Source organism: Pseudomonas sp. LM13, from assembly GCF_041381355.1.
Classification (GTDB): Bacteria; Pseudomonadota; Gammaproteobacteria; order Pseudomonadales; family Pseudomonadaceae; genus Stutzerimonas; species Stutzerimonas frequens.
The window spans coordinates 1-56,456 of record NZ_JACBXH010000012.1; the positions used below are offsets into that span (position 1 = coordinate 1).

Below are 56,456 nucleotides of genomic sequence, written 5' to 3' on the forward strand. Positions count from 1 at the left end.
CTAGGGCGGTTAAACGTAATATCAATTCGACATCTATCGCCATATGGGTAATGGCAACTTAATGTTATTTGCGCGGTGTGGCGATTTTCTGGCGATCTATTACTGACAAAAAAATTTCCATTAATTTTTCGAACCTATTATAAAGCCGCCACGCAAGACGATTTGCCGGTTTGTTCAGGGGGTGGACGGCGGGAAATTTCTTGTTGAACGGTTCGTTTGTTGTGACACCGCGGCACTCCTAAAGAGCAACGCCCCACGACTTATCGACCTCCCGTTTCTTTTTGAAGGCTCCGCCTTTGAAGCAGTAAGTTCCGGAGAGACTCAATGTCCACCAACCTGTTTTTCGGTGCCCGCAAGGCACTCGTCGCTTCCATCGCCGCCGCTGTTCTTCTGGGTGGCACCGCCGTTGTAACCACGCCTTATGCCGCTGCAGCGACGGTTGCCGCCGTATCGGTTTCCGCCAAGATCAACGCGTTCACCAACACCGATTGGCTGAACGGTGTCTGGCGCACCGGCGCCGGCTTCTCGATTCCTGCCACCTCGGCGAACCGCTCCGCGTTCGTGGCCGGCGTGTCGGTACGACTGGCGGACGGTCAGGTTCGCAAGATCAGCCGCGCGCAGATCGTCGGCAGTAACATGAGCGTCTTCCTGGAAGGTGCAAAGCTGGACGGCAATAAGGTTGGTGCACCGCAGGTGGTCACCATCGGTAGTACGGCCGTAACGGCACCGGTAACTTCCACCACTCCGGTCACTTCACCGACTACCGTCACCGCGCACTCGACCAGCATCAACGCATTCACCAATACCGATTGGCTCAATGGCGTATGGCGCAAGTCGCCGGGCTTCTCCATTCCGGCAAGTGATGCCAACAAGGCTGCTTTCAAAGTTGGAGCGACAGCCAAGCTGGCAGATGGCCAGGTTCGCAAAGTTACCCAGGTACAAGTTGTCGGCGCCAATATGAGCGTCTATCTAGAAGGTGCAGCAGTTAACGGAAGTGTCGTCGGTGCACCGAACAAGTTGTCGCTGGCTACAACTTCCACTACCAGCCCGGCTCCGGCCCCCACTGCTCCGACCACTTCGGTCATCGCCACCAGCAACCTGAACAACTACACCAACACCCATTGGCTCAACGGTATGTTCCGTACTGCTGCCGGCTTCTCCATCCAGGCAAGCAGCGCCAACGTGGCAGCATTCAAGACGGGCGCGTTGGTGAAGCTCGCTGACGGCCAGACTCGCAAGGTGCTGCGCACTCAAGTGGTGGGCAGCAACATGAGCGTTTTCCTCGACGGTGCGGTGATCAACGGCGCGACCCTGGGCTATCCGAAGACCATCTCGGTGGTCAGCACATCGACCAGCGCTCCTTCGTCTCCTGCTCTGACTACTCCGCCAGTAGAAGCCGCCCCGGCTCCGGCACCGGCGCCCACCGCACCTGACACCACCAACGGCAAGCCGCTGCTGGTCGGCGTCAACCTGTCCGGCGCGGGCTTTGGTCCCTCGGTTGTTCCCGGCAAGCACGGCACCAACTACACCTATCCGGCGGAGTCGTACTACAAGAAGTATTCCGACCTGGGCATGCCGCTGGTTCGCCTGCCGTTCCTCTGGGAGCGAATCCAGCCCAAGCTGAACACTCCGCTGAACGCCGAGGAGTTCGCCCGTCTGAAGCAGTCGCTGGACTTCGCGCAGAAACACAACGTCAAGGTGATTCTCGACCTGCACAACTACTACCGTTACTACGGCAAGCTGATCGGCTCCAAAGAAGTGCCCATCAGTTCCTTCGCCGCGGTGTGGAAGCAGATCGTGCAGCAGGTGGTCAATCATCCTGCCGTCGAGGGCTACGGTCTGATGAACGAGCCGCACTCCACCAACGGGCTCTGGCCGCAAGCTGCCCTGGCTGCTGCTCAGGCAATCCGCACCGTCGACTCCAAGCGCTGGATCTACGTAGCGGGCGATCGCTGGTCGAGCGCCTTCCACTGGCCGTACTACAACACCCAGCTGGTCAGCAACCCGTGGATGCGTGATCCGAAGAACAACCTGGTGTACGAAGCGCACATGTACGTGGACAAGGATTTCTCCGGCAACTACTTCGACAAGACCGAGCAGTTTGACCCGATGGTTGGTGTCAACCGCGTCAAGCCCTTCGTCGACTGGCTCAAGCAGCACAAACTGCGCGGCTACATCGGTGAGCATGGCGTACCGGATTTCTCGCCCTCGGCCATCGTTGCGACCGATAACCTGCTGGCCTACCTGCGTCAGAACTGCATCCCGAGCACCTACTGGGCTGCCGGTCCCTGGTGGGGCGAGTACGCCATGTCCCTGGACGTGAGCAGTGGCAAGTACCGTCCGCAGCTGCCGGTTCTGCAGAAGCACGCCAAAGCCGCAAACAGCTGCACCAGCATCGGTCCGCTGTAACACCGCGAACCAGCGATACCAGAACGGGCCTTCGGGCCCGTTTCTGTTTTTCTGGCGTCTAGAACCGCACTGCACTTCGTCGGCCCGCCGTTGCGATGGTCCCGGCTTATGAACTGACCACGCGGTCATGACGTTCCGGTTCCTGCCGTTTCGCCTGTTCTCCCCGATCACGCCTGCAGCCCAGCAGCCATGCTGGCTGCGCCTGCGCATCAGGCGATAAGCCAGCATTTCAGCATTGAAGCTACCCCTCCGCTGGCGGCGGGCATCCCCGGCGATGCTGGCGCCAAAGTCTTGAACCATCCAGCCAGAGCGACGGAACTCGAAATAGGGGGTCCGGTCACCATTTATGTGCGCACCGAAACATGCACGGCAGCGGCAACCCCGTCGTCGTGCTACGGACCGTGGTCATCCGGCCAAATCCCTCTGACCCTATAAAAGGTGGACAACATGACGACACCCGACGAAGAGATCACAGGTTACGGCGGCCAAGCCGGGACCAGCTCGCCGCAGACAGGCAGTTCCTCCGGCCGGCCATCCATGCACAGCGACCGTTCCGCTCAGGCCGGAAATGGCAGTGACGTGAAGGCCAAGGCACGCGAGGCCGGTGAGCAGATCAAGAACCAGGGCAAGGCGCAGCTTGATAGCTATCGCGGCACCGCCGCCGACGAGCTCGAGAAGATCGCGCAGAGTGCCAAGGCGGCCGCCTCCGAGCTGGAAAGCCAGGATCGCGCCGGCCTGTCGCACTATGTCTCCGACGTGGCTCAAGGCATGGTCGACTTTGCTGACAATCTGCGTGGCAAGAGCGTCGATGAGCTGGTCGGCGAGGTCAACCGGCTCGCCCGGAGCAATCCGGCGCTTTTCATTGCCGGCAGCGTTGCGCTGGGCTTTGGCCTGACACGCTTCGCCCGCGCGTCGAGCCATCGTTCGGATAAAACCGCCGCTCGCGAACCCACCACCGACTACGGCCATTCGGATGCGGCGCGACCGCATCCGTCGTCGCCGCTGGGCGTCCCGGCCGATGTGACGGCTGAAACCCTGCCCAGCCAGTCCGAGCTGGATTCGCGTCTTTCCAGCCGAGCCCCGGGTGGCACGGTTGGCAGCGTCAGCAACGCAGACATGCCGACAACCCCGGGCAGTACCAACGGCCTTGGCAACAACGGAAAAGGCACAACCGGAGGGCTAAATCGATGAACGAACAACGCAACCTCAATACGTCCTACGAGACGAGCCATCCGGACCAGGACAGCTCGGTGGGCGGGCTGCTGCGCCAGCTGACCCGTGAAGTGCCATCCCTGTTCACCAAGGAACTGGCCCTGGCGAAGGCCGAACTGAGCGAGTCCATGCGAGCCACCAAGGCCGGCGCGGCGAGCGTGGCCACCGGCGGCGCGGTCCTGCTGGCAGGTTTCATTATCCTGCTGATGTCGGCGGTCTACTTCCTCAGCACCCTGATGGAGTCCTGGTTGGCAGCCCTCATCGTAGGGGGCGTAGTGGTCGTCATCGGGCTGATCATGGTGTCGGCGGGCAAGAAGAAGTTCGAAGCTTCATCCTTCAAGCCCGATCGCACCATCCATTCGCTGCACAAGGATAAAGAAGTCGTCAGGGGGCACGCATGAGCACGCACAATCAGGTAGACGTCGAAGCACGCAAGGACCCGGACACGCTGGAGCGAGAGATCGACCAGCAGCGGGCGGAAATCGGCAATATCGTCCATGCCTTGGAAAGCAAGCTGTCGCCGGGGCAGATGATCGACACCGCGCTGGGTTATGCCAAGGGCGGTGGCGGCGAATTTCTGCACAATCTCAGTGACACGGTGAAGGCCAATCCGGTGCCGACGTTGCTGACCGGCATCGGCCTGGCCTGGCTGATGGCGGGGCAGAACCGCCGTCCGGATTACAGCGCCACTGCATCGACCGGTCCTTCGATGACCGACAAGCTCTCGACCAAGGCCTCCGGGCTGAAGCAACAGGGCAACGGCATCAAGGACAAGGCTGCGCAGATGCGCCACGATGCTTCCACCACCCTGGGCAACGCTCGCCATCGGGTAAGCGACAGCAGCCGGCAGGCCGCCGACAGCCTGCGGCATACGGCGGATCGCGCACGCGGCGGCTTCTCGCAGTTGCTCAACGAGCAACCACTGGCGCTCGGCGCGATGGGCATCGCCCTGGGAGCGCTGCTCGCGGCGACCGTACCGCCGACCCGGCGCGAAGACGAGCTGATGGGCCAGTCCAGCGACCAGCTGACCGACCGGCTCAAGCACAAGGCGAAGGAAGGCTACGAAGTGGCCAGCGCCGAGGGCCAGCAGCTGGCCGGACAGGTCAAGCACGACCTTGAGCGCGATCACGGCCAGCCCGCTTCGCGACCACACTGACGTACGGCCGTAGGCAGGGGTTTGATGCGGCCGGGCTTGAGTCCGACCGCAGAACCCCCGATAATCCGCCGCCTGGCGCCGGTGTAGCTCAGTAGGTAGAGCAGCGCATTCGTAATGCGAAGGTCGCAGGTTCGACTCCTGTCTCCGGCACCAATGAAATCAAAGGGTTAGCGATGGCTAGCCCTTTTGTTTTTGGGCTGGTGTCCCACAAGTGTGGTCGAGGTAGGCGAGGGCGCAGCCATCAGGCTGCGCCGTTGTTCATTACAGGGTGATCGCGATGCCTGCCTGCAGGGTGCGGGGGGCGCCCGGGTAGGCCCAGATGTTGCCCCAGGCGCGCTCTTCGTACTCTTCGTCGAACAGGTTGTTAAGGTTCAGGTTCAGGCGAACCCGTTCGGTCAGTGGGTAGTAGGCGAGTAGGTCGACGGTGGTGTAGGCATCCATGTCGAACGCCGTACGGGTGGCACCGCCCTTGCGGTCGCCGACGTATTTGACGCCCATGCCTACGCCGAGTCCGGCCAGCGGACCTTCGGCGAATTCGTAGGTGTCCAGCAGGTTGAAGCTGTGGCGTGGCACGTTGGCCAGGCGCGTGCCGACCGGCATCGATGCACTCGAGCTTTCGGTGACTTCGGCGTCGACGTAGGCGTAGCCGCCGATCATGCGCCATTGCGGGGTGATGTTGCCCGCTACGCTGATGTCGAACCCGCGGCTGCGCGCTTCGCCGGCAGCAACCTGGTAATTGCTGTCGACCGGATCGCTTGTCAGCACGTTTTCCTTGGTGATGTGGAACAGCGCCGCAGTAACGCTGAGGTCGTGCTCTGGCAGCTCGTACTTGACGCCGACTTCGTGGGCGATGCCTTCTTCCGGGTCGAATGCCTGGCTGCTGCGGTCGGCGCCGCGGTTGGGCTTGAACGAGCGCGAGGTGTTGGCGTAGACGGCCAACTCCTCGGTCAGGTCGTAGATCAGCCCGAAACGTGGGGAGACGGCGTTGTGTGCCTGGTCCCAGCTGCCGGCGGGGTTGAGCTTGTTTTCGTACCGTTGCTCGAAGCGCTCCAGGCGTGCACCGACTTGCGCTGTCAGGCGCTCGGTGAGGGCGATCTGGTCCTGCAGGAAGAACGCATAGGACTTCAGGTTCTCGTCATCGTAGGTCGTGGTGCGGGTCAGCGCGGGCAGCGGCTGGCCGTAGACCGGATCATAGAGGTCGATCGGGAAGTCGTTTGTCGCACCACCCGAGCGATCGATCTGGGAGTCGTAGTTGAAGTCGTCGAACTCCACACCGAGCAGCAGCGTGTGGGTCAGGCCCGCGGCGTCGAAGTGCCCCTCCAGATTGGCCTGCACCGCCAGGTCGTTCCAGTTCAGCCAGCGCTCGCTGTAGTTGCGCCCGACCGTGCGGCCATCGGCGGCCAGGCCATTGTTCTCCACCGCGCCGCCGTCCAGGCTGCCGTCGAGGTACTGGATGCCGCCGCGCAGCATCCACTGGCTGTCCAGCTGGTGCTCCAGGCGCAGTTGCGTGGTGGCGTTCTGGTTGGTCAGCTTGCCGGCACTTTCCTCTCCAAGGAAGCGATCGCGCGACAGGTCGCCGGCCTGGTTGGGGTAGCGGGTCAGACCGCGGTCCAGTGGATGGCGATTGTGCAGGTAATCGCCTTCGAGGATCAGCGCGGTGTCGTCGTTGAGCTGCCAGCGAAGCACTGGCGCAATGTTGTAGCGCTCGCTTTCAACGTGGTCGCGGAAGCTGTCGCTGCCTTCGGCGACCAGGTTGAGGCGATAGGTAAAGGCTGCGCTTTCGTCCAGTGCGCCGGTGGTATCCAGGGTGCCGCGGCGTAGACCGTCGGTGTTCACCTGGCTGCCGAGCACCGTGCGCCGCTCCGCCTGCGGCTGCTTGCTGACGATGTTGAAGGTGCCGCCCGGATCGCCGCGCCCATACAGCATCGAGGCCGGGCCGCGCAGCACTTCGATGCGCTCCAGTGTGTTGGCGTCGGGCATGTTGGGATAGCCACGGTTCACCGCGAAGCCGTTGCGGTAGAACTCCTGGGTGCTGAAGCCGCGCACGAGGAATTCGGTCAGGCCCTGACCGCCGAAGTTGTTGCCGCGCTCCACGCCGCCGGCGTAGTCGAGCGCGTCTTCAAGGCGTGTTGCGCCGATGTCTTCGACGACCTGCTTCGGCACGACGCTAATCGATTGCGGGGTTTCGTGGATCGCGGTGTCGGTGCGGGTGGCGCTGGCCGAGCGGGTCGCACGATAGCCCTGCACGGGGCCGTCGGCGCGCTCGGCCGAGGCGGTGACCTGCATCTCCTCCAGGGCCAGCGGTTCAGCGGGCGGCTCGTCGTTGGCTGAAGCCATGGCAGGGCAGGTGAGGGCAGGAATCGCGAGCATCGGGAGGAGAAGGCGCCGCATCGAAAGATCCTTGAGGGAAGGGAGCGAGGGCGGGCATCCTAATCTCAACGAAAACGATTATCAAATAGAAGGTGATCTCATCTGAATGCACGCTACGGCAGGTTGCGCTGGGCGTAGCGGCGCAGGCAGATCGAGCGCGCGGCGACATGCAACCAGCGCGCCGCGCAGCGCAGATAAGCGGCGGCTGCCAAGCGGTTCGGAGGTCACATTCGGCGGCTGCTCGGCGCTCAGTTGCAGGCGAGGACCACGCGGTCGCGGCCGGCTCTTTTGGCCTGGTAGAGCGCTTCGTCCGCGGCCTTGAAGGTCGCGTCTGGCGAGTCATGGCTGGTGCTGCAAGCGATGCCGATGGATGCGGTGACCGGCGCACCGGTTGGGCTGTTCGTATAACGCAGGCGAACCAGCAGGCGCTCTGCGGCGATGCGTGCACCGGCGGCGTCCGTGTCGGGTAGCAGCACGAGAAACTCCTCTCCACCCATCCTGCAGAGGACGTCGCTGGGGCGGGAGCACTCCCGCAGTACCGAAGCGAGGTAACGCAGCACGTCGTCGCCTACGTCATGGCCGTACTGGTCGTTGACCTGCTTGAAATGATCGATGTCCAGGGCCAGCGCGGCATAGTGTTGGTCGAGCAGATCGAACTGCCTGAGCGCCAGTTCGAGCCCGCGGCGGTTGCGCAATCCGGTCAGCGGATCGGTCATGGACGCTGCTTCCAACGCGCCCATCTTTTGCTGCAGTAGGGACACGCCGGCAAGCATGGCGACCTTCAGGCGCGAGACCTCGAAGTACCAGGAATTGACCCGCGATATGCGGTTGGCTGCTTCCGGAGCGCTCCAGTGTTCGGCAGTATCGGCCAATGCGCGGATGGGCGCGGATATGAGTTTGGATAACCACCAGAACACGGCCAGCGATACGAGCGCGAAAGGCACGGCGTTCATCAGGGTCGTGCGCGCCAAGCGTTCGAGCTTGGCGGTGATCGCGGCCGTGGGGCGCTGCGCGATGATGCCCCAGCCGGTACTCGGCACCGGGGCGTAGCCGGCCAGCATGTCGACGCCGAGGGTGTTGGTGACTCGCTGGCTGCCTTCGCGCCCGGTCAGCACCTGCTGAACGACCGCATTGGAGGCCACGTTCTGGCCCACCCGTTGTCCGTCCTCATGGAAAATCAGGTTGGCCTGCTTGTCGACAACGTACAGGTAGGAGCCGTCGCGGTAGTAGTGCACGCCAAGCAGGCCGTGCAGCGCATTGCGCTCGCGCAGGAACAGCGACGCACTGATGAAGCCTAGGTAGCGGCCATCGGGGGCGAAGATGGGGTGGGTTACCGCAATCAGGTAGGTGCCGTCCGTGGCGATGTAGGGCTCGCTGATCAGCGGAATGCGCTCGCTCAGCGCGCGCCGCGCACCCACACTGTCAACCTTGAGGCCTACCAACGCGGTGCTCTCCGGGGACGCTGAAACGATCTCACCGGCAGCGCTGACAATGATGGCTCTGTTGAACTGGTCGCTGTTGAGCTTGAGTCGCTCCGTTTCGCTGTCCCGTGCTGCGGGATCCTCGAACGTCGATGAAAGTGCCTGCGCGGCATAGGCGAGTTCGCGGCGGCTCTCAACGAAGAACCTGTCGGTGGTGTCGGCCAGCTTGCGCGCATAAGCCCTGTTGGCCTCCAGTGTCTGTTCGAACAGCTGGTCGCGCTGGGTGGTATAGCCGGCGAAGAAGCTGTTGGCGAAGGTGAGCAGGCCTGCCACGAGCGCTAGCAGGAGGGTTAGGCGTTGGAGATCCAGCCGGAACATGAAGCTTCCCGATTCTGCGTGTGTGTATATCGCCGCAACCTCTGAGCGGTGAGCGCGACTGCGTGGCGGGTGCAGACCCCTGGGGCGGAATGATACATGCCCGGACCGGGCGCCGAAGCGTCAACGACGGAAGAAAACGATCGGCCGCTGGCAGGAGGTTGGTACGGCGGATAATAATCTCTCTCATTTATCGCTGAGCCAGATCGACATGTTTGATACCTCTGTTCCTGCCGCCCGCTTGCTGGCCGTCGAGGACGATCCCGTATTCGCTCGCCACCTGGTCGAGCATCTGGAATCGATCGGCTACGCCGTCAGCCATTGCCAAGATGGCGCCGACGGCTTGCATCGGGCGCAAGCAGAGGAGTTCGATCTGATTCTTATGGACATCATGCTGCCCGGCACTAATGGTCTGGACGTGCTGCAGCAGTTGCGCCGTCGTCGTGGTGTGCCAGTCATCCTGATGTCCGCGTTGGGCAACGAGCAGGATCGCATCACCGGTTTCAGCCAGGGTGCCGATGACTATCTGCCCAAACCTTTCAGCCTGCTTGAACTAAGCGTACGCATCGAGGCGGTGCTGCGCCGGGTGGCATACGAGCGTTCCGATGGCCTGCCCGCACTGGATTGCGAACATCTGCATTTCGATGAGCAGAGGCGGGATGTGGAAATCGCTGGATGCTGGGCTGGCCTGACGCCCAGCGAGTACCGCGTGCTTGCGATGCTGTGGCAGCACGCTGGTACGGCGTTGAGCAAGGCACACCTTTATCAGCAGGCATTGCACCGTAACTATTCAAGCCATGATCGCAGCCTGGACATGCATGTCAGTCATCTGCGACGCAAACTGAAGGCAATCGGTTGCACGGCACTGCAGCTGGAAACGGTTTGGGGCACCGGCTACATGGTGACGCGAGGCCAGCGATGAGCCTACCGTCACGTCACTCATTGTTCTGGCGCCTGGCGTTACTGCAGATCGGCTTCTGTTTGTCGATGATCTGGCTGAGCCAGTCATGGACGCAGTATGTGCGTGATCGCAGCAGCTACTTGCCAAGCGAGACGCGAGAGCAACTGCTGCAATACGCTGCTGACGCCGAGAGAAACTGGCGCGCCGGTGGTCGCGAAGCTGTGCATCGCTGGCAGGAGGAGTTCCGCCAGGCGCAAGCCACCTGGGCCGTTGTGGTCAATCCCGAAATGGATTCACTGAGCGTGCAGCCGCTCGGCCTCGATGACTACGCGCGGCTGAAAATGGTGCGGGGCATCGACTGGCGGATTAGCCGCCGCAGCACAGAGCCGCCTTACCTGAGTGTTCCGTTCCCGGAGCATCCGGATGGCGGGCAGCTGATACTGCAGTTGCCCGAGCGGCTGATGCCTAGCACCTCGCTGCTCCTGCTGCAGGTGATCATCAATATTGTCGTGCCAGGCTTACTGGCGCTGCTGTTGTGCGGGCTGATCTACCGACTGCTGATCGAACCTTTGAAACGGCTCCAGGCTCAGGCCCATGCGCTGCGGGCTGACCAGCTCGGCATGCGCGGGGGGGCGCTGATTGACCGTCGCGATGAGCTCGGTGAGCTGGCCCGGGCACTGGACCACATGGCCGAGCGGTTGCAGAGCGCGGTGTCCTTTCAGCGTCAGTTGCTGCGCGACCTGTCCCATGAGCTGCGCGCACCGCTCAGCCGCCTGCGTGCAGCTGCCGAACGTGAGCCGGGTGCCGGGGCGCTCAGCCGCAGAGTGACCCAGGAGGTGCAGGGCATGGAGCAGCTGATCGGCGGCATTCTCGAACTGGTCTGGCTGGATACCGAACGCCCCTCACTACCGCGCGAAATGGTCGATGTCGGCGCGCTGTGGGATGTACTGCGTGACAACGCCTGTTTCGAATCCGGCTGGGCTGCGAAGCGCCTTCCGTGCGACTTGCCTGAAGACTGCCGGGTCAGCGCCAACCTGAACGGTCTGGCCCAAGCCCTGGAGAACATCCTGCGCAACGCCATCCGCCACTCGCCTGGCGAAGGCAGCGTGCGCCTTGCAGGACGTTTGGAAGAGCAACACTGGCACCTTTGGATCGAGGATGACGGGCCAGGCGTGGCGCCTGATCAGCTGGAACTGATCTTTCGCCCTTTTACTCGCCTGAATGCAGCACGGCCTGGTGGGGACGGCTTTGGCCTTGGGTTGGCCATCGCCCGACGCATGGTGCAGCTGCAGGGCGGCGAACTCTGGGCAGAGAACCTCGATCCCGGACTGCGCATGCATCTGACGCTGGAAACTGTATAGTTTGTAAATGCACTTTACTCTCAAATGAGAATGTATAGCATTGCGCTCAGCATGACGGCCTGGTGCGCCGCCACGCCTTGCCTGCGGCCATCTGGCGGACCGCAGAAGACGTTATGGCTTCTCAGGGAGACGGGTGTAAATGGTGATTTTCAATCGACAACGGCTGGCTTGTGCAATCGCTGCGGCCTGGGTGAGCGCGCCAGCGTATGCGCAGGACCCGATAGAGCTGCAACCTACGACAGTGGTGACCGCGGCCGGCCACGAGCAGAACATCGCACAGGCTCCGGCGAGCATTTCGGTGATCACGCGCGAGCAGCTTGAGGCGCAGTCCTACACCAGCGTTATCGATGCTATGAAAAACGTCCCTGGCGTCTACGTTTCCGGCGGTGGAAACCAGCAGGACATCACCATTCGCGGCATGGGCAGCGAGTACACCCTGGTCCTGGTGGACGGCCGCCCAATTTCTGCCGGGCGCCAGACGCAAACCAACGGTACGTCCGGCGGCAAGCAGCAGCTGGCCTTGCCGCCACTTGCCATGATCGAGCGTATCGAAGTCATTCGTGGGCCGATGTCTTCGCTTTACGGCTCCGAGGCCATGGGCGGTGTGATCAACATCATCACGCGCCAGTCTTCCGGCGAATGGGCGGGCACCGTTCGCGGCCAGAAGAAGTTGGCTTCGTCTTCAATGATCCAACAATCGGGCTGGGTACCAGCGTGATGCTGTTCCATACGGTCTACAAGGACAAGATCGCCGAAGATCGCTTCTGCACCAGTCCGAACGCCGCCAACAACAATGACGTCGCCAACTATGCCTGCGATTTCGGCGGCAACAACTTCTACTTCCTCAGCACCACTCGCAACATCGATGAAGCGGTCATCCAGGGGCTTGAATTCACCCTCGACTACGCCATCACCGATGATCTGCGCTGGATGAGCAGCTACACCTTCACCGATTCGGAACAGAAAAGCGGAGAGTTCAAGGGTGAGCCCCTGAACAAGCAGCCGCGGCACATGTTCAACACCAACCTCGATTGGCAGGTGACGGACAAGCTGAACCTCTGGTCGCAGTACAACTACCGCAGTCGTACCTCCGATTACCTGAGCCGCACCAGCATGAGCGAAGGCACGCCGGGATACGGCTTTGTCGACATTGGAGCGGTGTACGGGCTGAGCCGAAATGTCGATCTGACTGCCGGGCTGTACAACGTCGCGAACAAGGAAGTGGCCAATGATGACTACGCGGTTGTCCTCGATGGCCGCCGCCTGGTCGTAGGCATGTCGGTCGACTTCTAGACACCGGACACGAGTGGCGCGCTGCAATGAGCGCCACGATCCGCCCATTGCCCGACCGGCCGAACAGCCAGCGTCGGGCGTTTTTGTATGACTTCAGATGTTTCCCTCGGGAGCCTGTCGTGACCCGTTCCGTATCCCAATCAAAAAGTGCGTGGCGCGACATCGCCATGCGTTCCGCCCTCGCCATTCTCGGTGGCTACGCCTTCACCTACGCGTTCACCGCCGCGCTGGCGAGACTACTGCCGCTGTCCCCGGCCGATGCTTTGGTGGTCGCGACGCTGCCGGCCTTTCTCGTCTACACCGTCGCCATTCTCTGGGCATTTGCCGCGCGTGATCTGTGGCGGGTCTGTTGTGGCGCACTGCTGGCACTTCCACTGGCCGTGATTGGCTTCTGGCCGCAGCTGCAGGAGCGCATCGGATGAAGAAGCAGAGTTTTACGCAGTCCATGGCATGGCTGCATACCTGGGGCGGTCTGCTGTTGGGTTGGGTGCTGTTCGCCATCTTCCTCACCGGCACCCTGGCGGTGTTCGACAAGGAGATCGACGGCTGGATGCGCCCGGAAGTGCCAGCTTATACGGGCGGTCAAGAGGACGCGCTGCAACGCGCGATGGATTACCTGCAAGCACGCCATGCCGATGCGCCGAGCTGGAATATCAACCTGCCGACCGTGCGTTCGTCGAACCTTAGCGTATCGACCGGCGAGCAGCGTCGCGGCGGCGGGCAACTGCTCGATCCGGCGACTGGCGAGCCGATCTCGGCGCGGGAAACAGCGGGTGGCGGATTCTTCTTTCGCTTTCACTTCACCCTTAACATGCCGCGCAATATCGGCATCTGGGTAGTCGGGTTGGCGGCTATGGCGATGCTGGTGGCGCTGATCAGCGGCATCGTGATCCACAAGAAGATATTCAAGGATTTCTTCACCTTCCGCCCCGGCAAGGGGCAGCGCTCTTGGCTCGATGCGCACAATGCCAGTGGCGTGCTGTTGTTGCCCTTTCACCTGATGATCACCTACACCGGGTTGGTGATCTTCTACCTGCTCTATATGCCCGCCGCGGTGGATACGCTGTATGACGGCGACCGGCAGGCGGCCAGCCGCGATCTTCGAGGCGGTGCGGAGCAACGGACCGAGCGTGCGCCACCCGGCGGACGGGGCCAGCGACCCGATTCAGGAACGGCGCAGATTAGGGCAGGGGATCCGGTTTTCCTGTCGCATTCAGTGGCCGCTGTGCCCCTGGCGCCGCTTGGCCCGATCCTGGCGCAGGCCGAAGCGGCGATGGGCCCGGTCGGCGGACTGTCCATCCAGAATCCGGGGCGACCCGATGCGCGCATCGAAGTGCGTCCTGTGCTCGGTAACCGAATCGAACTGACCAAAGGCCGCAGCATGTCATTCGATGGCGTCAGCGGCGTCGTGCTGCACATGCCCGACGAGAGCCGGCCGAGTCTGCTCACACAAAGAGTCATGGCGGGGCTGCACTTCGCCCAGTTCGGCGGCTATCCGATGCGCTGGCTGTACTTTCTCTGCGGCATGGTCAGCTGCGCCATGATCGCCACCGGCCTGGTGCACTTCTGCATCAAGCGGCGGCGCAAGTATGCCGAGCAGAGTGTGCCTTCCCGGCGTTTCCATCGCCTGGTCGAGTCGCTCAACCTCGCAGTGGTGGTCGGCCTTTCCCTGGCCTGCATCGGCCTGCTCTGGGCCAATCGGTTGTTGCCGGTACAGGTGCCGCAGCGTGGTGAATGGGAAGTGCGCGTGTTCTTCCTGATCTGGATGGTCGCACTGGCCCATGCGCTGTGGCGACCGACCCTGCGCGGCTGGGCCGAACAGCTGGCGCTGTTAGCGCTGCTCTGCGTGACGTTGCCGCTGCTGAACGTGGCGACCGCCGGCGGCGTGCCGTGGGCTGACCCGAGACGGTTATGGCTGGAGCTCTGTTGCGTGATGATGGGCGCGACCCTGCTATGGCTGGCGCGCAAGGTCGGTCTGCGTGCCGATGCTGCGCAACCGGCGCCTCGACGAGCAACGCTGATACCGAAGGAGATGCATCCATGATGCTGCCGTTCGTGGCTGGCCTGCTGCTCGCCTATGGCGGCATGGTTGGGCTTTGTCTGGGCATGGAACGCAACTTCAAGCTGGTCTGGAAGCGCGAGCCGTCGCCGGTGCTGCGCTATACATTGCGCATGACAGGGGGAGCCTTGCTGGTGGGCAGTTTCGCCAGTTGCGTCTGGGCCTGGAGTTGGGCGATGGGGCCGGTCGGCTGGTTCGGGGCGATCTCGCTGGCGGCGCTGATCCTGACGCTGCTGCTGCCCTACCGGGGACGCATGGCGGTGCTGTTTCCCGTTGCGGGCATTCCGCTGTGGCTATTGCTCGGGGTGCTGGTCGACTGAGCCCGGCGGTCCAGCGTTACGTATCCCGGCACCCACCTGCAATAGCAGAAGCCGCGCAGTTCAAAGCAGCAGGCGCCGACGCCTGCTGACCGGCCATCAGAGCGCGGTGGAAAGGGTGATCGAGCCGAACTGATCGTGCTCCTTTTGTCCTTGGAATTCGCGGCTGCGCCAGACGCTGGCGAAGGCCAGCTGCCAGCGGCTCCAGGTCAACGCCACGCCGAGCTTGGCGTCGCCGACCCATTCGCGGCGGTCCACTGAATGGCTGTCCTCGAAGGTATTACCGTCCAGCAGCATGTTGTGCGCCATATAGCGCCCTTCGAGATTGGCGAAGCCATACCAGGCGAAGTCACCGCTGGGGCGAAAGAATTGACTACCGCTCTGCGCTGGCGCCACCGCCGGGATGCTGAAGCTGCGCTGCAGATTCTGGCCCAGGCGAAGGCCTAGTCCGGCCGAGCCGTAGCTGTACAGGTTGCCGAGGGCGAAGCCTACGCTCGGGCCGTATTCCAGTTCGAGCCCGGCAAAGCGTTCCTGCAGCCACCAGCGATGCAGATAGCCCAGATTGACGAAGGCCTCGTTCTCCAGCTGGTTATCCCAGCCGTTGGGTTCGTCGCTGTCGGTTACCTTGTGCACGGCACGCTGCAGGCGCTTGCCGCCCGCCGCCGGGCCAACTATGCCGACATCCAGGTGCAGGCCCTGCGCTGCGCGCCAGCCGTCGTACTGGGTGTCGGAGAACATCGACATGCCTGCGAAGAGCAGGCCGGCGTAGGGGCGGTCGTCATCGATCAGCGCTCGCGTTTCGATTTCCTCCGGCGTGTAGATTTGATGGCCGAAGCGATAGGCGACGTTGTCGACGGCATTGCCCGACCAGCCGGGCAACAGATCGGCGAAGCGCCGCGTCCAGCTCTGGTCGTCCGGTTCGAAGCCCCAGATGACTTCCAGGCCGTTGGTGTAGTGACCATCGCTGCCCGAGGCGATGATGTCGTTCTCCGCCTTGATGGCGAGGATGTCGGCATGGCTGACGGCGGGGGCGGTGATGGATGCGGCGAGCAGGCACAAGCACAGCAAAGAACGAGCATGCATGATTCAAACTCCTGGCTTACGTTCTTGTTTGTATGTTCTTTCTCGGACCATCACCGCTTCCAGCGGTTCGCTTGTCGATCAGGGCGCGTCGTATGCGCCGCTTCTGGCCAGTCCCGCCTCGCTGAGCATTTCCTGTCTGGCTTCCTGCAGTTGCTCAGCCAGTGCCATGGAAAAGTCCTGCACGGCTGACCAGCGCAGGTGGATCGCGTCTACGAAGGCGGCCGGTGGGGCAACCCATTCGCGATCGGCGTTCCAATACTGAGCCCCGTCATGCCCGGCGATGGCGGCGTTCAGCTTGGCGTCGAAGCGGGCGAGAAAGCTGCCATCGGCATCGACCTTGGCTTTCCACTGCGGGTGCAGGGGCGTGGAAACCACAAGCAGCTCGCGCTGGTCCTGTTCCAGGCGTGCGGAGAAGTCTGCGAGTGCCACGAAGCAGCTGTCATCCAGCGCGTCCGGTTTGCCGTAGAACAGGCCGCGATCACCCTGCGGTTCCAGCGGCCCGTCGCCATGGCGGGTGAATACCAGCGGGTCCCATTCGATCTCGTTGGCCCGTTGCGCCTTGACCGTCTGCGCGTTGCGCAGCAGCGAACGCGGCGAGAAGTAGCGCATGTAGTAGCCCCAGCGCGAGGCCTGCTGATAGACGTACTGGTCGGCGTGAGTGCGGTCGAACACCGCATCCGGCACTTTCCAGCAGCCGGCGAAGTCCAGCGGATCGACGATCATCACCACCTGGCGGACGCTTGGTTCACGATCCAGCAGCCAGTTGGCGACATAGGTCGACTGATTGGCGTGCAGGCCACAGAACGCACCGTTGAGCGGACGCAAGCCGGGCGTCTGCTCGATCAGCACGTCACCATCGACATGGCGCCAGGCGACCGAGGAACCGACGATCAGCAGGTTTGGATCGGCGACGGGGTTGTGTCGCAGAAAATGCAGCTTTTCGTCCACGCACAGGCTGTTGGAGAAGGCCGGTGGCGGCAGGTTGTCGGTGTGATTGAGCCAGGCGAGCAGAGCGGCAAAGCCGCCGAGCATCCCGAACAGCCCGGCGAACATTCCCAGCAGGTAGCCGGCACGTATCCGCCGCTGGCCTGCTTCGGCCCGGGCGGCAACGCCGTCCGGGCATGTATCGACGGATCTGGCCATGACTCAACGCCCTCCGAGTTTGGTCTGGATCAACTGGGCGAAGTGGCCCACGTTCTTCAGCGATTCCAGTTCGGCGGTGCGGAACTTGATGCCGAAGCGCTGCTCGGCGGCCACGATCAGCAACACATGGGTCTGGCTGTCCCAGCCATCGATGTCGTCGGCGGTGGTTTCGGGTGTGAGGACGATGTCGTCATCATCGAACACGTCGTGGAAGACCTGGGTCAGCGCCTGGAGAATTTCCTTTTCGTTCATGCTTGCACCTGGATGTGATGGTTGATGGGAGTGCGCGAGGCCAGTTCGTAGCGCCAGAAACTTGCATCGGTAGGGGCGTTGGCAGGGGCGGGGCGCTGCTCGAAGCCCAACCGCGGATAGTGTTCGGCAACCATGCCGTTGCGCTCGGTGGGACGGTATTCGCCGACCAGAGCGCCCCAGCCGGCGGCCGCTGCCGCATCGGCCAGCACCTCCAGCACGGCCATCTCGACTTCACGCCCCAGCACGCGGCAGCTCATCAGCCAGCTGTCGATCAGCAGTTCGTCAGCCTCGATGGATGCATCCGGTCGTGCCAGCACCACGCTGATCAGGCCGTTATCGCCGAACTTGTCTTCCAGCCGCAGGGCCAACGCGATGGTTTGCGGATCGCTGGCCATGCGCTCGACTTCGGCTTCGGTATAGCGGCGGGTGGTGAGGTTGAACTGATTGGTCTTGTTGATCAGCTGGGTGGCGCGCGCCAGCTCGGCGGCGCCGATGCGGCTGACGCGCAGCACCATCTGCAGCCCGCGCAGGTAGCCGTCCATGTCCGTGGCCTGGCTCTGCGCGGCCTTGCGTTCGGCATTCAGCGCATAGCTGCGGCCACGTTCGGCGTCATCGGAGGTAAAGGACACGGCCTCGAAATAGCCCGCCGCGGCGATGCGCGCGGGGTAGTCGGCGACATCCTCGGGCAGCTCCGGTACGGCGACGTCCGGCAGCTCGCGGCGCACGATGTCGCGCTCGGCGGGGTTGTCGTCGACGAACACCAGGCTATCCAGGCCGATATCGAGCATGCTTGCTATGCGCCTCAGGTTGCCGGCCTTGTCTTCCCAGTTGGCGACGAAGGCCGCGATATCGCTGCGCTTGAGGGCCATCTCGGTATGTTCAAAGGCTGCTTCGGCAACGTGCAGGTCGTTCTTGCTGCACACCGCAAGAATCACCCCGCGGCGCGCCAGTTGCGCGGCATAACGCTGAAAGGCGAGAAACGCCTCGCCGCTGGGGCTGCCCTGGCCGAGCTGGATGCCGGCGATGCCGTCATCACCGATCACGCCGCCCCAGAGGGTGTTGTCCAGATCGAGTACCAGGCATTTGCGCGACAGCCCGGCAGTGGCCGCTGCGACACGCGCAAAGTGCTCGCCATATAGCGGTGCCAGCGTCGGGCTGACCAGCTGCTTGGCCTGATGCCAGCGCACCGGCTCGGCCAGGCCGTCGCCATAGGCGGCTGCGTGCCAGGCCAGATCGAGCAGCAGCACGCCATCCTCGCGGGCAGCGGCTCGGATGGCCGCATTCAAGCGTTCGATGACTGCCCGCGGCGAAGCCGGCACCAGTGCTTCGTAAGAGCCGAACAGTGGCGGCGCGACTGGCACCAGGGTTTGCTGCACCACCTGCGCGGCATATCGCTCGCGGGCTCGGCGCCAGAGCAGGCGCAGTTCTTCGACGCGCTCCGCCACGGCGGCATCCACCTCCGCCTGGCCTGCCTGCAAGGGCAGTTGCAGCGGCGCGTCATGGGCGTCCAGCGCCAGCAGTACCAGTTGTGGGGCGAAGGCGTACAGCGCCGGGTCATCGGCCAACAATGCCTGGCGGTACACGCCGTAGGGCGCAACATGCAGCGACAGCGCCAGGCGCCGCTGCAGCCCGGCCACGCGGATGGCCGGCAGCAGGTGATCGACCGTATGCGAGGACAGCAATGCGACCCGCAGTGGCGTCAGGCGTGCCGCCACGGCGTGCTGCGCGATGCCGGCGGCAGCCAGCTTGTCCAGCCGCGCGGTGAGGGTGAAATCCCGTTGGTGAGCGGCCAGCTTGACGGCTTCATGCAGCCGCTGCAGCGGATCTTCGATGCGTTTGGCTTGGCCGATGGCGCCGGATAGATCCGGGTGTGTCGGCAGCCAGGAGAGCTGTTGCATGCCTGGGACTCCTTGTCGTGGTCAGAACTGGAAGTAGAGGAACTCCGTCGGTGCCATGGAGAAGGCGATCGCCAGGGCGAAGAAACCGAGTACGCCTACGGCCATGCCATGGATCGCCGTCGGCCGCCAGGCGCTGACCGGCAGCAGCCGTTCGGTCCAGTGCGGCTGGGGCTGGAAGTTGAGCGCGGTGCGGAAATGGCCCATCCACTGCTGCACGTTGGGCATGCCCCAGACGAAGACCAGCAACGCGGCGATATAGACGAAGTCGGAGCGATCCATCGCCGTGCTGGTGGGGCTCAGGCCGAGCATGCCGGCGAGGATCGCCATGGCGGTCGGCACATCGCTGGCGCGGAAGAACACCATCGCCACCACCACGCAGCCAAAGGTCAGCGCGACGGCCGCAGCCTTATGCCACCAGATGTCGCTGTCCAGCTTCCAGCCCTGACGCGCCTTCCAAGCACGCCAGCCGTGGGCGACCACCAGGTAGAAACCGTGCAGCAGGCCGAAGGCGACGAAGTGCCAGCCGGCGCCGTGCCAGATGCCGGAAATGAACATGGTGAACACGGTGGGGTAGGCGACCAGCGCAAAGAAAGTGCCGGCGGTCATCTTGCCCCGGCGTGGCTGCGGCTTGCCGGCCGCCATGCGCGCGCGGGTCACCCGCAGCACGATGGGGTTGTAGATGTAGGCGGTGAGAAAACGCGTCAACGTCATGTGCCAGCGCGACCAGTAGTCGATGACGTTGCGCGCCTTGAACGGGCTGTTGAAGTTGGCGGGCAGGCTGATGCCGAACAGCAGCGCCAGGCCGATGGCCATGTCGCTGTAGCCGGAGAAGTCGAAATAGATCTGCAGCGTGTAGGTCAGCGCGCCGGTCCATGCGTCGTAGAACGCCGGAATGGTGCCGTCGGCGGCCAGGCTGAAGACCGGCGTGGCTTTCAGCGCGAGGGTGTCGGCGATCACCACCTTCTTGAACAGGCCGAGCAGGAACACCGTGGCGCCCAGCGACAGGTTGTCGATGCGCGCACGGAAGCTGTCGCGGTCGTTGAACTGCGCAAGCATTTCAGCGTGGTGGGTGATCGGTCCGGCGATCAGCTGCGGAAAGAAACTGATGAACAGGCAGTAGTTGGCAAAGTCGTGATCTTCCACCACGCCGTCATGGGCATCGACCAGGTAGGCGATCTGCTGGAAGGTGAAGAAGGAGATCGCCAGCGGCAGGATGATGTCTTCCACCCGCCAACCGAGATCCAGCGCCGCATCCAGCGTGCCGAGCAGGAAGCCGGTGTATTTGTAGTAGACCAGCAGCAACACGTTGGCCGCGACCGCCAACCCGAGCACCAGACGTGAGGGGTGTCGGCGCAGGTAGCCACCGAGCAGATAGTTGACCAGCATGCTGCCGACCAGCAGCGGTACGTAAACCGGGTTCCACCAGCCGTAGAACACCAACGAGACGACGGTCAGCCAGATCACCGCGAGCCGCTGTCGGCCCGATCCGGTCAGCACGAAGAATCCAATCAGCACCACCGGAAGAAAGCCGGCGATGAATTCCACCGAATTGAAAAGCATCTTCCCTATTCCCTGCTCAGCGTTCGTGCATTGCTGCTCAGGCCGCCGGCGAGGCGGGGCGAGTCATCCATTCAGTCCTGGCGCCACGCGCCCGACGATCCATCCTGGTCGGCGTTGCGACACCTTCGGTCCATCAGTGGCTGCTCGCTCGGGTCTCGGCCACCTTGGCCGGCTTCCCCTGAGCTCCTATGGCTCGGACGTGAAGGTGTAAAAAAAGTTTCAGTGGTTGTTGCACCGCCGAGCGCTTTATTGCCGCAGGTCAAAAGGTCCCTGGCAGGCGTGGCCTGCAGCCCATTTCCGTCGGTCGGGAAAGTTCCCGGCACTTCTTAAAGGCCCAGAAGGTTCGAGCGCGAACGAGCTGCAGGCGCAGGCGTAGTTGACCGAGCGTGGACAGGTGCCGGCCGGCTTAGCGGACGCTGCTCAACCCTGCGCTGCTGCGCGCGCGCTGAACGCTTCTCGACGCGGCGGCAGGTGGCTCGACCTTGCGCTGTAGGTGTCGCACGGTGCGCTTGAGGCGCTGCACCTTGTCTTCCAGCTGGAAGACCTTGCGATTGTTGTAGAACATGCCCAGTACGAACCCCACCGAAGTGAAGACCAGGCCATAGATGAGAGCGGCTTCATAGAGATAGCTGGAAAACATCCTGTCATCCTCTGCGGGTTATGGCTCTCGCTCGTCGAGCGAATCAACCCGGAATGGGCTGATGCCAATCTGCCTTTATGTGACAGGACGCACATTGAAAACGTTCCCGGTGCCACGGTTGCGTATGCCGCATACGGTCAGCGAGTGCCGGCGGACATGGCGATGGCCGCGGCTGCGGTCCGGGTCTCCACACCGAGCTTCACGTATACGTGCTCCAGGTGCTTGTTCACCGTGCGCGGGCTGAGCCCGAGGATGTCGCCGATATCGCGGTTGGTCTTGCCGCAGGAGACCCAGTGCAGCACCTCGACCTCGCGCCCGGTCAGCTGGAAGCGCTCGGTCAGGGTGGCCTGGATCTGCTTCTCGTCGGCCGGAGCCTGGGCCTGGCGAGCGCTCTGTAGCGTGCGCGCGGTGCGCAGATGTGCGGCGACGCGAGCCACCACCTGTTCCGGGTGGATTGGCTTGGTCACGTAGTCGATGCCGCCGGCCTCGAAGCCGGCGAGTACGTGCTCGCTTTCGGTCAGGGCAGTCATGAACAGCACCGGCACGTCCTCCAGTTCGACCTGTGCCTTGATTCGGCGACAGGTATCGAAACCGTTCAGCCCGGGCATCATGGCGTCGAGCAGAACGATGTCCGGCTTCAGCCGCTGCATGCGCTCCAATGCGCTGAGGCCATCCAGCGCCACCAGCACCATGTAGCCGGCCTGGTCGAGCGCGCCGGAGAGCAGGGCGAGGTTGTCGGGCACGTCATCGACGATCATCACGATGCCTTGGTTCTGCGGATGATCAGTTGGATGCATGGCTGTCCTCCATGGTCGTCTGAATCTCGTTGGTCATGGCCTGATCCAGGCGCTGGCCCAGTTCGTTCAGCTGGAAGCGTCTGGCCAGCTGACGCAGTTCCTGGAGCTGCGCGGTGGCGGCTGGCAGGTCGCGTTCGAGCTGGTCGAGCAATTCGAGCACGCCGCGCACATACCCGAGCGAGGCCTGTTGCTGCAGCGCATGCAGGGCATTGAGCGGCAGGCCCGCGGCGGTCGAAGTAGTGGCCGCTGCATCGCGTCTGAGCCAGTCCAGCACCAGCAGCTGGCGAATCTTGTCCAGCAGCACCGGGGCATGCACCGGCTTGGGCAGGTAGTCACTGCAATCGGCAGCGACACTCGCGCCGTCGACGAAGGCATTGGCGGAAATGACGATGATTGGCGCTGTCGAACCCACCGAGCGGCGAATCAGCCTGGCGGTCTGCCAGCCGTCGAGCTGCGGCATGGAAAGGTCCATCAGGATCAGGTCGGGGTTGTGCAGCGAAACCTGGCTGAGCGCTTCCTGGCCGTTGCTGGCCATGAGTATCTCGAAGCCCAGCGGTTCGAGCATGCCGGCCAGCACCTTGCGGTGTTCGATGTGGTCGTCGACCACCAGCACGCGGCGGCGCGGGCCGTGGTAGCCGATGATGTCGTGTTCGACATGGACCACCGCCTGCGGCACGCGCACTTCGGAGAGGAACAGGCGCAGCTGGAAAACGCTGCCGCGACCTTGCTCGCTCTTCATCGACAGCTCGCCGCCCATCAGGGCGGTGAGCATGCGGGTGATGGTCAGGCCGAGGCCCAGACCGCTGTCCTGACGCAACGGATTACCGCGCTCGAACGGCTGGAACAGACGCTCCACCTGTTCCGGGGCGATGCCGATACCGGTGTCGGCGATCTCGAAGGTCGCGGTTTCGCGCAGGTAGCTGGCGCGCAGGGTGATGCTGCCGGCGTCGGTGTAGCGCACCGCATTGCCGAGCAGGTTGATGAGAATCTGCCGCACGCGCTTCTCGTCGCCGCGCACCACGGCCGGGATGCGGCCCTGGGTTTCGAAGTGGAAGCGCAGGCCCTTTTCCTCGGCCTGTGGCGCGATCATCTGGCGTACCTGCAGAAGGAATTCGGGAAAGGCGATCTCGGATGGCTCCAGATTGAGCTTTCCGGCTTCGATCCTGGCCACGTCGAGCAGCCCGTCGATCAGCGAGAGCAGATGGGCGCCGCTGCGATGGATGGTGCCCAGCGCTTCCTTGTGTCGCATCGGCAGCTCGCCATCGCGCAGCAGGATCTGCGCATAGCCGAGGATGCTGTTCAGCGGGGTGCGCAGCTCGTGAGAAAGGCCGGTCACATAGCGGCTCTTGGCGGCATTCGCCGCCTCGGACGCTTCCTTGGCCTTCTGCAGCTGTTCGTCGGTCTTGCGGTGGGCTTCGATCTCCTGCATCAGCAGGTGGGTCTGGCGGTCCGACTCCTGCTGGGCGACGTGGCGGCTTTCACGGGTCAGCACCACCCACCAGGCGAGAATCCCGGCGAACAGCGAGAGCACCAGGAATGCCTTGAGAAACGCCTGATAAAGGGTTTCTCCCGCCTCCTGCGGGCTGGCCACGACGCTCGGCGAAACCTGGCTGTAGATCAGCCAGAGCGCCAGCGAAAGCAGGCCGATGATCAGGCCGAGCACACCGAGGTAGTGCGCCAGGCGGGTGTGCAGGCGCGGGATGGACACCTGCGGGAAGGCCCAGCGGAGGAAGTTGTCCCACTGCGCCGAGAGCCGCGCGTGCGGCTTGCACAGGTCGCCACAGCGCGCATCGAGCGAGCAGCACAGCGAGCAGATCGGCGCACCATAGGCGGGGCAGAAGGCGGTGTCCGGCTCCTCGAAGGCATTGCTGCACAGCACGCAGGCGACTTTGCCGCGCTCGGTATAGGGGTAGAGCAGCTCTGGCTGGCGTTCGCGGGCGATATAGAAGCGCCCGCCGGTAAGCCAGGCGATCAGAGGCGCGCAGATCAGTGCGGTGCCCAGCGCGATCATCGGTGAGGCTGCCTGGGCCAACGTACCGAGCACGCCGCTGTGGGCGAGAATCGCCAGCAGCGAGGCGATCAGCATGGCGCCGACACCCACCGGGTTGATGTCGTAGAGGTGTGCGCGCTTGAATTCGATCTGCCGCGGCGACAGGCCCAGCGGCTTGTTGATCACCAGGTCCGCGACCAGCGCGCCGATCCAGGCGATGGCCACATTGGCGTACAGCCCGAGCACCTGCTCGATGGCCTCGAACACGCCCAGCTCCATCAGCATCAGCGCGATCGACACGTTGAATACCAGCCAGACCACCCGCCCCGGATGGCTGTGGGTGACGCGCGCGAAGAAGTTCGACCAGGCCAGGGAGCCGGCGTAGGCGTTGGTCACGTTGATCTTCACCTGCGAGACGATGACGAACAGCACCATGGCGCCCAGCGCCCATTCCGGCGAGGCGAACACGTAGCTGAAGGCCACCAGATACATCTGTGTCGGCTCGGCCGCCTTGTCCACCGGGATTTCGTGCTGCAACGCGAGAAAGGCGAGAAAGGCGCCGGCGAGCATTTTCAGCGCGCCGGGGATGATCCAGCCGGGGCCGGCGGCGAGCATCGCCAGCCACCAGCGAACGCGGTTCTGCCGGGTCTTCTCGGGCAGGAAGCGCAGGTAGTCGACCTGCTCGCCGATCTGCGTGATCAGTGCCAGCGCCACGGTGCAGGCGGCGCCGAAGGACAGCAGGTTGAACGAGCCCCCGTCACCTTCGCGGCCGGCGAAACTGGTCAGATCGCTCAGCGCCTCGGGGTTCTTGGCGATGACGAAGATGTAGGGCAGCAACAGCAGAATCAGCCAGACCGGTTGCGTCCAGAACTGCAGGCGGTTGATCAGGGTAATGCCGTAGGTCACCAGCGGCACGATGATGATCGAACAGACCACATAGGCGAGCGCCAGCGGGATGCCGAAATACAGCTCCAGCGCCAGCGCCATGATCGCCGCTTCGAGGGCGAAGAACAGAAAGGTGAAGCTGGCGTAGATCAGCGAGGTGATGGTCGAACCGATGTAGCCGAAGCCGGCGCCACGGGTCAGCAGGTCCATGTCCACGCCGTAGCGCGCCGCGTAGTAACTGATCGGCAAGCCGGTGAGGAAGATCACCAGCGCCACCGCGAGGATCGCCCAGAGCGTATTGGTGAAACCGTAGGAAAGGGCCAGCGTGCCGCCGATGGCTTCCAGGGCCAGGAACGACACCGCACCGAGCGCGGTGTTGGCGATACGGAATTCCGACCACTTGCGAAACGACTTGGGGGTGAAACGCAGGGCGTAGTCTTCCAGCGTCTCGTCGGCGACCCAGCTGTTGTAGTCGCGGCGGATCTTGACGATGCGCTGTGTGCCTGTGATCTGCACGCTGGCGGCCCCGGCTGGTTGTCGTTTCCCTGGTTTGAGCAACTTCCGTGCCCCCGTTTGGCACTGCTGATGAACCGCGGCGAAGCACCGATGCGCATGCCGGCGCAGCGCTGCCGTGATCGGCAGGGGCGAGGGTTGCCGGCTGCAGGCGTGCTCCATACCGGCGCAAGGATGCACCAGCAGTGCGCCTGCAACGGATACGTCAGATGACGTACCCGCTTACGTCATCCTGCGTATACCCCGGCCAGACAGCCGAGCCCATTCTTGCTCCCGACCCGATGCCGGCCCGCAGCAGCAATGTTGCGGCAAGCCAAGCACGGCCCACCGAGACAGGAGCAATCATCATGGATTCAAAACTGACGGGTTCGTCACGCCGCCTTCCCCGCCGGCTTGCGCAGGGGGCTGCGGCACTCTCGATGCTGGCAATGAGCATCTTCGCCTCGAGCGCCAGCGCCGAGGTCAACACCACTGGCTTGGCGGTCACCGATACGGAAGTGGTGGTCGGGCAGCTGCATTCGGCGACGGGCACCATGGCCATCTCCGAGACCGGCTCGATTCAGGCCGAGCGACTGGCCATCGAGCAGATCAACGCGGCAGGCGGCATCCTTGGCCGGCAGATCAAGGTGGTGCAGGAAGACGGCGCGTCCGACTGGCCGACCTTCGCCGAAAAGGCCAAGAAGCTGCTGGAGCGCGACAAGGTCGCCGCGGTGTTCGGCTGCTGGACCTCGGCCTCGCGCAAGGCGGTGCTGCCGATCTTCGAGCGGGAGAACGGGCTGCTCTACTACCCGACCTTCTATGAAGGCCTGGAGCAGTCGAAGAACGTCGTCTACACCGGCCAGGAGGCCACCCAGCAGATCCTCGCCGGCCTCGACTGGGTCGCCAAGGAGAAGGGCGCCAAGACCTTCTACCTGCTCGGCTCGGACTACATCTGGCCGCGCACCTCGATGAAGATCGCCCGCAAGCACATCGAGAACGTGCTCGGCGGCAAGGTGGTGGGCGAGGAGTACTACCCGCTGGGCAACACCCAGTTCGGCTCGCTGACCAACAAGATCAAGCTGAAGAAGCCTGACGTGATCTTCGCCGCCGTGGTCGGTGGTTCCAACGTCGCCTTCTACAAGCAGCTCAAGGCCGCCGGCATCACAGCGGACAAGCAGACCCTGCTGACCCTCTCGGTCACCGAGGACGAACTGCTCGGCATCGGCGGCGAGAACATGGCCGGCTTCTACGCCTCGATGAAGTACTTCCAGAGCCTCGATAACCCCAACAACGTCGAATTCGTCAAGGCGTTCAAGGCCAAGTACGGCAGCGACGCGGTGATCGGTGACGTTACCCAGGCGGCCTACCTCGGCCCATGGCTGTGGAAAGCCGCGGTCGAGAAGGCCGGCAGCTTCGACGTCGACAAGGTGGTCGCCGCCTCCGCTGGGCTGGAGCTGAACACCGCGCCGGAAGGCTACGTGAAGGTGCACGAGAACCAGCACCTGTGGAGCAAGACGCGCATCGGCCAGGTGCAGGCCGACGGCCAGTTCCAGGTGGTCTTCGAGTCCGACCTGATCGAGCCGAATCCCTTCCCGAAAGGCTACCAGTAACCCTCTCTGCGCCGCGTGCCGGCAGGCCCGCGGCGCTCTCTTTTGCCATCAGGAGACATCATCATGGAATGGCTATCGGAGTTTGGTGCCATCGCGGCCATGCAGGGTTTCAACGGCTTGTCGGTGTTCTGCGTGCTGCTGCTGATGGCTCTGGGTCTGGCGATCATCTTTGGTCAGATGGGCGTGATCAACATGGCCCATGGCGAGTTCCTCACCGTGGGTGCCTACACCACCTATCTGGTTTCGGTGCTGACGCTCAAGTACCTGCCTGAGCTGCAGCCCTACTACTTTTTCGTCGCCATTGTGCTGTCATTCGTGATTGCCGGTGCGCTGGGCTGGCTCGCCGAATGGGCGTTGATCAGCAAGCTTTACCATCGCCCGCTGGACACGTTGCTGGCGACCTGGGGCCTGTCACTGGTGATGCAGCAGGCGTTCCGTTCGATCTTCGGTGCGCGCGAGGTCAGCGCCACGCTGCCGGACTGGCTGATGGGGTCCTGGATGCCCACCGACACCATCGACATCCCGCTCAACGGGCTGTTCGTGATGGCGCTGACACTGCTGCTCACCACGACGATCTTCGTCCTCATGTACCGCTCGCGCTGGGGCCTGCAGGTGCGCGCCACGGTGCAGAACCGGGTGATGGCACGTTCGGTGGGGATCAACACCAAGAAGGTCGACCGCATGACCTTCGCCCTGGGCTGCGGCGTGGCCGGAGTCGCCGGCGCGGCGTTCACCACCATCGGTTCGACAGGCCCGACCTCCGGTTCGCTATACATCGTCGACACCTTCCTGGTGGTGGTCTTCGGCGGCGCGGCCAGTCTGTTCGGCACCATTGCCTCGGCGTTCTCCATCGCCCAGACGCAATCGATGGCCGAGTTCTTCATCAGCGGCTCGATGGCCAAGGTGCTGACCCTTTCGGCAGTGATCCTGATCCTCATGCTGCGTCCGCAGGGGCTGTTCACGGCCAAGGTGCGCAAATGATGAACAGTTTTCTGGTGGCGATGGCGAACGACGTGAGGGCCAAGGCATGAACTCGACACTCGATAAATTCTTCGGCGGAAAGCAGGGTGGCATCGGTCTGCTGATCCTGGCGGCGCTGCTCCTGCTGGTGTTTCCGCTGCTGCTCGACAGCTTCCGCCTGAACATGGTGGGCAAGTACCTGACCTACGCCTTCGTTGCCGTGGGACTGGTGCTCTGCTGGGGCTACGGCGGCATTCTCAGTCTGGGGCAGGGAATCTTCTTCGGCCTCGGCGGCTACTGCATGGCGATGTTCCTCAAGCTCGAGGCATCCGACCCGGAAAGCACCAGAATCCAGTCCACGCCCGGTATCCCGGACTTCATGGACTGGAACCAGATCACCGAGCTGCCGTTGTTCTGGCAGCCCTTCCAGAGCTTCGGCTTCACCCTGCTTGCCGTGGTCGCGGTGCCGGCGATTCTCGCGCTGATCATCGGTGTGGCGATGTTCAAGCGTCGGGTGGGCGATGTGTATTTCTCCATCGTCACCCAGGCCATCGCGGCGATCCTGACCATCCTGATCATCGGCCAGCAGGGCCTGACCGGCGGGGTGAACGGCATCACCGACCTGAAGACGCTGCTCGGCTGGGACATTCGCACTGACGAGGCGAAGACCATCCTCTACTTCGTCAACGCGGCGCTGCTCATCGGCTGCATCCTGATCGGGCGCTTCATCCTCGCCTCGAAGCTCGGGCGCTTGCTGATGGCCATGCGTGACAAGGAAGAGCGGGTGCGCTTCTCCGGTTACGACGTGGCCAGCTTCAAGATCTTCGTGTTCTGCGTGGCGGCGAGCTTCTCGGCCATCGGCGGGGCGATGTTCACCCTGCAGGTGGGCTTCATGTCGCCGAGCTTCGTCGGCATCGTGCCGTCGATCGAGATGGTCATCTTCGCCGCCGTGGGCGGGCGCATGTCGCTGCTCGGCGCGGTGTACGGCGCGCTGCTGGTCAACTACGGCAAGACGGTGTTCTCCGAGAGCTTCCCCGAACTCTGGCTGTACTTCATGGGTGGGCTGTTCATCGCGGTGGTCATGTATTTCCCCAACGGTCTGGCAGGCCTCTGGCAGAGCCATGCCCGTCCCTGGCTGGCGCGTCTGCGGCTGCCGGATCGGCGCCGGCCATCGATGAAGCCCAAGCCGCCTGCGGAGCAGCCGGGGGTGGGCGGTGCAACGATTGATGCGGTTCCCGCCAAGCAACTGGAGAGCACGCCATGAGTGGATTTCAGATGCCTAAACCGGTGCTGGCCATCGAGGGCCTGACCGTTTCCTTCGACGGCTTCAAGGCGGTCGATGACCTGAACCTCTATCTAGACCGCAACGAGGTGCGCGTGGTGATCGGCCCCAACGGCGCCGGCAAGACCACGGTGCTCGACCTGATCTGCGGGAAGACCCGCGCCACCGGCGGCTCGATCCAGTTCGACGGGCGCGAGCTGACCAAGATGAAGGAGTTCGACATCGTTCGCGCCGGGGTCGGGCGCAAGTTCCAGAACCCGTCGATCTACGAAAACCTCAGCGTGTTCGAGAACCTGGAGATGTCCTATCCGGCCGGGCGCAAGGTGTTCGGTGCGCTGTTCTTCAAGCGCAGTGCCGAGGTCGTCGCGCGGGTGGAGGAAATCGCGGCAGAAATCGGCCTGACCGGACAGTTGTACGGTGAGGCAGGGCTGCTCTCCCACGGCCAGAAACAGTGGCTGGAGATCGGCATGCTGCTGATGCAGGACCCGGAGTTGCTGATGCTCGACGAGCCGGTGGCCGGCATGAGCGTCAGTGAGCGGGCACAGACCGCCGAACTGCTCAAGCGCATCAGTCAGGGCCGCTCGGTGCTGGTGATCGAGCACGACATGGAATTCGTCAAGAGCATCGCCCACAAGGTCACCGTGCTGCATCAGGGCAAGGTGCTGGCCGAGGGCAGCATGGAAGCGGTGCAGAGCAATCCCAAGGTCATCGAGGTTTATCTGGGGCATTGAGGCGGTGCGGGCCCTGGCCCGCGTGTCGCACCCAACAGGTACAAAAAGGAGTTCAGCATGTTCCAGATCAGCAGCCTCGCCTCGGGCTACGGCCAGAGTCAGATCCTTCACGATCTCAATCTGAAGGTCGAAAAGCAGGAAATCGTTGCGGTCATGGGCCGCAATGGCATGGGCAAGACCACGCTGTTCAAGACACTGATGGGTATCGTCCCGCAGACGGCAGGCAGCGTGCAGGTGGATGGGCAGGAAGTCGCCGGGCTGGAGACCCATCAACGGGTTGCCAGCGGTGTGGCCTACGTGCCCCAGGGGCGGATGATCTTTCCCAGCATGACGGTGCTGGAGAACATTCAAACGGGTTTGCCGGCAGCCGCAGGCGGCAAGGTGCCGGATGATCTCTACGCGCTGTTCCCGGTGCTGCACGACATGCGCAAGCGCAAGGGTGGCAACCTGTCCGGCGGCCAGCAACAGCAGTTGGCGATTGCCCGGGCCCTGGCGACCAATCCCAAGGTACTGCTGCTGGATGAGCCGACCGAGGGCATCCAGCCGTCGATCATCAAGGACATCGCGCGCACGCTGAAGGAGATCCGCTCGATTCGCGATCTGACCATCGTGGTTTCCGAGCAGGTGCTGTCGTTCACCATGGAAATCGCCGACCGCTTCCTGGTCATCGAGAAGGGCCGCTTCGTGCTGGAGGAAAGCGCAGCCAATGCCGACGAGGCGACCATCAGTCGTTACCTGTCGGTGTAAGCGCGCAGTTCGGCATTGGTTGCGAACTGCGCAGGCTGGTCTCGCGGCCCAGGCCCGTTCATGGGCGATAGAGCAGCGTGATTTCTCACTTTTCCTGATCGCAAGGCCGGTGTGCGTTCCCTGCGCGCCGGCCTTCGTCTGCCTGTCTGATAGACCTGGAAACCGCGTATTTGCTGGCTCCGTGCATACGTCATCCAACGTATTTCGGAAAAGCTGGCGACGGAAAAGACTAGCTCCGTGTTCAGCGCAACGCTGATGTCCTTCCAACGCAAAGGAGCTTCGTCATGACCGATACCCTGATCAAGGTCGACTTGAATCAGCCTGCCACCGAGAACGAGCAGATCCACAACCGCTGGCATCCCGACATTCCGATGGCCTGCTGGGTCAAGCCGGGCGACGACTTCATTCTCGAGACCTATGACTGGACCGCAGGCGCGATCAAGAACGACGACGATGCATCCGATGTGCGCGACGTCGACCTCACCACCGTGCACTACCTGTCCGGTCCGGTTGGCGTCGAGGGTGCCGAGCCGGGCGACCTGCTGGTGGTGGACCTGCTCGACATCGGTGCCAAGCAGGATTCGCTGTGGGGCTTCAATGGCTTCTTCTCGCAGCAGAACGGCGGCGGCTTCCTGACCGACCACTTTCCCCATGCGCAGAAATCCATCTGGGATTTCCAGGGCCTGTTCACCAGCTCCAGGCATATCCCGGGCGTGCGTTTCGCCGGGCAGATCCATCCCGGCCTGATCGGCTGCCTGCCGGACCACAAGATGCTGGCGACCTGGAACGAACGCGAGCAGGGCCTGATCGACACCAATCCCAACCGCGTCCCGCCGCTGGCCAATCCAACATTCGCCGCCACCGCGCACATGGGCAAACTCACCGGCGAGGCGCGTGACAAGGCCGCGGCCCAGGGCGCGCGTACCGTGCCGCCCCGCGAGCATGGCGGCAACTGCGACATCAAGGATCTTTCGCGCGGCTCGAAGATCTTCTTCCCGGTCTATGTAGACGGCGCCGGGCTCTCGGTCGGCGACCTTCACTTCAGCCAGGGTGACGGCGAGATCACCTTCTGCGGCGCCATCGAGATGGCCGGCTGGGTGCACATGAAGGTCGAGCTGATCAAGGGCGGCATGGCCAAGTACGGCATCAAGAACCCGATCTTCAAGCCCAGCCCCATCGTGCCGACCTACAAGGACTACCTGATCTTCGAAGGCATCTCGGTCGACGAGAGCGGCAAGCAGCACTACCTGGACGTCAACATCGCCTACAAGCAGGCCTGTCTGAACGCCATCAACTACCTGACCAAATTCGGCTACACACCGGCGCAGGGTTACTCGCTGCTCGGTTCGGCGCCGGTGCAGGGCCATATCAGCGGCGTGGTGGACATACCCAATGCCTGCGCCACGCTCTGGCTGCCGACCGAGATCTTCGAGTTCGACATTCACCCGAACGCGTCCGGGCCGACCCGGTTCCTCGATGGCAGCATCGACCTGCCGATCGCCTACGACAAATGAGTTCGTTCATCCGGGCGGGGCAGGTGCTCTGGACGGCGGCCTGGCTCGCCCGGATGGAGGGACACGGAGGATGACGCGATGCCGATCTATGAATACGACTGCGACGCCTGCGGTGATTTCACCGCCCTGCGCCCGATGAGTGTGCGCAGCGAACCCTGCGACTGTCCGGCCTGCGGCACGCCCAGCCCGCGAGTAATTCGCACCGCCCCCGGCCTGGCAACCATGGCCGGCAGTACCCGCGCGGCGCATGAGACCAATGAGCGCGCCAGCCACGCGCCCAAGACAGTCGCCGAGTATGCCGCCAGCAAGCGCCACCCGGCCGGCTGCAGCTGCTGCGGCCCGAGTAAGCCGCTGCAACCCACCAAGGCCAATCCCCATGCGCTCAAGGCCAGCCCGTCGAACCGGCCGTGGATGATCAGCCACTAGCCTGCAGCGTCGGTCGCGCCAGCGCCAAGCCGCTCACTACGACAGAACCCGAAAGAGGGAGAGACCCATGCGTCACGGTGATATTTCCAGCAGTCCCGATACCGTCGGCGTAGCCGTCGTCAACTACAAGATGCCGCGCCTGCACACCCGCGCCGAGGTACTCGACAACGCGCGTAAGATTGCCGAGATGATCAAGGGCATGAAGCTCGGCCTGCCGGGCATGGACCTGGTTGTGTTCCCCGAGTACAGCACCATGGGGATCATGTATGACCCCGGCGAGATGATGGAAACCGCCACCACCATTCCCGGCGAGGAAACCGCGATCTTCTCGGCCGCCTGTCGCGAGGCACGGACCTGGGGCATCTTCTCGCTCACCGGCGAGCGCAACGAAGACCCGGGCAAGGCGCCTTACAACACGCTGGTGCTGATCAACGATCAGGGCGAGATCGTGCAGAAGTACCGCAAGTGCATCCCCTGGTGCCCGATCGAGGGCTGGTATCCGGGTGACCGCACTTACGTCAGCGACGGCCCCAAGGGCATGAAGATCAGCCTGATCATCTGCGACGACGGCAACTACCCGGAGATCTGGCGCGACTGTGCGATGAAGGGCGCCGAGCTGATCGTGCGCTGCCAGGGCTACATGTACCCGGCCAAGGAACAGCAGGTGCTGATGTCCAAGACCATGGCCTGGGCCAACAACTGTTACGTGGCGGTGGCCAATGCCGCGGGCTTCGATGGCGTCTACAGCTACTTCGGCCACTCGGCGATCATCGGCTTCGACGGTCGCACCCTGGGCGAGTGCGGCGAGGAGGAAATGGGGATCCAGTACGCCCAGCTGTCCATCTCGCAGATCCGTGACGCCCGTTCCAACGACCAGTCGCAGAATCACCTGTTCAAGCTGCTGCACCGCGGCTACACCGGCGTCTACAACTCGGGTGACGGTGACAAGGGCGTGGCTGACTGTCCGTTCGAGTTCTACCGCACCTGGGTGCTGGATGCGCAGAAGGCGCAGGAAAACGTCGAGGCCCTGACCCGAGCCACTGTCGGCGTCGCCGACTGCCCGGTGTACGAACTGCCGCATGCGGGGCGGGAGCGGACGCTGGGTTGAGGGGAGGGACGCCGCCTTGGGACAAGTGTTCCAGCGGGGGGCTTGCCATCGTGGTCGTGCGCCCCTCACCGCGGCCCTCTCCTTGGAGCGCGCGAGGGTGGCAGGCCGGTGTCTGCTTCGTGTGATTGCCCGCCTTCGTTGCGATCCAGGTTTTGCCTTTCGGAGAGCGAGTAGCCGCGGACGCGCAGCGTTAATCGCCCCCATTCCCCGCGCCCCTTCGCTCCAATGGTTGAGGGGGCGCACGTTCAACACTCCGCACCGGAATATCCATGCCGTTCGTGAATGAACTCATCGAGCACAACCGTACCCAGCTCGCGCAAGCCAGCGACCGGGAGGGCCATGCGCCGAAGTCGGCGTCGCGCTTCCTGTTCGACGTCGAGACCGTCATGGCGCTGCTGCGCAGTCGTATCGTTGGTCAGGATGCGGTGCTGAGCGAAATCGAGGCGATGCTTCGCGTGGTCAAGGCCGGAATCGGCGATCCCGAACGTCCGCTGACGGTCAATCTCTTCCTCGGCCCGACCGGGGTTGGCAAGACCGAGATCGTCCGGCTGCTGGCTCAGGCTATTCATGGCAAGCCGGACGCCTTCTGCCGTATCGACATGAATACCCTGGCCCAGGAGCACTACGCCGCCGCGCTCACCGGAGCCCCGCCCGGTTACGTGGGCAGCAAGGAAGGCACGACCCTGTTCGACGCCGAGGCCATCGCGGGAAGCTTCAGCCGGCCCGGTATCGTGCTGTTCGACGAGCTGGAGAAGGCCAGTCGGGAGGTCGTGCGCAGCCTGCTCAATGTGCTGGATAGCGGACGACTGACCTTGGCTGCTGGCAACCGGACCCTCGATTTCCGCAACGCGCTGGTGTTCATGACCAGCAATGTCGGCGCACGGCAGGCTGCGCGATGGGAGCGCTGGCCGATACCGCCTATTGGCCGTGCCGTGTTGCAAAGCCGCAGCTTTGGGCAGGCGTTGCATCGGCATTTCGATCCGGAGTTCCTCAATCGCATCGACCGCACGCTGCAGTTCGAGAGCATCCAGGGCGATAGGCTGATGGCGGTGCTCGATGTCGAACTGGGCAAGCTGGCGCTGCGCCTGGACCGGCAGGGCGTACGGCTGCAGGTCGACGAGGCCGTCAAACGCGCCATCTGCCACGCGCACGACTCGCGCTTCGGTGCGCGCGACCTCAGTCGGCGGCTGCGCACGCGCCTGGAACCAGCGTTGGCGGCAGCCCTGTTGCACGCTCCTGCCGAGCGGGTATGGCGAGCGGTGCTGCACGAAGGTGCGATCCGCGTGGAGCCGCTCGCGAGCGACTAGCAGCGAACTCTCCGGCGGTGCGGTCGTCCCATTTTCTAGACCGCCAACTTCACTGATCGGGGAACATCAATGGCCATGCTGGACACCCGCGGCATCGGGGCCTTTACCTTGCTCAAGCGCACCTTCAAGGAATTCGGCGCCGATGACATGTCGACCTATGCATCGGCACTGGCCTACCGGGGGCTGTTCGCGATGTTTCCGTTCCTGGTGTTCCTCATTGCATTACTCGGCTTTCTCGATCTGCAGAACTTCTTCGAGTGGTTGCGCATGCAGGCCGCGCTGGCCTTGCCGCCAATGGCGATGGAGCAGATAAACCCGGTCATCAACCAACTGCAGGAGCAGCAGGCCGGGCTGTTGTCGTTCGGTATTCTCGTGGCGTTGTGGACGGCTTCGATCGGCTTCAGGTCGCTGATGATCGCCATGAACCGCGCCTATGACGTGGAGGAGGGGCGACCCAGCTGGAAGCTCATCTTGCTCTCGCTGGCCTATACGATAGGCGTCGCGGTACTGCTGCTTCTGACTGCCGGGCTGATGATCATCGGGCCGCAGGCGATGGAGTGGCTGGCCAGCCAGGTGGGCATGGGCGATCTGGTGGTTCTGCTCTGGACCTGGCTGCGTTGGCCGGTGATCGTGGTCATGTTGATGCTGGTGGTGGCGCTTCTCTACTACGTGACGCCGGATGTGGAGCAGGAATTCCGCTTCATTACACCGGGCTCGGTGCTGGCCGTGCTGGTGTGGATCCTGGCCTCGATCGCCTTCGGTATCTACGTGCAGAACTTTGCCGACTACAACGCCACGTACGGCAGCATCGGCGCCATTATCGTGCTGCTACTCTATCTGTATATCTCCTCCGCGGTGCTGCTGTTCGGTGCCGAACTCAATGCAGTCATCGAGCACGCGTCGGTGGAAGGCAAGGATCCAGGCGACAAACAGCCTGACGCCTGAGCGGAGCCCTACGCGAACGTCCCTCCGGCGTAACGGTCATTTATTTCATTACAGATTTATTCCGCATGGATGGCGGAGCGGGTCGCCGACGCGGCGCCCCGTCGGCGAGCAGCCGGTTCTTCTGCAACGGACCGAACGGAGAAGTACCTTGCACATCGCGGACATGACCATGTTCTACGCGCCGGCCAGTGGTGGCGTGCGCACCTACCTCGAGGCCAAGCACCGGCGCTTGCAGCTCTACTCCGGGGTGCGCCACAGCATTCTGGTGCCGGGCGACGGCTACAGCCACAACGACGGTCTGTATCAGGTACCCGCTCCGATCCTGCCGTTCGGCAAGGGCTATCGCTTCCCGATCCGTCGTGCTCCCTGGTGCAATCTGCTGCGTTCGTTGCGGCCTGACCTGATCGAAGTCGGCGATCCGTACATGACCGCCTGGGCGGCTCTCGAGGCCGGGCGCAGGCTAGAGGTGCCGGTGATCGGTTTCTACCATTCGGACCTGCCCTTGCTGGTCAGCAACCGTATCGGCAGCTGGCTGGGGACGAATTTCAATGGCTACGTCTCGCGACTGTATGGCAGCTTCGACCGCGTACTGGCGCCGAGTGAAGTGATGGCCGACAAGCTGACCCACCTGGGTGTGCGCAACGTCTTCGTGCAGCCGCTGGGGGTCGATCTGGAGACCTTCAACCCCGACCGGCGCGACCCGCAGCTCCGCCGTGAACTGGGTTTGCCGGACGATGCGCGGCTGATGGTGTTCGCCGGCCGCGGCTCGCGGGAGAAGAACCTGCACATCCTGCTGGAGACCGCGCGTCAGCTCGGCAAGCCCTATCACCTGTTGCTGGTGGGTTCGAGCATGCCGCAGCGGGTGCCGGACAACGTCACTGTCATCGATCGCTTTTGCCCGGCCATGGAAGTGGCGCGTTATCTGGCCAGCAGCGATGTGCTGCTGCACGCCGGCAATCAGGAGACCTTCGGCCTGGTCGCGCTGGAGGCCATGGCGTCCGGCATTCCGGTCGTCGCGGCGCGGGCTGGGGCGCTGCCGGAGTTGGTGCCGTTCTACAGCGGGCGACTCTGCAAGCCGCTCGACCCCAGGGCGATGGCGCATACCGTGCGCGAACTGTTCGAGGACGAGCCGAGGTTGCTTGGCCATCAGGCGCGCCAGCATGTCGAAGCCCACCATGCATGGGATGCGGTGGTCGCCGGGCTGCTGGCGCACTACCACGCGGTGCTGGGCACGGCGGATCTGCCGGTAGCCGTGCATGGCTGATCGTGCCCTGACACTGGTGTTGCATGACGTCGCCGCGGAAACCTGGCCGGACTATCGGCCGTTCGTCGAGGCGGTGGATGCCATTGGCGGCGTCCCGATCACCTGGCTGGTGGTGCCGGACTTTCATCGACGCAATCCGCTGGAGCGGCAGCCGGAGTTCCGCCGACTGCTGGACCATCGTCTGCAGCGGGGCGACGAACTGGTTTTGCACGGCTGCTACCACGCCGACCTGGAGCCGGCACCGCGCAACCCGCGGGACTGGTTCATGCGCCGCGTCTATACGCACGAGGGCGAGTTCTACAGCCTGGACGCGGCGAGCGCGCGGCAACGCCTGGACCATGGCATGGAGCTGTTTCGCCGCCACGGCTGGCCATTGCATGGGTTCGTCGCGCCGGCGTGGCTGATGAGCCCCGGCACACGGCATGCGCTGGCAGACAGCGGGTTGGTCTATACCAGCGATCCCGGGCATCTGTTCCGGCTGCCGGAATTCGCACCCATCGTCGCGCCGGGACTTGTCTGGAGTGCTCGCAGCTCCTGGCGGCGAGGACTTTCCCGGCTGGTCAGCGAACATCAGCTGCGTCGTCATCGAGAGGCCCCGTTGCTGCGGCTCGGGTTGCATCCGGTGGATATGCGCCACGAATTTTCACGGCGTTATTGGAAGGACGTGCTGCTTCGGCTGCTCGATGACGGGCGTCGGCCGGTAACCAAGATAGACTGGCTGGAAGAGAACGGATCGTTGAGCGCAGTGGCATGAATCGACGCTGGTGGTTGTTGGGCGGCGCCCTGGCTGCCGCTGCGCTCGTGCCGCTGCTGCTTGGTGGCAGGGGGCTGTTCGAGCGTCTTTGGCAGTTTCCCGGCGGCCTGCTGATGATCATGCTGGGCATGGTGCTCCTCGGCTGGAACCTCAACGCGCTGCGCCTGCGCCTGTTGCTCGGGCGCCGGCAGCTGGACCAGCGCCGCGCTTTCGGTATCGTCGTGGCTACCGAGTTCGCGATCTGTGCGACGCCCGGCGGCGCCGGCGGCCCGCTGACGCTGATGGCGCTGCTGATGCGCCAGGGCGTGGCGCCGGCCAAGGGCACCGCGACTTATGCCGTCGAGCAGTTGAGTGATCTGCTGTTCTTCGCCTGCGCGCTGGTCGGTGTGCTGTTCTACGCGTTGACGCATGCACTCAACGCGTACATCGCCAGCCTGCTGGGCTTCAGCGCGGCGCTGCTGATCGGAGTGTTAGTGCTGCTGGCGCTGCTCGGCCGCTTCCACCGCCAGGTCTTCCTGCTCAACGGCTGGCTGGTCACGCGCCTCGGCATGAAGCAAACGCGCAAGCGGCGCTGGGCGCGCAAGGTGCTGGGCTTCCGCAACGCCCTGGTCGAATGCTTCCGCCTGCCACGGCGAATCCTGCTCACGGTGTTCGCACTCACCACGCTGCACTGGTTGCTGCGCTTCAGCGTGCTCTACCTTACGCTGCAGGGGCTGGGCAGCGAACTCGCCTGGGCCTGGACCTTCCTCGTGCAGCTACTGGCGCTCACCGCCGGTCAGCTCAGCCTGTTGCCCGGTGGCGCCGGCAGCGCCGAACTGGCCTCGGCCGCGTTGCTGACGCCCATGGTAGGCAAGTCGACCACCGCGGCGGCCATCGTGATCTGGCGTTTCGTGACCTATTACTTTTACCTCATCGTCGGCGCGCCGGTGTTTCTGCATCTGGCGGGTCGGCCCTTGCTGCGCCGGTTGATGCCTTCGCGCCAGGCATGAACCGCTCCGCCCTGATGACTGGGCGAAACTAACGCTTCGCGCGGTCGGTCCACCTTATGTCACTAACGAATAAGTCAGGAGTTCGCCATGAGTAGCGCAGAAGACAAGATCAAGGGCAATACCAACGAAGCCGTCGGCAAGATCAAGCAGGGCGTGGGCGAAGCGACCGATAATGAGCGCATGAAAGGCGAGGGTCAGCGCCAGGAGGTCAAGGGTGAAGGCCAGCAGCTCAAAGGGGAGGCGAAGGACACCTTGAAGAAGGGTGTCGACAAAGCCTGACCGCACATTGCCGCAGACAAAAATGCCCGCTTCATGCGGGCATTTTTGTGTAACGAGCGCTGATCAGCGCTCGAGATACTGCAGCTTGTCCTTCACGCCGTCCCACTCTTCGGCATCGGCCAGTGCATCCTTCTTCTCGGTGATGTTCGGCCAGACTTCCGCCAGGTCCGCGTTCAGCTCAATGAACTCCTGCTGGTCTTCCGGAACCTCGTCCTCGGAGAAAATCGCCTGGGCAGGGCACTCGGGCTCACAGAGGGCGCAGTCGATGCACTCGTCCGGGTGAATCACCAGAAAGTTCGGGCCTTCGTAGAAGCAGTCCACCGGGCAGACTTCCACGCAATCGGTGTATTTGCACTTGATGCAGTTGTCGGTGACGACGAAGGTCATGTCTAGCTATCTCCTCAGGCGTGTCAGGTAGGCGTTACGGTGACGCCCATGCGAGTAGGCGGCACAGGCAAATGCCGCTTATCAAAAAAATGCGCGCGATTCTAGCAGCTTTCGCGGCGTATCAAATGCGTGATTTCAAGCTGTATAGCAGCTCCAGCGCCTGGCGCGGCGTTACATCATCGGGATTGATCCGCCCCAATTCCTCGAGCACCGGATGCGGCAGGCTGGCGAACAGGTCGCTCTGCATGGGCGGCGCTGGCTGGCCGGGTGCCATTCTCGGCGCTTCGTGGGGCAGGCTGGTGGTTTCCAGGCGCGACAGATGGTCGCGTGCACGCTGGATGACTTCGCCCGGCACGCCTGCCAGTTGCGCCACCGCCAAACCGTAACTCTGGCTCGCCGGACCGGGTAGCACGTGGTGCAGGAAGACGATGCGCTCGTTGTGCTCGGTGGCCGAGAGGTGCACGTTTGCCACCACCGGCTCGCTTTCCGGCAGCACGGTCAGTTCGAAGTAATGGGTGGCAAACAGCGTGAAGGCGCGCAACCGGGCCAGCTGTTCGGCGGCGGCCCAGGCCAGCGACAGGCCATCGAAGGTGCTGGTACCGCGGCCCACTTCGTCCATCAGAACCAGGCTGCGGTCGCTGGCGTTGTGCAGGATGTTGGCGGTTTCGCTCATTTCCACCATGAAGGTGGAGCGCCCGCCGGCGAGGTCGTCCGACGATCCGATGCGGGTGAAGATGCGGTCCACTAGCGAGAGCTCGCAGGCAGCCGCCGGGACGAAGCTGCCGATCTGCGCCAGCAGCACGATCAGCGCAGTCTGGCGCATGTAGGTCGATTTACCGCCCATGTTCGGCCCGGTGATGACCAGCATGCGGGTGGCATCGTCGAGGCCAAGGTCGTTGGCCACGAACGGCGTCTCCAATACTTGCTCGACCACCGGGTGGCGACCCTGCTCGATGCGCATGCACGGCTGCTCGACGAAGCGCGGGCGATTCAGATCGAGATTGAGCGCGCGCTCGGCGAGATTGCTCAGCACGTCCAGTTCGGCCAGGGCGGCAGCGCTTTCCTGCAGGGGCGGCAGATGGCCGATGAGCAGTTCCAGCAGCTCGTCATAGAGCAGCTTCTCGCGGGCGAGGGCGCGGCTCTTGGCCGACAGTGCCTTGTCTTCGAATTCCTTCAGCTCAGGGGTGATGAAGCGCTCGGCGCCCTTGAGGGTCTGCCGGCGGATGTAGTCGGCCGGCGCCGATTCGGCCTGCTTGCTCGGCAGCTCGATGAAGTAGCCGTGCACGCGGTTGTAGCCGACCTTGAGGTTGGCCAAGCCGGTGCGCGCCCTCTCGCGGGTCTCCAGATCCATCAGGTACTGGCCGGCGTTCTCGGAGAGCGACTGCAGCTCGTCCAGCTCGGCGTCGTAGCCGCTCTTGAGCACACCGCCGTCGCGGATCACCGCCGGCGGATTGTCGATGATGGCGCGCGCCAGCAGCTCGGCCAGCTCCGGGTAGGTACTGATGCTTGTCGCCAGTTCCAGTAGATGCGGTGCCACCAGGTCCTGCATGCCGGCCTGCAGCTGCGGTAGCGCAGCGAGCGCGTCGCGCAGGCGCGCCAGATCGCGCGGACGGGCGTTGCGCAGGCCGATACGGGCGAGGATGCGTTCCAAGTCACCGATGTCCTTGAGCTGCGGCTGCAGCTGTTCGAAGCGGTAATGTTCCAGCAGGCAGGTGATCGAGTCCTGACGCGCCTCGAGAGTCTCGCGGTTGCGCAGCGGGCGATTCAGCCAGCGGGTCAGCAGGCGCGAGCCCATGGCGGTCTGGCAGCGGTCCATGACCGATTGCAGCGTGTTGTCACGGCCGCCGGCCAGGTTGACGTCCAGCTCCAGATTGCGCCGGCTGGCACCGTCGAGGATCACCGTGTCGTCGAGGCGCTCATGACGCAGGCTGCGCAGGTGGGGCAGGGCGGTGCGCTGGGTTTCCTTGGCGTAGGCGAGCAGGCAGCCGGCAGCGCCGATGGCCAGGGTCAGGTTCTCGCAGCCGAAGCCCTTGAGGTCCTGAGTGGAGAATTGCTGGCAGAGGCTCTTGAAGGCCGAATCGCGATCGAAATCCCAGGGCGCGCGACGGCGCACACCGCGGCGTTTCTCCAGCGGCAGGCCCTGTGGCCAATCGTCGGGGATCAACAATTCCGCCGGACTCAGGCGTTCCAGTTCGGCGAGTAGAGTCTCCCAGCCCTTGAGTTCCTGCACGCTGAAGCGGCCGCTGGCGATGTCCAGCACCGACAGGCCGAACAGCTTCTCGTCGCCAACTACCGCCGCCAGCAGGTTGTCGCGGCGCTCGTCGAGCAGCGCCTCGTCGCTCACCGTACCGGGGGTAATGATGCGCACCACCTGGCGCTCCACCGGCCCCTTGCTGGTGGCCGGGTCGCCGATCTGCTCGCAGATCACCACCGATTCGCCAAGCTTGACCAGTCGCGCCAGATAGCCTTCGGCGGAGTGGAACGGGATGCCCGCCATGGGAATCGCGGTGCCCGCCGATTGCCCGCGCGCGGTCAGGGTGATATCCAGCAGCGCGGCGGCTTTCTTGGCGTCGTCGTAGAACAGCTCGTAGAAATCGCCCATGCGGTAGAACATCAGCTGGTCCGGATGCTCGCGCTTGAGCTTCCAGTACTGTTGCATCATCGGCGTGTGGGCAGAGAGATCGGCGTTGGGTTTGGTCATCGTCGTGCGGTGCGTATTCGTTGATGGCGGAATCGGTGGCGGCGCATGCGTGGCGCCGCGCGCATTGCGCGGTTCCGCCGAAAACCGGCAAGGTTATCACGGGGCGGAGCCCAGGCAGATGCACGTCGGCAACCGATTGGCGAGCGCGGCGCGTCATCTGTCGGTAGCTGGACGGAACACGTTGATTCGAGGCGAATCTGCCGCTAGTTTCGGACCTGTCGAGCACTGTGGCCACCACCCGGCGCGTGCTGCAACAAGGTGCCGACGCCTCACTGCTCGCGCGACCTCCCAGGCCACTCCGCCTGTGGCGGTAGCTTGCCCTTGCCACACCCGGCATTCGTCCTACGGCCTCGTGCCGACCAGCCTGTCGCCGTCCGCGGGCACCAATCCCTCGCGTCAGTTCGTGCCGCCGTAGCGCTGGCGACGTTCCCTTCTGATCAAAAGTGAGCAGCAGACATGTCTCGATTACTCGGGCTCGATGCCCTGCGCGGCGTGGCGGCCTTGTGCGTCGCCTATTCCCACCTCATTGCGAAGATGAAACGTGATGGTCAGCTGGACGAGATGAGCAACTACCTCTTCCTCGCCAGCAAGACCGTGCTGGATGTCGGCAAGACCAGTGTTCTGGTGCTGTTCGCGCTGAGCGGCTACTTCATCGTCGCGGCGCTGTATCAGAGTCGTAGTCGTTATGAGCGGCCGATAGCGGCGTTCGCCTACCAGCGTTTCTTCAGGCTGTTTCCCCTGTACTGGCTTTCGCTGTTTCTCGGGGTGATGTTTCCCTGGGACGATCCCGCGAGGGTGTTCAGTCCGGGGGTGGTCGCGATCAACGCGACGATGCTGCAGGGCTTCGTGTTCGTCGAGAACGTGATCGGGCTGTACTGGACGTTGCAGATCGAGCTGACCTTCTATGTGTTGTGTGTCCTGTTGTTCGCCTTGCGCCTGGGAGGCTCGGCGAAGTGGGATCTGACGTTTCTGCTCGCTCAATACGCATTCACGCTGCTGCTCGCCGTGCTGCGCTACAAGCTCGAGGTGAAGCTGCCGGTGGCTTTGCCTCTGATGCTCAGCGTTTGCTTTCTCGGTGCGCTATGGCGGGCAACGGACAATGGCCGTGCGCCCGATACCGGGCGTTACGCCCGTCTCGCGGTGGCGCTGTTCTACCTGTTCCTGCTACCGATCTGCGTGTTCGCCTATTCGCGTGACACCGGTTTGGGCGAGACCTGGTACCGCTACTTCGTCAGTTACAGCGTGGGGGTTGCGATCTTCCTGAGCGCCACTCGTGCCACCGGCGCCTGGCTGCGCTGGCTTGCCCCGCTCGGCGGGATCGGCTACGTCGTGTTCCTGTCGCATCCGTCGTTATTCGCTCTTGCCGAGCGCCTCGGGTTCGGTCCTGCGGCGCTCACCGTGCCTGGCCCGCTGTACATGGCGCTGTTGCTGGGCGTACTGGTGCTGTTCGCCTTTTTCGTCAAGCGAACCCTTGCCGATCCTATCCAGCGGTATGGCGACAAGGTAGTGCACAGGCGTGCAGGGCGGCTGGGTGCGAGCGTCACGCTGCCGGTACGTCAGGATGCGTGACGAGCCGGAGCAACCGTTCGCCCCTGGATGAGCCTGTCGGGCTGATCTTCATCTCGCGCTGGTGTAGGGTATCGGCCAGTTTTCCAAGCCTGCCGGAGCCTCGATGGATCTTACTGAACTGGCCACACGGCTGGGCGATGCGCTACAGCGCCAGCATGCCCAGGTCACTACGGCGGAGTCCTGTACCGGCGGTGGCATTGCCGAGGCCATTACCCGCGTTGCAGGTAGTTCGGCCTGGTTCGAGGCTGGTTACGTCACTTATTCGAATGCCCAGAAGACGCTTCAATTGGGCGTGCCGACGGCATTGTTCGAGCAGGTCGGCGCGGTTAGTGCCGAGGTGGTGCAGGCCATGGTGCGTGGCGCTCAGGAGCGCAGCGGCGCGCGCTTTGCCGTCGCGGTCAGTGGGATCGCCGGTCCCGGTGGTGGTTCGCCGGAAAAGCCGGTGGGCACTGTCTGGATCGCCTGGGCCGATGGCTCCCGGTTGTATGTCGATCGCCGGCTGTTCAGCGGAGATCGGCAATCGGTGCGCGAGCAGACGGTGGCCGCTGCGCTGCATGGATTGCTCGCGCTGGCGCTCGGAGAAAAACCGCTTCGGGGCTAGGCGAGCAAAATCGCCTATGTTCTAATACTGGCTACTTATACAGTTGTTGTGGCCTCCGGCCCTCTTGATCAAGTGAGGATTCGATGGACGAGAACAAGAAGCGCGCCTTGGCTGCAGCCCTGGGCCAGATTGAAAAGCAGTTCGGCAAGGGCGCAGTGATGCGCATGGGCGATCACGATCGTCAGGCGATTCCGGCCATCTCCACAGGCTCGCTGGGCCTGGATATCGCGCTGGGCATTGGCGGCCTGCCGAAGGGTCGAATCGTCGAGATCTATGGTCCCGAATCGTCCGGCAAGACCACCATGACCCTCTCTGTGATCGCCGAGGCGCAGAAGATGGGTGCCACCTGCGCCTTCGTCGACGCCGAACACGCACTGGACCCGGACTACGCCGGCAAGCTGGGCGTCAACGTCGACGACCTGCTGGTTTCGCAGCCGGATACCGGCGAGCAGGCCCTGGAAATCACCGACATGCTGGTGCGCTCCAATGCGGTCGACGTGATCATCGTCGACTCCGTGGCCGCGCTGGTGCCCAAGGCGGAGATCGAAGGCGAGATGGGCGATGCCCACGTCGGCCTGCAGGCCCGCCTGATGTCCCAGGCGCTGCGCAAGATCACCGGTAACATCAAGAACGCCAACTGCCTGGTCATTTTCATCAACCAGATCCGCATGAAGATCGGCGTGATGTTCGGCAGCCCGGAAACCACCACCGGCGGTAACGCGCTGAAGTTCTACGCTTCGGTTCGTCTGGATATCCGCCGTACCGGCGCGGTGAAGGAAGGCGACGAGGTGGTCGGCAGCGAAACCCGCGTCAAGGTGGTGAAGAACAAGGTGGCCCCGCCGTTCCGCCAGGCCGAGTTCCAGATCCTCTATGGCAAAGGTATCTACCGCAACGGCGAGATCATCGACCTCGGCGTGCAGCAGGGGCTGGTGGAGAAGTCCGGTGCCTGGTACGCCTACAAGGGCAACAAGATCGGCCAGGGCAAGGCCAACGCCGCCAAGTTCCTGGAAGACAATCCGGAGATCGGTCGCGAGATCGAGCAGCAGATCCGCGACAAGCTGCTCGTGGTTTCCGGTGGCAGCAAGGCGAACGCGGTCAGCGAAGAGCTGGTTGACGCCGACCTCTGATCCGCATGGCCGCCGTGCTCGATAATCCCGTCGCGGTGCGGCGGGCTGCGATGGACCTGCTGGCTCGCCGCGAACACGGTCGTGTCGAGCTGGCCCGCAAGTTGCGCCAGCGTGGCGCCCCGCCTGATCTGATCGAGCAGGCTCTGGATCGTCTCTGCGAACAGGGCCTGCTGTCCGAGTCCCGTTATCTCGAAAGCTTTGTCAGAAGCCGGGCCAATGCCGGCTACGGGCCGTTGCGCATCCGCGAAGAGCTCGCTCAGCGCGGGCTGCCCAGAGCGGATATCGAGCAGGCTCTGCGTGACAGTGGGTTCGACTGGAATGCGCAGTTGCGTGAGTTATGGCAGCGAAAATTCGCCGGCCGCCTGCCCGCCGATGCGCGAGAGCGCGCCAAGCAGGGCCGCTTTCTCAGTTATCGTGGCTATCCGCTGGAGCTGATCAGCCGATTGTTGCGAGGTGGCAGCTCGGCTGACTGCTAACGCGTTCGGCAAACGTCACGTCGTCGCGCTTCATCGCTTGCCTTGCGGCGTTATGGTTGCCCCGTTTTCCCTCAGTCCTCGCTGGCCAGCGGACGCGCCCAGTTGCCGGGCTCGTTGATATAGTCGGTGAGCTCCCGCAGTCGGCCGTGGTTGCGCCCGTTGAAGGTGAAGCTCAGACGCGGCAGGCGCTGCAGTTCCGGTTCGTCCAGTTCCAGCTCGCAGCAGTTCTGCTGTTCGAAGCCTCCATTCACGCACAGGTCGGCGAACTCCTCGTTCAGGTAGTCCATCGCTTGTTGATTGAGCGGATGGTTCATTCGCAACACGAAGTGCTCTTTCAGCCAGCGACTGGAGTGGAAGTTGCGGTAGAAATTGGCGATCTCCTTCGCCGCCTCGTCGGCGTTTTCCACCAGCCGCATCAGTCGCATGTCGCTGGGAAGGATGTAGCGATTCTCCTCCAGCTGGCTGCGCATGAACCGCAACGCATCCTTCCAGTAAGTGCCGCCCGGTTCGTCGAGCAGCACGATCGGTACCAGTGGGCTCTTGCCAGTCTGAATCAGCGTGAGCACTTCCAGTGCCTCGTCCAGCGTGCCGAATCCCCCTGGGCAGAGCACCAGGGCATCGGCCTCCTTGATGAAGAACAGCTTGCGGACGAAGAAGAAATGGAATGACAGCAGGTTCTCGGTGCCGCCAACCACAGCGTTCGGATGCTGTTCGAAGGGTAGCGTGATGTTCAGGCCCAGGCTGTTGTCGCGCCCGGCCCCCTCATGAGCGGCCGCCATGATGCCGCCACCGGCGCCGGTGATGACCATGAAGTTGAAGTGAGCGAGCGTCGCGCCCAGCTGACGTGCCAGAGCGTAGAGCGGATGTTCGACCGGTGTGCGCGCTGAGCCGAATACCGTGACCTTGCGCCGACGCTTGAACTGGTCGAGGCGACCGAAGGCATGCTCCATCTCGCGCATGGTCTGCAGCAGGATCTTGGCATCCCAACGGCTGCGGTCGGCCTGCGCCATGCGAACGACGGTCACCAGCATTTCTCGGTACAGCGGTAGGTTCGGGCTGTTGGCGGGGACCACCATTCCGGCCAGCTCGTCGAGCTTGCTTTCCAGATCGGCGCCGCTGGTCTGGAAGTGTCGAGACAGGTAGTCATCCGGTTCAAAGGACATACAACATCTCCATGTATGAGCGTCGCGTTCAGGCTATAGGGTGCACTCGGCAGGCTCAAGCCGATTGCTGGCAGGCCGGGCCGCCGGCGGCCCGCCCTGCTGCGTTTCAGAGTGCGATGCGGTCGCCGGGTTCCGGTATCCGTGCCTCCCAGCCGAGGCGGTCACGGATGGTCCGTTGCAGGATCAGCATCTTCTCCAGCTCGCCGTGCACCAGGTAGAGTTCCGGGCGATTTTCAAAGTTGCTCACCCAGTCGATCAATTCGGATTGTCCGGCGTGGGCGGAAAATCCGCCGAGGGTATGCACTTTGGCATTCACCGCGATGCGCTGATGAAGCAGCTTGACGCTCTTGGCGCCGTCGACGATCACCCGGCCAAGTGTGCCGCGCGCCTGGAACCCTGGAATCACCAGGTGGCACTCGCCGCGCCATAGGTTGTGCTTGAAGTGATGCAGGATGCGCCCGCCGGTGCACATGCCACTGCCGGCAATGATGATCACGCCGCTCTTGAAGCGGTTGATCGCCATGGATTCTTCAGGGGTCGGCGTCGATTTCAAAATCGGCAACCAGCGTTCGGCGTAGAGCTTGCCGCTAACGCCACTCATGGACGAATCGAGGCCGTTGAGATCCAGCTGATCCTTGTAGTGCGCGTAAATGGCGTTGGCCCTGATCGCCATTGGGCTGTCCAGAAATACCGCCTGCTGGGGCAACCGTCCTTCGCGGTAAAAGCGGCCCAGGTAGTAGATCAGGTCCTGGGTGCGGCCGACTGCGAACGAGGGCATCAGTACGTTGCCACCATCGCGATGCGCTTCTTGCAGGATAGCGGCCAACTCTTCGATGGTCGCTTCGTGACTGCGATGGTCACGGTCGCCGTACGTCGACTCCATGAGCACGACGTCGGCTTCCTTGAGCACGGCAGGCGCGTGCATCAACGGCGAGCAGGTGTTCCCGAGGTCACCCGAGAACACCAGGCGACGGGTTCTGCCATGATCGCGCACATCCATCTGCACGATGGCTGATCCGAGAATATGCCCGGCGTCGTGGAAGGTCACCGCGACGCCAGGGGCGGCTTCGAACGTCTCGCCATAGGCATGGGGGTTGCGCTGGGCGAGCATCCGTTCGGCGTCTTCACGGGTGTACAGCGGCTGGATCATCGGTTTGCCGATGCGTGCCCGCCACTTGTTTTCCCACTCGGTGTCCTTTTCCTGGATCTGAGCAGAGTCCAGCAGCATGAGCTCGACCAGCTCGGCCGTGGCGTCGGTGCAATGCACAGGGCCTCGGTAGCCCTGCGCCACGAGTCGGGGCAGCAGGCCGCTGTGGTCGATATGCGCATGCGAAAGCACGACGGCATGCAAGCTCTTGGGGTCGAAAGCGAACGGCCCGCGATTATCGCTTTCCTCCTCGCGACGGCCCTGGTGCATGCCGCATTCGAGCAGAACCCTTACGCCGTCGTGGGTCTCAATGAGGTAGCAAGAGCCGGTCACCTGTTGAATGGCACCGAGAAAACTGAGCAAAGCCATACTGCCTTCCTGTCTATACGATTCTATACGATGATGTCCACTGTGCTCGCTCGGCTGCCGTGACCACTTGATACATATCAGAGATAGCGAAACGAGCCCTGCCTAGACTACAGCACATCCCGCTTACCAACGGAGTGAACCCATGAGTCAGCTACTGCCCAGCCTCGTCGAGCTGGATCAACACGCGCAAGCCGAACCGGAGTTCGCCACCTGGCGTGGTGGCTTCGGTCCGTTCGAGCATGCCGCGCAGACCCAGGCGGCGGTGTTCCGTCTGGCCCACCAGCTGGTACAGGCTGGGCACCAGCCGGATCTGGCCAGCGTGTACCGGTTGCTGCAGGCGGTCGATCGGGTCGCCAGCGCCGGGCTCTGGCTGGTGGTCCATATGACCTATGCGCAGAAGGCGAATCTGGATGGCACGCCATTGGCGGCCGACGATTTCAAGCGAAACCCCGAAGGCCATACCGGCGGGGCGTTGAACATGGTGCCGGCCTACGCCGGTTACCTGGCGCTCAATGCCCTGACCGGCCGCACGCGTGCCTGGCTGATGGGGCAGGGTCATTGCGTGGCGGCTGTCGACGCGCTCAATCTGTTGACGGGCAATTTGCACCCGGAGCAGACGCAGGCCTACGGCGATGGCGAAAAGGGTATCAACCGCCTGCTGCAGGATTTCTACGGCTACCGTCAGGCGGCCGATGGCAGCCCGCTCGCGCCGCTGGGCAGCCATGTCAATCCACACACCGCCGGAGGCATTGCCGAAGGGGGCTACCTGGGTTTCGCCGAACTGCAATATGCACATATGCCACTGCCGGGGGAGACCCTGGTGGCGTTTCTTTCCGACGGTGCGGCCGAGGAACAACGCGGAAGCGACTGGATACCACGCTGGTGGCGGGCCGAGGACTGTGGCGTTGCATTGCCGGTGATGATCGCCAATGGCAGGCGCATCGAGCAGCGTACGGCGCTCGGGACGGAGCAGGGCCTCGAAGATTTCCGCCAGCACCTGAGTCAGTGTGGCTTCGATCCGATTCCGTTCGACGGCCGCGATCCGGCCGCCTTTGTCGCGACCCTCTGGGAAATGGAGCTGCGCCTGCAGCGACGTGTGGAGGAGAAGGAGCGGGGTATCCTTAACTATCCGCTGCCGATGCCATACGGTATCGCCGAGACGGTCAAAGGCTTTGGCTTCTACGGTGCAGGAAGCAATGCCGCCCATAACCTGCCGCTGCCGGATAATCCACGCCTGGACGATACTTCGCGCGAACTGTTCAACGAACATGCGGCGCGCCTCTTCGTTGCGCAGCAGGATCTCGATGACGCTCTGGAGTTGTTCGTTCGCAGCCGCCAGGGCCGGGTGCTCGAGCGGGACAATCCACTGGCGGCGCGCCGGCCGCCAGCGCCGGTCATTCCTAAACTCAGCTACCGAGACGATGCCTGCTCGCCGATGGCAGCGGTCGATCGCTTCTTCGTCGAACTGACCGAGGCCAACCCGGCATTGCGGCCTCGGGTCGGCAATCCGGATGAGCTGGCGAGCAATCGCCTCGGGGGCGTGCTCAAGGCGCTCAAGCACCGCGTGATCGAGCCGGAAAGCGAGCTGGAAGCAATCGATGGCGCCATCATTACCGCACTTAACGAAGAAGCCGTGGTGTCAGCGTGCCTTGCCAATCAGGGCGGGCTGAATCTGGTTGCCAGCTACGAAGCCTTTTGCGTGAAGATGCTTGGCGTGGTGCGCCAGAGCATCATCTTCTCGCGCCAGCAGAAGGAGATAGGCCGGCCGGCTGGCTGGCTCGGCTGGCCCCTGATTGCCACTTCGCACACCTGGGAGAACGGCAAGAACCAACAATCACACCAGGACACGACTTTCTGCGAGGCCCTGCTCGGTGAGATGAGCGACATGGTGCGCGTGCTGTTTCCGGCCGATCACAACAGCGCCTTGGCGTTGCTCCCGTCGATCTACCAGGCGCGTGGCGAGCTGGCCTGTCTGGTCATGCCCAAGCGTGACAGACCGTGCTACTTCGATCGTGCCCAGGCCGAGCAGCTGGCGCGCGACGGTGCCATCGTGGTGGAGGAAGTGGCGGGTAACGAACCGCTGCTGCTGATCGCCAATGGGAGCTACCAACTGGGCGAAATGCTCCGTGCGGCCCAGCGGCTCAAGGAAGCCGACTGTGCCTATCGATTGGTATACCTGCAGGAGCCGGGTCGCTTCCGCGGGCCGCGCGATCATTGGGAGGTCGAGGCGCGCGCCAGCGATGGTGCCGCGGAGCGGTTATTCCCGGATGCGATGGAAATGCGCGTGCTGCTGACGCACATGCGGCCGGAAGTGGCACGTGGACACCTATGGCCCATCCTGCCTGATGCGCGTAAATGCTCGGCGCTCGGGTATCGCAATCGTGGCGGCACGCTGGATGAGTTCGGCATGCAATTCGCCAACCGCGCCAGCTGGGCCAACGTGCTCGCTGCGTGCGCGCGCCTGCGCAACGTGCCGCGCACAGCCCTGCTGACCCGAGAGGAGGCTGCGGCGGTGGCTGGCAAGGGTGATCCGCAGATACTGCGCGGATAAGTTCGCCCCAGGCCCCGCCGGTGACTACAGGCCGCAGTCTGCGGCCGTGTAGCGCTCGCTGGTGATGGGCTTGTTGCTCTGGTATTCGCTGAAGTCGTAACGCAGCTCGGCTCCTTGGCTCATCAACTTGCGCAACCCTTCATTGCCGCAGACGCTGGCGGCCAGTTGGCTACGTACGTCGGCGGGGTTGTCGCGCATCTGCGCTGCGTGTCGTGGCTGGACGCTGAGATGGTTGACCAGGACATTGTTTTCCACGGTATAGCCCTGGTCGAGGATGTCCTCGTTGATCGCGCGAGGCGTGCCTACGCTGCTCTGGCGGGCGACCTGATCGAGCAATTGACTGAGCTGCTGCTCCTGCAGCGAAGCGGCGTGAGCAACGGGAAGTGCGATGCTCAGAGCGAGCAGGGCGGTCAGGCGGTACATGGCGGTCTCCTTTTGGCTGCGCTATTTCGACCGGTCGGCCGAGGCACGGTTCATTCCCGGTCCTGCGGCCTTTGCGGCGTAGGCTGGTAGACTGGCACGCTTACTTATCTGCCCGAGTCGATCGATGCCCCATGCCGTAGCCCGCCTGCGCGAGGAGCGCCTGGCGAGAAGCCTCAAGCCGTTCGTTGCCCGTGGTTCGCGCGCACCGCGCTGCACGCGCTGTCGCGTACCGCATAGTCACTGTCTGTGTGCTTGGCTGCCGCGGGCCGCCAGCCAATGCGGTGTCTGTCTGCTGATGCACGACATCGAGCCGCTGAAGCCAAGCAATACAGGCTGGCTGATAGCCGATGTGGTGGCCGACACCTTCGCATTCACCTGGCAACGCACAGGGGCGGACCCGCGGCTAATGGCGCTGCTCGCCGATCCTAGTTGGCAGCCCGTGGTGGTCTTTCCGGGCGAGTATGCGACTTCGGAGAGGGTGGTCGAGCAGGTCGAGCAGCAGCCTGGCAAGCGCCCACTGTTCATTCTGCTCGATGCGACCTGGACCGAGGCTCGCAAGATGTTCCGCAAAAGCCCTTATCTCGACGGGCTGCCGGTGTTGAGCCTGCAGCCCGAGGCGTTGTCACGGTACCGACTGCGACGCTCGAAGCGCGGCGATCACCTGTGCACCGCCGAGGTCGCTGCACTCTGTCTGGAGCTGGCAGGCGATGCAGGGGCGGCGACCACGCTGGATGCCTGGCTCGATGTATTCACCGAGCATTACCTTGGGGCCAAGTACCATCGCGTGCCGGATCTGCAGAACGCCGCACATCAGGTACTGACGCAACGGTCATGAGGTCTGGCCGGCCGGCTCGGGCCTGCGCGGCCATAGCTGAGCCGCCAGCATGCCGATGAACATCAATACGCAGCCGAGATAGCCGCGCAATGTCAGGCTTTCATCGAGGAACAGCGCCCCTGCGATGGCCGCGAACACCGCTTCGAGCGAGAGAATGATCGCCGCGTGACTGGCGATCGCATGTTTCTGGGCGACCACCTGTAGCGTGTAGCCGACCGCCACTGCGAAGAGCCCGCCATAAAGAAGGGCAGGGCCGGCGAGCCAGATGTTCGCGGGATCGATCTCTTCGAACACCAGCGCCAGCAGGAGGCTGACCAGCGCGCAGGTCGCGAATTGCAGGAATGCGAGGCGGATGGCGTCGTGACGGCTGACGAAGAAGCTGACCAGCAGTACGTGCACGCCCCAGACGAAGGCGCCAGCGAGCTGGATCCAGTCGCCGGAGGCTACGGTGAAGTCTTCACCTATGCTAAGCAAGGCCATGCCGGCGACCGCCAGGAAGGCGCCGAGCCAGGTTCCGAGGCCGGTCTTGTGGCCAAGGGCCAGGCCCAGCAGTGGCACGACGATGACGTAGAGCCCGGTGATGAATCCCGAGTTGGTCACACTGGTGAACAGCAGCCCAACCTGCTGCAGATTGATCCCCACCGTCAGCGCCAAGCCCATGCTCATGCCGCCCAGCAAGAGGCCGCGTTGTAGAAAAGGCTCATGCCGGGCCGCCGTCCGTCCCTGGTGGATCACCAGCGGGAGCAGTGCGAGGGCGCCGAGGGCGAAGCGCAGCCCGGTAAAAAGGAACGGGCCTATATTGTCCATGCCGATGCGCTGCGCAACGAAGGCGGTGCCCCAGATCATGGCAGTGATCAACATCAGGAAATCGGCACGGAGGGCTTGGCTACGCATGTTTCGGCTCGTTCGAAGAAAGCCGCAGACTTTGCTACAAAGCGTTGTGCTTGACCACTTATTCCTGGGTGGGCATGCTTGCGCCGCTTGATTTGTCGCGACGGGCGGCCGATATTTTTCGCCAGCCCGTCCAGAATATTCACATCGGACCGTCCCCGGGGCGACTTCTCGGGTCTTTGCCGTCATCTTGTCGGCATCGGCTGCTCAAGCCGATGAAAAGCGCCAATAAAAATTACAGGTCTGCCAATGGCTGCTTACCAAATAATCATCGCCGATGATCATCCGCTGTTCCGTAGTGCGCTCCAGCAGGCCCTGACCATGGGGTTGGGTGAGAATGTCCATCTGGTAGAGGCGGCCAGCATCGCCGAACTGGAAGGTTTTCTGACCCAGAGCGCCGACTGGGATCTGGTGTTGCTGGATCTGAACATGCCGGGAGCATACGGATTCTCCGGCTTGGTGCTGCTGAGGGGGCAGTATCCGCACCTTCCGGTCGTCATGATCTCAGCGCAGGAAGATGCAGCGGTCGTTGCGCGCTCGCGCGAGTTCGGCGCCAGCGGTTTCATTCCAAAGTCCAGTTCGCTTGAAATCATCCAGGAGGCGGTGCGGGCCGTTCTCGATGGCGACGTGTGGTGGCCGAGCAATATTCAGGACGTAGCCAATGTCAGTGACGAAGCCAAAGCCGCCAGCGCCGGCTTGGCCAGCCTGACGCCGCAGCAGTTCCGCGTGTTGACCATGGTTTGCGATGGCTTGCTGAACAAGCAGATCGCCTATGAGCTGAACGTGTCCGAGGCGACCATCAAGGCCCATGTCACCGCGATCTTCCGTAAGCTCGGCGTGCGCACCCGGACCCAGGCAGCGTTGCTGCTGCAGCAGATGGGGTCCATTCCCACCAGCTGAGCCAGCTGCACCGGCGCTTCAGGCGATCGGCGGCAGCTGTATCTGATCGCTGCGGCGAATACCGGAGGTCAGCGCCCGACATTGCTCGACGAACTCGAGCATCGCGGCTGTCTGGTATTTGTGCGAGTGCCAGATGAAATAAAACTGGCGTCGCAGATCGAGCGCCGGTGTGACGATCGGAACCAGGCTGCCGCGGCGAAAGGCATCGCGTAACGCCAGCCGCGAGATACAACCGATGCCGAGGCCCGATTCTACGGCGCGCTTGATTGCCTCAGTATGTTCCAGTTCGAGTCGCACATTCAGCTTCCCAGGCCGGTGGCGCACTGCCTGCTCGAACGTCATGCGCGTTCCCGACCCTTGCTCTCGAAGAATCCACGCTTCCCTGGACAGCTCGTCGAGGTCCACCACCTCGCGCTTCGCCAGCGGGTGCTGCGGCGCGCAGAACACTACCAGTTCGTCCTCGATCCACGGCTGGACTTCCAGTTCAGGATGCTGGCAGTCACCCTCGATCAGACCAAGGTCAAGTTCGTGTTGCGCGATCTGATGCACGATATGCGCGGTGTTATGGACGTGCAATTTGACCCGGCATTCCGGGTGGCGCTGCATGAATTTGCCGATCAGTAGCGTGGCGAGATAGTTGCCGATGGTCAGTGTTGCTCCGACCGCCAGCGAGCCGAACCCACTCTTGCCGTTGAGTAGATCCTCAATGGCACGTGCCTGGTCGAGCAGGGCGACAGCCTGTGGCAAGAGTTGCTGGCCAAGTGCATTGAGACACAGGCGTTTACCGGCACGGTCGAAGAGTTGGCAGCCGGATTGGCGTTCGAATTCCGCCAGCGAGGTGCTGGTGGCCGACTGTGACAAGGACAGGCTTTCGGCAGCCCGCGACACGCTTTCCTGGCGTGCGATGGCGGCGAACACTTCGATCTGGCGGAGCGTAAAATGCATATCTATATAACCGATAACATATATCTTGATTATCTGTTTAACGAATATAGCAGCCGTCGTTACACTGACGCCACGTAACGATGTCCGTCGCGACACAATGAGGAATCCGTAGCATGAGCAATCTGAACGTAGAGCGCGTTCTCAGTGTGCATCATTGGAACGACACGCTGTTCAGCTTCAAGACCACACGCAACGCAGGCCTGCGCTTCGAGAATGGCCAGTTCGTCATGATCGGCCTGGAGGTCGAGGGCCGCCCCCTGATGCGTGCCTACAGCATTGCCAGCCCGAACTACGAAGAATACCTGGAGTTCTTCAGCATCAAGGTCCAGGATGGCCCGTTGACCTCCCGGCTGCAGCATCTGCAGGAAGGCGATTCGATCATGATCAGCCGCAAGCCGACCGGCACGCTGGTCCTGGACGACCTTTTGCCCGGCAAGCACCTCTATCTGCTCAGCACGGGCACCGGCCTGGCGCCGTTCATGAGCGTGATCCAGGATCCGGAGACCTACGAGCGGTTCGAGAAGGTCGTATTGGTGCACGGCGTTCGCTACGTCAATGAAGTCGCCTACCGCGAGTTCATCACCGAACACCTGCCGCAAAACGAGTTCTTCGGCGAAGCGGTGAAGGACAAGCTGATCTACTACCCGACCGTGACCCGTGAGCCGTTCGAGAACGAGGGCCGCCTGACTGATCTGATGCGCAGCGGCAAGCTGTTCAGCGACATCGGCCTGCCGCCAATCAATCCCGAGGACGATCGCGCCATGATCTGTGGCAGTCCGAGCATGCTGGACGAAACCAGCCAGGTGCTGGACAGCTTCGGCCTGAAGGTCTCGCCGCGCAT

The 56,456-nt window shown here is 63.3% G+C and carries 50 protein-coding genes and 1 tRNA gene (1 of these 51 running past the window's edge); 34 read left to right on the plus strand and 17 right to left on the minus strand.

Annotated elements, in window-relative coordinates:
• Positions 1-324: 324 nt before the first annotated feature.
• The 5 genes from HZR81_RS10130 (at position 325) to HZR81_RS10150 (ending at position 4,930) form a co-directional block, all read left to right on the plus strand.
• Positions 325-2,409, plus strand: a complete 2,085-nt coding sequence (locus tag HZR81_RS10130; RefSeq protein WP_500128010.1) for a glycoside hydrolase family 5 protein — start codon at positions 325-327, stop codon at positions 2,407-2,409.
• Positions 2,410-2,856: 447 nt separating this feature from the next.
• The gene (locus HZR81_RS10135) at positions 2,857-3,600 is read left to right on the plus strand and encodes a hypothetical protein (RefSeq protein ID WP_500128011.1); all 744 of its coding nucleotides are present in this window, start codon (positions 2,857-2,859) and stop codon (positions 3,598-3,600) included.
• Entirely contained in the window at positions 3,597-4,022 is a 426-nt protein-coding gene (locus HZR81_RS10140; protein WP_500128012.1) for a phage holin family protein, read from the plus strand. The genes HZR81_RS10135 and HZR81_RS10140 overlap by 4 nt, the downstream gene beginning before the upstream one ends.
• The gene (locus HZR81_RS10145) at positions 4,019-4,777 is read left to right on the plus strand and encodes a DUF3618 domain-containing protein (protein WP_500128013.1); all 759 of its coding nucleotides are present in this window, start codon (positions 4,019-4,021) and stop codon (positions 4,775-4,777) included. The genes HZR81_RS10140 and HZR81_RS10145 overlap by 4 nt, the downstream gene beginning before the upstream one ends.
• A gap of 77 nt (positions 4,778-4,854) precedes the next feature.
• A tRNA-Thr gene (locus HZR81_RS10150) sits at positions 4,855-4,930 on the plus strand.
• Positions 4,931-5,038: 108 nt separating this feature from the next.
• Here the strand turns inward: HZR81_RS10150 and HZR81_RS10155 are convergent.
• A complete protein-coding gene (locus HZR81_RS10155) occupies positions 5,039-7,168 on the minus strand; it encodes a TonB-dependent siderophore receptor (RefSeq protein WP_500128014.1) in 2,130 nt (709 codons plus the stop codon).
• Between the two features lie 227 nt (positions 7,169-7,395).
• Positions 7,396-8,946: a GGDEF domain-containing protein gene (locus HZR81_RS10160; RefSeq protein ID WP_500128015.1), complete on the minus strand. Its 1,551-nt coding sequence runs from the start codon at positions 8,944-8,946 to the stop codon at positions 7,396-7,398.
• 208 nt (positions 8,947-9,154) lie between these two features.
• Here HZR81_RS10160 and HZR81_RS10165 point away from each other — a divergent pair, with 208 nt between their 5' ends.
• The 7 genes from HZR81_RS10165 to HZR81_RS10195 all read left to right on the plus strand — a co-directional run bounded on the left by HZR81_RS10165 (position 9,155) and on the right by HZR81_RS10195 (position 14,877).
• Positions 9,155-9,865 (plus strand): response regulator transcription factor, encoded by a 711-nt coding sequence (locus HZR81_RS10165; protein ID WP_500128016.1) that lies wholly within the window; start codon positions 9,155-9,157, stop codon positions 9,863-9,865.
• The gene (locus HZR81_RS10170; protein ID WP_500128017.1) at positions 9,862-11,205 is read left to right on the plus strand and encodes a HAMP domain-containing sensor histidine kinase; all 1,344 of its coding nucleotides are present in this window, start codon (positions 9,862-9,864) and stop codon (positions 11,203-11,205) included. Before HZR81_RS10165 ends, HZR81_RS10170 begins: the two co-directional genes overlap by 4 nt.
• A 139-nt stretch (positions 11,206-11,344) precedes the next feature.
• Positions 11,345-11,923 carry a TonB-dependent receptor plug domain-containing protein gene (locus HZR81_RS10175; RefSeq protein WP_500128018.1) on the plus strand — a complete coding sequence of 193 codons (579 nt, stop codon included), beginning with the start codon at positions 11,345-11,347 and terminating at the stop codon, positions 11,921-11,923.
• On the plus strand, positions 11,923-12,498 hold the full coding sequence (locus HZR81_RS10180; RefSeq protein WP_500128019.1) for a TonB-dependent receptor domain-containing protein: 576 nt from the start codon (positions 11,923-11,925) through the stop codon (positions 12,496-12,498). The genes HZR81_RS10175 and HZR81_RS10180 overlap by 1 nt, the downstream gene beginning before the upstream one ends.
• 167 nt (positions 12,499-12,665) lie before the next feature.
• Complete coding sequence (locus HZR81_RS10185) at positions 12,666-12,920, plus strand: iron transporter (protein ID WP_500128053.1); 255 nt, start codon at positions 12,666-12,668, stop codon at positions 12,918-12,920.
• The gene (locus HZR81_RS10190; protein ID WP_500128020.1) at positions 12,917-14,542 is read left to right on the plus strand and encodes a PepSY-associated TM helix domain-containing protein; all 1,626 of its coding nucleotides are present in this window, start codon (positions 12,917-12,919) and stop codon (positions 14,540-14,542) included. The genes HZR81_RS10185 and HZR81_RS10190 overlap by 4 nt, the downstream gene beginning before the upstream one ends.
• Positions 14,539-14,877, plus strand: coding sequence for a DUF3325 domain-containing protein (locus HZR81_RS10195; protein WP_500128021.1), 339 nt, complete (start codon positions 14,539-14,541; stop codon positions 14,875-14,877). The genes HZR81_RS10190 and HZR81_RS10195 overlap by 4 nt, the downstream gene beginning before the upstream one ends.
• A 96-nt stretch (positions 14,878-14,973) precedes the next feature.
• On the opposite strand, the gene HZR81_RS10200 is transcribed toward HZR81_RS10195, so the two are convergent.
• From HZR81_RS10200 to HZR81_RS10235, 8 genes are all read right to left on the minus strand, one after another.
• Positions 14,974-15,957, minus strand: a complete 984-nt coding sequence (locus tag HZR81_RS10200) for a lipid A deacylase LpxR family protein (protein ID WP_500128022.1) — start codon at positions 15,955-15,957, stop codon at positions 14,974-14,976.
• Between the two features lie 78 nt (positions 15,958-16,035).
• Positions 16,036-17,100, minus strand: coding sequence for a hypothetical protein (locus tag HZR81_RS10205; protein WP_500128023.1), 1,065 nt, complete (start codon positions 17,098-17,100; stop codon positions 16,036-16,038).
• 3 nt (positions 17,101-17,103) lie between these two features.
• Complete coding sequence (locus HZR81_RS10210; RefSeq protein WP_015277638.1) at positions 17,104-17,352, minus strand: acyl carrier protein; 249 nt, start codon at positions 17,350-17,352, stop codon at positions 17,104-17,106.
• Positions 17,349-19,250: an HAD-IIIC family phosphatase gene (locus tag HZR81_RS10215; protein ID WP_500128024.1), complete on the minus strand. Its 1,902-nt coding sequence runs from the start codon at positions 19,248-19,250 to the stop codon at positions 17,349-17,351. The genes HZR81_RS10210 and HZR81_RS10215 overlap by 4 nt, the downstream gene beginning before the upstream one ends.
• Before the next feature lie 21 nt (positions 19,251-19,271).
• Positions 19,272-20,810, minus strand: coding sequence for an MBOAT family O-acyltransferase (locus tag HZR81_RS10220; protein WP_500128025.1), 1,539 nt, complete (start codon positions 20,808-20,810; stop codon positions 19,272-19,274).
• Positions 20,811-21,216: 406 nt separating this feature from the next.
• Entirely contained in the window at positions 21,217-21,450 is a 234-nt protein-coding gene (locus HZR81_RS10225; protein ID WP_015277635.1) for a hypothetical protein, read from the minus strand.
• A 137-nt stretch (positions 21,451-21,587) separates the two neighbouring features.
• Positions 21,588-22,247, minus strand: coding sequence for a response regulator (locus HZR81_RS10230; RefSeq protein ID WP_063541445.1), 660 nt, complete (start codon positions 22,245-22,247; stop codon positions 21,588-21,590).
• Entirely contained in the window at positions 22,234-25,638 is a 3,405-nt protein-coding gene (locus tag HZR81_RS10235; RefSeq protein WP_500128026.1) for a hybrid sensor histidine kinase/response regulator, read from the minus strand. Before HZR81_RS10235 ends, HZR81_RS10230 begins: the two co-directional genes overlap by 14 nt.
• A gap of 416 nt (positions 25,639-26,054) precedes the next feature.
• Between HZR81_RS10235 and urtA the strand changes: the two genes are divergently transcribed.
• The 14 genes from urtA (at position 26,055) to HZR81_RS10305 (ending at position 39,530) form a co-directional block, all read left to right on the plus strand.
• Positions 26,055-27,224, plus strand: coding sequence for an urea ABC transporter substrate-binding protein (urtA, locus tag HZR81_RS10240; protein ID WP_312723655.1), 1,170 nt, complete (start codon positions 26,055-26,057; stop codon positions 27,222-27,224).
• Between the two features lie 63 nt (positions 27,225-27,287).
• Complete coding sequence (gene urtB, locus HZR81_RS10245) at positions 27,288-28,205, plus strand: urea ABC transporter permease subunit UrtB (RefSeq protein WP_003295665.1); 918 nt, start codon at positions 27,288-27,290, stop codon at positions 28,203-28,205.
• A 46-nt stretch (positions 28,206-28,251) separates the two neighbouring features.
• Positions 28,252-29,448 carry an urea ABC transporter permease subunit UrtC gene (gene urtC, locus HZR81_RS10250; protein ID WP_500128027.1) on the plus strand — a complete coding sequence of 399 codons (1,197 nt, stop codon included), beginning with the start codon at positions 28,252-28,254 and terminating at the stop codon, positions 29,446-29,448.
• A complete protein-coding gene (urtD, locus tag HZR81_RS10255) occupies positions 29,445-30,197 on the plus strand; it encodes an urea ABC transporter ATP-binding protein UrtD (protein ID WP_110777655.1) in 753 nt (250 codons plus the stop codon). The genes urtC and urtD overlap by 4 nt, the downstream gene beginning before the upstream one ends.
• Positions 30,198-30,254: 57 nt before the next feature.
• Positions 30,255-30,944, plus strand: coding sequence for an urea ABC transporter ATP-binding subunit UrtE (gene urtE, locus HZR81_RS10260; protein WP_038661817.1), 690 nt, complete (start codon positions 30,255-30,257; stop codon positions 30,942-30,944).
• Between the two features lie 284 nt (positions 30,945-31,228).
• Positions 31,229-32,458: a formamidase gene (fmdA, locus tag HZR81_RS10265; RefSeq protein ID WP_200595023.1), complete on the plus strand. Its 1,230-nt coding sequence runs from the start codon at positions 31,229-31,231 to the stop codon at positions 32,456-32,458.
• A 78-nt stretch (positions 32,459-32,536) separates the two neighbouring features.
• Positions 32,537-32,884, plus strand: coding sequence for an FmdB family zinc ribbon protein (locus HZR81_RS10270; protein WP_110777652.1), 348 nt, complete (start codon positions 32,537-32,539; stop codon positions 32,882-32,884).
• 67 nt (positions 32,885-32,951) lie between these two features.
• Positions 32,952-33,992 carry an aliphatic amidase gene (locus HZR81_RS10275; protein ID WP_500128028.1) on the plus strand — a complete coding sequence of 347 codons (1,041 nt, stop codon included), beginning with the start codon at positions 32,952-32,954 and terminating at the stop codon, positions 33,990-33,992.
• A 269-nt stretch (positions 33,993-34,261) separates the two neighbouring features.
• Positions 34,262-35,299 carry an AAA family ATPase gene (locus tag HZR81_RS10280; protein WP_500128029.1) on the plus strand — a complete coding sequence of 346 codons (1,038 nt, stop codon included), beginning with the start codon at positions 34,262-34,264 and terminating at the stop codon, positions 35,297-35,299.
• A gap of 69 nt (positions 35,300-35,368) precedes the next feature.
• A complete protein-coding gene (locus HZR81_RS10285) occupies positions 35,369-36,244 on the plus strand; it encodes a YihY/virulence factor BrkB family protein (protein WP_500128030.1) in 876 nt (291 codons plus the stop codon).
• Positions 36,245-36,392: 148 nt separating this feature from the next.
• Positions 36,393-37,508, plus strand: coding sequence for an N-acetylglucosaminyl phosphatidylglycerol synthase (gpgS, locus tag HZR81_RS10290; RefSeq protein WP_316957553.1), 1,116 nt, complete (start codon positions 36,393-36,395; stop codon positions 37,506-37,508).
• Positions 37,501-38,262 (plus strand): N-acetylglucosaminyl phosphatidylglycerol deacetylase, encoded by a 762-nt coding sequence (gene gpgD / locus HZR81_RS10295; protein ID WP_500128031.1) that lies wholly within the window; start codon positions 37,501-37,503, stop codon positions 38,260-38,262. The genes gpgS and gpgD overlap by 8 nt, the downstream gene beginning before the upstream one ends.
• Positions 38,259-39,251, plus strand: a complete 993-nt coding sequence (gpgF, locus tag HZR81_RS10300; RefSeq protein WP_500128032.1) for a glucosaminyl phosphatidylglycerol flippase — start codon at positions 38,259-38,261, stop codon at positions 39,249-39,251. Before gpgD ends, gpgF begins: the two co-directional genes overlap by 4 nt.
• A gap of 87 nt (positions 39,252-39,338) precedes the next feature.
• Positions 39,339-39,530, plus strand: a complete 192-nt coding sequence (locus HZR81_RS10305; RefSeq protein ID WP_102840823.1) for a CsbD family protein — start codon at positions 39,339-39,341, stop codon at positions 39,528-39,530.
• Positions 39,531-39,593: 63 nt separating this feature from the next.
• Here the strand turns inward: HZR81_RS10305 and fdxA are convergent, their stop codons facing one another.
• Both fdxA and mutS read right to left on the minus strand, forming a co-directional pair.
• On the minus strand, positions 39,594-39,917 hold the full coding sequence (gene fdxA, locus HZR81_RS10310; protein ID WP_003285709.1) for a ferredoxin FdxA: 324 nt from the start codon (positions 39,915-39,917) through the stop codon (positions 39,594-39,596).
• A gap of 121 nt (positions 39,918-40,038) precedes the next feature.
• Positions 40,039-42,618, minus strand: a complete 2,580-nt coding sequence (mutS, locus tag HZR81_RS10315; protein WP_500128033.1) for a DNA mismatch repair protein MutS — start codon at positions 42,616-42,618, stop codon at positions 40,039-40,041.
• Positions 42,619-43,074: 456 nt separating this feature from the next.
• Between mutS and HZR81_RS10320 the strand changes: the two genes are divergently transcribed.
• The 4 genes from HZR81_RS10320 to recX all read left to right on the plus strand — a co-directional run bounded on the left by HZR81_RS10320 (position 43,075) and on the right by recX (position 46,391).
• Complete coding sequence (locus HZR81_RS10320) at positions 43,075-44,187, plus strand: acyltransferase family protein (protein ID WP_458993273.1); 1,113 nt, start codon at positions 43,075-43,077, stop codon at positions 44,185-44,187.
• A gap of 103 nt (positions 44,188-44,290) precedes the next feature.
• Entirely contained in the window at positions 44,291-44,788 is a 498-nt protein-coding gene (locus HZR81_RS10325) for a CinA family protein (RefSeq protein ID WP_063541479.1), read from the plus strand.
• 83 nt (positions 44,789-44,871) lie between these two features.
• A complete protein-coding gene (recA, locus tag HZR81_RS10330; RefSeq protein WP_500128034.1) occupies positions 44,872-45,915 on the plus strand; it encodes a recombinase RecA in 1,044 nt (347 codons plus the stop codon).
• Positions 45,916-45,920: 5 nt separating this feature from the next.
• Positions 45,921-46,391 carry a recombination regulator RecX gene (recX, locus tag HZR81_RS10335; RefSeq protein WP_063543723.1) on the plus strand — a complete coding sequence of 157 codons (471 nt, stop codon included), beginning with the start codon at positions 45,921-45,923 and terminating at the stop codon, positions 46,389-46,391.
• Positions 46,392-46,462: 71 nt separating this feature from the next.
• Here the strand turns inward: recX and HZR81_RS10340 are convergent, their stop codons facing one another.
• Positions 46,463-47,554 (minus strand): LOG family protein, encoded by a 1,092-nt coding sequence (locus tag HZR81_RS10340; protein WP_500128035.1) that lies wholly within the window; start codon positions 47,552-47,554, stop codon positions 46,463-46,465.
• 106 nt (positions 47,555-47,660) lie between these two features.
• Entirely contained in the window at positions 47,661-49,070 is a 1,410-nt protein-coding gene (locus HZR81_RS10345; protein WP_102840829.1) for an MBL fold metallo-hydrolase RNA specificity domain-containing protein, read from the minus strand.
• Between the two features lie 142 nt (positions 49,071-49,212).
• Here HZR81_RS10345 and HZR81_RS10350 point away from each other — a divergent pair, with 142 nt between their 5' ends.
• Positions 49,213-51,621, plus strand: coding sequence for a phosphoketolase family protein (locus HZR81_RS10350; protein WP_500128036.1), 2,409 nt, complete (start codon positions 49,213-49,215; stop codon positions 51,619-51,621).
• 24 nt (positions 51,622-51,645) lie between these two features.
• Here HZR81_RS10350 and HZR81_RS10355 read toward each other — a convergent pair whose 3' ends face one another.
• Positions 51,646-52,044, minus strand: a complete 399-nt coding sequence (locus HZR81_RS10355; RefSeq protein ID WP_125868491.1) for a PA3611 family quorum-sensing-regulated virulence factor — start codon at positions 52,042-52,044, stop codon at positions 51,646-51,648.
• Between the two features lie 124 nt (positions 52,045-52,168).
• On the opposite strand from HZR81_RS10355, the gene HZR81_RS10360 reads away from it, so the two are divergent.
• A complete protein-coding gene (locus HZR81_RS10360; RefSeq protein ID WP_500128037.1) occupies positions 52,169-52,879 on the plus strand; it encodes a tRNA-uridine aminocarboxypropyltransferase in 711 nt (236 codons plus the stop codon).
• On the opposite strand, the gene HZR81_RS10365 is transcribed toward HZR81_RS10360, so the two are convergent.
• Entirely contained in the window at positions 52,874-53,773 is a 900-nt protein-coding gene (locus tag HZR81_RS10365; protein WP_063543735.1) for a DMT family transporter, read from the minus strand. The genes HZR81_RS10360 and HZR81_RS10365 overlap by 6 nt on opposite strands.
• A gap of 246 nt (positions 53,774-54,019) precedes the next feature.
• Between HZR81_RS10365 and erdR the strand changes: the two genes are divergently transcribed.
• Entirely contained in the window at positions 54,020-54,670 is a 651-nt protein-coding gene (gene erdR / locus HZR81_RS10370; protein ID WP_500128038.1) for a response regulator transcription factor ErdR, read from the plus strand.
• Positions 54,671-54,688: 18 nt separating this feature from the next.
• Here the strand turns inward: erdR and HZR81_RS10375 are convergent, their stop codons facing one another.
• Positions 54,689-55,615 (minus strand): LysR family transcriptional regulator, encoded by a 927-nt coding sequence (locus HZR81_RS10375; RefSeq protein WP_444817095.1) that lies wholly within the window; start codon positions 55,613-55,615, stop codon positions 54,689-54,691.
• A 113-nt stretch (positions 55,616-55,728) separates the two neighbouring features.
• Here HZR81_RS10375 and fpr point away from each other — a divergent pair, with 113 nt between their 5' ends.
• Positions 55,729-56,456: the 5' portion of a ferredoxin-NADP reductase gene (gene fpr, locus HZR81_RS10380; RefSeq protein WP_500128040.1), read on the plus strand. The gene runs 49 nt beyond the window's last position; only the first 728 of its 777 coding nucleotides appear in the window; the start codon lies at positions 55,729-55,731; the stop codon falls past the right edge of the window.

What these genes read in the sequence shown, in the direction of transcription:
- HZR81_RS10130 (WP_500128010.1), top strand. Translation starts at nt 325, where the DNA reads ATGTCCACCAACCTGTTTTTCGGTGCCCGCAAGGCACTCGTCGCTTCC.
- HZR81_RS10135 (WP_500128011.1), top strand. Translation starts at nt 2,857, where the DNA reads ATGACGACACCCGACGAAGAGATCACAGGTTACGGCGGCCAAGCCGGG.
- HZR81_RS10140 (WP_500128012.1), top strand. Translation starts at nt 3,597, where the DNA reads ATGAACGAACAACGCAACCTCAATACGTCCTACGAGACGAGCCATCCG.
- HZR81_RS10145 (WP_500128013.1), top strand. Translation starts at nt 4,019, where the DNA reads ATGAGCACGCACAATCAGGTAGACGTCGAAGCACGCAAGGACCCGGAC.
- HZR81_RS10155 (WP_500128014.1), bottom strand. Translation starts at nt 7,168, where the DNA reads ATGCGGCGCCTTCTCCTCCCGATGCTCGCGATTCCTGCCCTCACCTGC.
- HZR81_RS10160 (WP_500128015.1), bottom strand. Translation starts at nt 8,946, where the DNA reads ATGTTCCGGCTGGATCTCCAACGCCTAACCCTCCTGCTAGCGCTCGTG.
- HZR81_RS10165 (WP_500128016.1), top strand. Translation starts at nt 9,155, where the DNA reads ATGTTTGATACCTCTGTTCCTGCCGCCCGCTTGCTGGCCGTCGAGGAC.
- HZR81_RS10170 (WP_500128017.1), top strand. Translation starts at nt 9,862, where the DNA reads ATGAGCCTACCGTCACGTCACTCATTGTTCTGGCGCCTGGCGTTACTG.
- HZR81_RS10175 (WP_500128018.1), top strand. Translation starts at nt 11,345, where the DNA reads ATGGTGATTTTCAATCGACAACGGCTGGCTTGTGCAATCGCTGCGGCC.
- HZR81_RS10180 (WP_500128019.1), top strand. Translation starts at nt 11,923, where the DNA reads ATGCTGTTCCATACGGTCTACAAGGACAAGATCGCCGAAGATCGCTTC.
- HZR81_RS10185 (WP_500128053.1), top strand. Translation starts at nt 12,666, where the DNA reads ATGCGTTCCGCCCTCGCCATTCTCGGTGGCTACGCCTTCACCTACGCG.
- HZR81_RS10190 (WP_500128020.1), top strand. Translation starts at nt 12,917, where the DNA reads ATGAAGAAGCAGAGTTTTACGCAGTCCATGGCATGGCTGCATACCTGG.
- HZR81_RS10195 (WP_500128021.1), top strand. Translation starts at nt 14,539, where the DNA reads ATGATGCTGCCGTTCGTGGCTGGCCTGCTGCTCGCCTATGGCGGCATG.
- HZR81_RS10200 (WP_500128022.1), bottom strand. Translation starts at nt 15,957, where the DNA reads ATGCATGCTCGTTCTTTGCTGTGCTTGTGCCTGCTCGCCGCATCCATC.
- HZR81_RS10205 (WP_500128023.1), bottom strand. Translation starts at nt 17,100, where the DNA reads ATGGCCAGATCCGTCGATACATGCCCGGACGGCGTTGCCGCCCGGGCC.
- HZR81_RS10210 (WP_015277638.1), bottom strand. Translation starts at nt 17,352, where the DNA reads ATGAACGAAAAGGAAATTCTCCAGGCGCTGACCCAGGTCTTCCACGAC.
- HZR81_RS10215 (WP_500128024.1), bottom strand. Translation starts at nt 19,250, where the DNA reads ATGCAACAGCTCTCCTGGCTGCCGACACACCCGGATCTATCCGGCGCC.
- HZR81_RS10220 (WP_500128025.1), bottom strand. Translation starts at nt 20,810, where the DNA reads ATGCTTTTCAATTCGGTGGAATTCATCGCCGGCTTTCTTCCGGTGGTG.
- HZR81_RS10225 (WP_015277635.1), bottom strand. Translation starts at nt 21,450, where the DNA reads ATGTTTTCCAGCTATCTCTATGAAGCCGCTCTCATCTATGGCCTGGTC.
- HZR81_RS10230 (WP_063541445.1), bottom strand. Translation starts at nt 22,247, where the DNA reads ATGCATCCAACTGATCATCCGCAGAACCAAGGCATCGTGATGATCGTC.
- urtA (WP_312723655.1), top strand. Translation starts at nt 26,055, where the DNA reads ATGCTGGCAATGAGCATCTTCGCCTCGAGCGCCAGCGCCGAGGTCAAC.
- urtB (WP_003295665.1), top strand. Translation starts at nt 27,288, where the DNA reads ATGGAATGGCTATCGGAGTTTGGTGCCATCGCGGCCATGCAGGGTTTC.
- urtC (WP_500128027.1), top strand. Translation starts at nt 28,252, where the DNA reads ATGAACTCGACACTCGATAAATTCTTCGGCGGAAAGCAGGGTGGCATC.
- urtD (WP_110777655.1), top strand. Translation starts at nt 29,445, where the DNA reads ATGAGTGGATTTCAGATGCCTAAACCGGTGCTGGCCATCGAGGGCCTG.
- urtE (WP_038661817.1), top strand. Translation starts at nt 30,255, where the DNA reads ATGTTCCAGATCAGCAGCCTCGCCTCGGGCTACGGCCAGAGTCAGATC.
- fmdA (WP_200595023.1), top strand. Translation starts at nt 31,229, where the DNA reads ATGACCGATACCCTGATCAAGGTCGACTTGAATCAGCCTGCCACCGAG.
- HZR81_RS10270 (WP_110777652.1), top strand. Translation starts at nt 32,537, where the DNA reads ATGCCGATCTATGAATACGACTGCGACGCCTGCGGTGATTTCACCGCC.
- HZR81_RS10275 (WP_500128028.1), top strand. Translation starts at nt 32,952, where the DNA reads ATGCGTCACGGTGATATTTCCAGCAGTCCCGATACCGTCGGCGTAGCC.
- HZR81_RS10280 (WP_500128029.1), top strand. Translation starts at nt 34,262, where the DNA reads ATGCCGTTCGTGAATGAACTCATCGAGCACAACCGTACCCAGCTCGCG.
- HZR81_RS10285 (WP_500128030.1), top strand. Translation starts at nt 35,369, where the DNA reads ATGGCCATGCTGGACACCCGCGGCATCGGGGCCTTTACCTTGCTCAAG.
- gpgD (WP_500128031.1), top strand. Translation starts at nt 37,501, where the DNA reads ATGGCTGATCGTGCCCTGACACTGGTGTTGCATGACGTCGCCGCGGAA.
- gpgF (WP_500128032.1), top strand. Translation starts at nt 38,259, where the DNA reads ATGAATCGACGCTGGTGGTTGTTGGGCGGCGCCCTGGCTGCCGCTGCG.
- HZR81_RS10305 (WP_102840823.1), top strand. Translation starts at nt 39,339, where the DNA reads ATGAGTAGCGCAGAAGACAAGATCAAGGGCAATACCAACGAAGCCGTC.
- fdxA (WP_003285709.1), bottom strand. Translation starts at nt 39,917, where the DNA reads ATGACCTTCGTCGTCACCGACAACTGCATCAAGTGCAAATACACCGAT.
- mutS (WP_500128033.1), bottom strand. Translation starts at nt 42,618, where the DNA reads ATGACCAAACCCAACGCCGATCTCTCTGCCCACACGCCGATGATGCAA.
- HZR81_RS10320 (WP_458993273.1), top strand. Translation starts at nt 43,075, where the DNA reads ATGTCTCGATTACTCGGGCTCGATGCCCTGCGCGGCGTGGCGGCCTTG.
- HZR81_RS10325 (WP_063541479.1), top strand. Translation starts at nt 44,291, where the DNA reads ATGGATCTTACTGAACTGGCCACACGGCTGGGCGATGCGCTACAGCGC.
- recA (WP_500128034.1), top strand. Translation starts at nt 44,872, where the DNA reads ATGGACGAGAACAAGAAGCGCGCCTTGGCTGCAGCCCTGGGCCAGATT.
- recX (WP_063543723.1), top strand. Translation starts at nt 45,921, where the DNA reads ATGGCCGCCGTGCTCGATAATCCCGTCGCGGTGCGGCGGGCTGCGATG.
- HZR81_RS10340 (WP_500128035.1), bottom strand. Translation starts at nt 47,554, where the DNA reads ATGTCCTTTGAACCGGATGACTACCTGTCTCGACACTTCCAGACCAGC.
- HZR81_RS10345 (WP_102840829.1), bottom strand. Translation starts at nt 49,070, where the DNA reads ATGGCTTTGCTCAGTTTTCTCGGTGCCATTCAACAGGTGACCGGCTCT.
- HZR81_RS10350 (WP_500128036.1), top strand. Translation starts at nt 49,213, where the DNA reads ATGAGTCAGCTACTGCCCAGCCTCGTCGAGCTGGATCAACACGCGCAA.
- HZR81_RS10355 (WP_125868491.1), bottom strand. Translation starts at nt 52,044, where the DNA reads ATGTACCGCCTGACCGCCCTGCTCGCTCTGAGCATCGCACTTCCCGTT.
- HZR81_RS10360 (WP_500128037.1), top strand. Translation starts at nt 52,169, where the DNA reads ATGCCCCATGCCGTAGCCCGCCTGCGCGAGGAGCGCCTGGCGAGAAGC.
- HZR81_RS10365 (WP_063543735.1), bottom strand. Translation starts at nt 53,773, where the DNA reads ATGCGTAGCCAAGCCCTCCGTGCCGATTTCCTGATGTTGATCACTGCC.
- erdR (WP_500128038.1), top strand. Translation starts at nt 54,020, where the DNA reads ATGGCTGCTTACCAAATAATCATCGCCGATGATCATCCGCTGTTCCGT.
- HZR81_RS10375 (WP_444817095.1), bottom strand. Translation starts at nt 55,615, where the DNA reads ATGCATTTTACGCTCCGCCAGATCGAAGTGTTCGCCGCCATCGCACGC.